The sequence below is a fragment of the Pacificispira spongiicola genome (assembly GCF_012926505.1).
Classification (GTDB): Bacteria; Pseudomonadota; Alphaproteobacteria; order UBA8366; family Aestuariispiraceae; genus Pacificispira; species Pacificispira spongiicola.
Map to the genome: position 1 here is coordinate 114,490 of NZ_JABBNT010000004.1, position 56,497 is coordinate 170,986.

General features: G+C 60.7%; 52 protein-coding genes and 1 pseudogene (2 of these 53 running past the window's edge). 27 read left to right on the plus strand and 26 right to left on the minus strand.

The features are described from left to right. Together HH303_RS13605 and HH303_RS13610 are read left to right on the plus strand one after the other, a co-directional pair. Positions 1 to 481, plus strand: the 3' portion of a protein-coding gene (locus tag HH303_RS13605; protein ID WP_169625915.1) for a glycosyltransferase family 2 protein. 260 nt of this gene lie to the left of the window's left edge; 481 of the gene's 741 nt are visible here — the last part of the coding sequence; its start codon lies off the left edge, out of view; its stop codon occupies positions 479 to 481. A gap of 5 nt (positions 482 to 486) precedes the next feature. Next, positions 487 to 825 carry a lipid-A-disaccharide synthase N-terminal domain-containing protein gene (locus HH303_RS13610; protein ID WP_227421828.1) on the plus strand — a complete coding sequence of 113 codons (339 nt, stop codon included), beginning with the start codon at positions 487 to 489 and terminating at the stop codon, positions 823 to 825. An 11-nt stretch (positions 826 to 836) separates the two neighbouring features. On the opposite strand, the gene HH303_RS13615 is transcribed toward HH303_RS13610, so the two are convergent. Both HH303_RS13615 and HH303_RS13620 read right to left on the minus strand, forming a co-directional pair. Next, on the minus strand, positions 837 to 1,649 hold the full coding sequence (locus HH303_RS13615; RefSeq protein WP_169625916.1) for a phosphatase PAP2 family protein: 813 nt from the start codon (positions 1,647 to 1,649) through the stop codon (positions 837 to 839). Continuing rightward, positions 1,646 to 3,118 carry an ArnT family glycosyltransferase gene (locus tag HH303_RS13620; protein WP_169625917.1) on the minus strand — a complete coding sequence of 491 codons (1,473 nt, stop codon included), beginning with the start codon at positions 3,116 to 3,118 and terminating at the stop codon, positions 1,646 to 1,648. The genes HH303_RS13615 and HH303_RS13620 overlap by 4 nt, the downstream gene beginning before the upstream one ends. Positions 3,119 to 3,233: 115 nt before the next feature. Between HH303_RS13620 and HH303_RS13625 the strand changes: the two genes are divergently transcribed. Both HH303_RS13625 and HH303_RS13630 read left to right on the plus strand, forming a co-directional pair. Beyond that, a complete protein-coding gene (locus HH303_RS13625) occupies positions 3,234 to 3,920 on the plus strand; it encodes a response regulator (RefSeq protein ID WP_169626335.1) in 687 nt (228 codons plus the stop codon). Then, positions 3,917 to 5,302 carry a sensor histidine kinase gene (locus tag HH303_RS13630; protein ID WP_169625918.1) on the plus strand — a complete coding sequence of 462 codons (1,386 nt, stop codon included), beginning with the start codon at positions 3,917 to 3,919 and terminating at the stop codon, positions 5,300 to 5,302. Before HH303_RS13625 ends, HH303_RS13630 begins: the two co-directional genes overlap by 4 nt. Before the next feature lie 22 nt (positions 5,303 to 5,324). On the opposite strand, the gene HH303_RS13635 is transcribed toward HH303_RS13630, so the two are convergent. Then, positions 5,325 to 6,293, minus strand: a complete 969-nt coding sequence (locus tag HH303_RS13635) for a response regulator (RefSeq protein ID WP_169625919.1) — start codon at positions 6,291 to 6,293, stop codon at positions 5,325 to 5,327. 136 nt (positions 6,294 to 6,429) lie between these two features. Here HH303_RS13635 and sppA point away from each other — a divergent pair, with 136 nt between their 5' ends. Beyond that, entirely contained in the window at positions 6,430 to 8,196 is a 1,767-nt protein-coding gene (sppA, locus tag HH303_RS13640; protein WP_169625920.1) for a signal peptide peptidase SppA, read from the plus strand. Between the two features lie 7 nt (positions 8,197 to 8,203). On the opposite strand, the gene HH303_RS13645 is transcribed toward sppA, so the two are convergent. From HH303_RS13645 to sucC, 7 genes are all read right to left on the minus strand, one after another. Continuing rightward, the gene (locus tag HH303_RS13645) at positions 8,204 to 8,980 is read right to left on the minus strand and encodes a class I SAM-dependent methyltransferase (protein WP_169625921.1); all 777 of its coding nucleotides are present in this window, start codon (positions 8,978 to 8,980) and stop codon (positions 8,204 to 8,206) included. Positions 8,981 to 9,001: 21 nt separating this feature from the next. Continuing rightward, positions 9,002 to 9,334 carry an AzlD domain-containing protein gene (locus HH303_RS13650; RefSeq protein ID WP_169625922.1) on the minus strand — a complete coding sequence of 111 codons (333 nt, stop codon included), beginning with the start codon at positions 9,332 to 9,334 and terminating at the stop codon, positions 9,002 to 9,004. Next, a complete protein-coding gene (locus HH303_RS13655) occupies positions 9,331 to 10,077 on the minus strand; it encodes an AzlC family ABC transporter permease (protein WP_169625923.1) in 747 nt (248 codons plus the stop codon). The genes HH303_RS13650 and HH303_RS13655 overlap by 4 nt, the downstream gene beginning before the upstream one ends. A gap of 154 nt (positions 10,078 to 10,231) precedes the next feature. Beyond that, positions 10,232 to 11,500, minus strand: a complete 1,269-nt coding sequence (gene odhB / locus HH303_RS13660; protein WP_169625924.1) for a 2-oxoglutarate dehydrogenase complex dihydrolipoyllysine-residue succinyltransferase — start codon at positions 11,498 to 11,500, stop codon at positions 10,232 to 10,234. A 75-nt stretch (positions 11,501 to 11,575) separates the two neighbouring features. Further along, positions 11,576 to 14,647 carry a 2-oxoglutarate dehydrogenase E1 component gene (locus HH303_RS13665; protein ID WP_169625925.1) on the minus strand — a complete coding sequence of 1,024 codons (3,072 nt, stop codon included), beginning with the start codon at positions 14,645 to 14,647 and terminating at the stop codon, positions 11,576 to 11,578. A 90-nt stretch (positions 14,648 to 14,737) separates the two neighbouring features. Next, positions 14,738 to 15,613 (minus strand): succinate--CoA ligase subunit alpha, encoded by an 876-nt coding sequence (gene sucD, locus HH303_RS13670; RefSeq protein WP_169625926.1) that lies wholly within the window; start codon positions 15,611 to 15,613, stop codon positions 14,738 to 14,740. Next, positions 15,613 to 16,809, minus strand: coding sequence for an ADP-forming succinate--CoA ligase subunit beta (sucC, locus tag HH303_RS13675; RefSeq protein ID WP_169625927.1), 1,197 nt, complete (start codon positions 16,807 to 16,809; stop codon positions 15,613 to 15,615). The genes sucD and sucC overlap by 1 nt, the downstream gene beginning before the upstream one ends. Positions 16,810 to 17,401: 592 nt before the next feature. Between sucC and HH303_RS13680 the strand changes: the two genes are divergently transcribed. Then, positions 17,402 to 18,940, plus strand: a complete 1,539-nt coding sequence (locus HH303_RS13680) for a DEAD/DEAH box helicase (RefSeq protein WP_169625928.1) — start codon at positions 17,402 to 17,404, stop codon at positions 18,938 to 18,940. On the opposite strand, the gene HH303_RS13685 is transcribed toward HH303_RS13680, so the two are convergent. The 4 genes from HH303_RS13685 to HH303_RS13700 all read right to left on the minus strand — a co-directional run bounded on the left by HH303_RS13685 (position 18,937) and on the right by HH303_RS13700 (position 21,182). Further along, positions 18,937 to 19,449 carry a GNAT family N-acetyltransferase gene (locus HH303_RS13685; RefSeq protein ID WP_169625929.1) on the minus strand — a complete coding sequence of 171 codons (513 nt, stop codon included), beginning with the start codon at positions 19,447 to 19,449 and terminating at the stop codon, positions 18,937 to 18,939. The genes HH303_RS13680 and HH303_RS13685 overlap by 4 nt on opposite strands. Continuing rightward, positions 19,442 to 20,086, minus strand: a complete 645-nt coding sequence (locus HH303_RS13690) for a TetR/AcrR family transcriptional regulator (protein WP_169625930.1) — start codon at positions 20,084 to 20,086, stop codon at positions 19,442 to 19,444. The genes HH303_RS13685 and HH303_RS13690 overlap by 8 nt, the downstream gene beginning before the upstream one ends. 191 nt (positions 20,087 to 20,277) lie before the next feature. Next, the gene (locus HH303_RS13695; protein WP_169625931.1) at positions 20,278 to 20,475 is read right to left on the minus strand and encodes a hypothetical protein; all 198 of its coding nucleotides are present in this window, start codon (positions 20,473 to 20,475) and stop codon (positions 20,278 to 20,280) included. 131 nt (positions 20,476 to 20,606) lie between these two features. Beyond that, positions 20,607 to 21,182, minus strand: coding sequence for a peptidylprolyl isomerase (locus HH303_RS13700; protein WP_169625932.1), 576 nt, complete (start codon positions 21,180 to 21,182; stop codon positions 20,607 to 20,609). A 175-nt stretch (positions 21,183 to 21,357) separates the two neighbouring features. Between HH303_RS13700 and HH303_RS13705 the strand changes: the two genes are divergently transcribed. From HH303_RS13705 to ppdK, 4 genes are all read left to right on the plus strand, one after another. Then, the gene (locus HH303_RS13705; protein WP_169625933.1) at positions 21,358 to 21,978 is read left to right on the plus strand and encodes a hypothetical protein; all 621 of its coding nucleotides are present in this window, start codon (positions 21,358 to 21,360) and stop codon (positions 21,976 to 21,978) included. 158 nt (positions 21,979 to 22,136) lie between these two features. Continuing rightward, positions 22,137 to 23,042 carry a glycine--tRNA ligase subunit alpha gene (locus HH303_RS13710; RefSeq protein WP_169625934.1) on the plus strand — a complete coding sequence of 302 codons (906 nt, stop codon included), beginning with the start codon at positions 22,137 to 22,139 and terminating at the stop codon, positions 23,040 to 23,042. Next, the gene (gene glyS / locus HH303_RS13715; RefSeq protein WP_169625935.1) at positions 23,042 to 25,141 is read left to right on the plus strand and encodes a glycine--tRNA ligase subunit beta; all 2,100 of its coding nucleotides are present in this window, start codon (positions 23,042 to 23,044) and stop codon (positions 25,139 to 25,141) included. The genes HH303_RS13710 and glyS overlap by 1 nt, the downstream gene beginning before the upstream one ends. A 50-nt stretch (positions 25,142 to 25,191) precedes the next feature. Beyond that, positions 25,192 to 27,858, plus strand: coding sequence for a pyruvate, phosphate dikinase (gene ppdK / locus HH303_RS13720; protein WP_169625936.1), 2,667 nt, complete (start codon positions 25,192 to 25,194; stop codon positions 27,856 to 27,858). Here ppdK and HH303_RS13725 read toward each other — a convergent pair. Both HH303_RS13725 and HH303_RS13730 read right to left on the minus strand, forming a co-directional pair. After that, positions 27,855 to 28,277 (minus strand): endonuclease domain-containing protein, encoded by a 423-nt coding sequence (locus HH303_RS13725; RefSeq protein ID WP_169625937.1) that lies wholly within the window; start codon positions 28,275 to 28,277, stop codon positions 27,855 to 27,857. The genes ppdK and HH303_RS13725 overlap by 4 nt on opposite strands. A gap of 149 nt (positions 28,278 to 28,426) precedes the next feature. Beyond that, on the minus strand, positions 28,427 to 29,299 hold the full coding sequence (locus tag HH303_RS13730) for an NAD(P)-dependent oxidoreductase (RefSeq protein ID WP_227421829.1): 873 nt from the start codon (positions 29,297 to 29,299) through the stop codon (positions 28,427 to 28,429). 133 nt (positions 29,300 to 29,432) lie between these two features. Here HH303_RS13730 and HH303_RS13735 point away from each other — a divergent pair, with 133 nt between their 5' ends. The 5 genes from HH303_RS13735 (at position 29,433) to HH303_RS13755 (ending at position 33,710) form a co-directional block, all read left to right on the plus strand. Continuing rightward, positions 29,433 to 30,611: an NAD(P)/FAD-dependent oxidoreductase gene (locus HH303_RS13735; RefSeq protein ID WP_169625939.1), complete on the plus strand. Its 1,179-nt coding sequence runs from the start codon at positions 29,433 to 29,435 to the stop codon at positions 30,609 to 30,611. 3 nt (positions 30,612 to 30,614) lie between these two features. Beyond that, entirely contained in the window at positions 30,615 to 31,256 is a 642-nt protein-coding gene (locus HH303_RS13740; RefSeq protein WP_169625940.1) for a LysE family translocator, read from the plus strand. A gap of 162 nt (positions 31,257 to 31,418) precedes the next feature. Continuing rightward, a complete protein-coding gene (locus HH303_RS13745; RefSeq protein ID WP_169625941.1) occupies positions 31,419 to 31,712 on the plus strand; it encodes a hypothetical protein in 294 nt (97 codons plus the stop codon). A gap of 183 nt (positions 31,713 to 31,895) precedes the next feature. Continuing rightward, positions 31,896 to 32,768, plus strand: a complete 873-nt coding sequence (locus HH303_RS13750; RefSeq protein ID WP_406611305.1) for a 3-hydroxybutyryl-CoA dehydrogenase — start codon at positions 31,896 to 31,898, stop codon at positions 32,766 to 32,768. A 69-nt stretch (positions 32,769 to 32,837) separates the two neighbouring features. Next, positions 32,838 to 33,710 carry a DMT family transporter gene (locus HH303_RS13755; RefSeq protein WP_169625943.1) on the plus strand — a complete coding sequence of 291 codons (873 nt, stop codon included), beginning with the start codon at positions 32,838 to 32,840 and terminating at the stop codon, positions 33,708 to 33,710. On the opposite strand, the gene HH303_RS13760 is transcribed toward HH303_RS13755, so the two are convergent. Both HH303_RS13760 and HH303_RS13765 read right to left on the minus strand, forming a co-directional pair. Beyond that, positions 33,691 to 35,655: an ATP-binding protein gene (locus tag HH303_RS13760; RefSeq protein ID WP_169625944.1), complete on the minus strand. Its 1,965-nt coding sequence runs from the start codon at positions 35,653 to 35,655 to the stop codon at positions 33,691 to 33,693. The two genes, HH303_RS13755 and HH303_RS13760, sit on opposite strands and share 20 nt — an antisense overlap. Positions 35,656 to 35,719: 64 nt before the next feature. Beyond that, entirely contained in the window at positions 35,720 to 36,805 is a 1,086-nt protein-coding gene (locus tag HH303_RS13765; RefSeq protein WP_169625945.1) for an amino acid ABC transporter substrate-binding protein, read from the minus strand. A gap of 1,328 nt (positions 36,806 to 38,133) precedes the next feature. Here HH303_RS13765 and sdhC point away from each other — a divergent pair. The 4 genes from sdhC to HH303_RS13785 are packed head-to-tail and all read left to right on the plus strand — an operon-like array spanning position 38,134 to position 41,565. Next, entirely contained in the window at positions 38,134 to 38,520 is a 387-nt protein-coding gene (gene sdhC, locus HH303_RS13770) for a succinate dehydrogenase, cytochrome b556 subunit (RefSeq protein ID WP_169625946.1), read from the plus strand. Positions 38,521 to 38,539: 19 nt separating this feature from the next. Continuing rightward, complete coding sequence (gene sdhD / locus HH303_RS13775; protein ID WP_169625947.1) at positions 38,540 to 38,917, plus strand: succinate dehydrogenase, hydrophobic membrane anchor protein; 378 nt, start codon at positions 38,540 to 38,542, stop codon at positions 38,915 to 38,917. A 44-nt stretch (positions 38,918 to 38,961) separates the two neighbouring features. Beyond that, the gene (gene sdhA, locus HH303_RS13780) at positions 38,962 to 40,755 is read left to right on the plus strand and encodes a succinate dehydrogenase flavoprotein subunit (RefSeq protein WP_169625948.1); all 1,794 of its coding nucleotides are present in this window, start codon (positions 38,962 to 38,964) and stop codon (positions 40,753 to 40,755) included. Between the two features lie 27 nt (positions 40,756 to 40,782). Then, complete coding sequence (locus HH303_RS13785; RefSeq protein WP_169625949.1) at positions 40,783 to 41,565, plus strand: succinate dehydrogenase iron-sulfur subunit; 783 nt, start codon at positions 40,783 to 40,785, stop codon at positions 41,563 to 41,565. 75 nt (positions 41,566 to 41,640) lie between these two features. Here the strand turns inward: HH303_RS13785 and HH303_RS13790 are convergent, their stop codons facing one another. Next, a complete protein-coding gene (locus HH303_RS13790; protein WP_169625950.1) occupies positions 41,641 to 42,054 on the minus strand; it encodes a hypothetical protein in 414 nt (137 codons plus the stop codon). A 312-nt stretch (positions 42,055 to 42,366) separates the two neighbouring features. Between HH303_RS13790 and HH303_RS13795 the strand changes: the two genes are divergently transcribed. Continuing rightward, positions 42,367 to 42,816 carry a hypothetical protein gene (locus tag HH303_RS13795; protein WP_169625951.1) on the plus strand — a complete coding sequence of 150 codons (450 nt, stop codon included), beginning with the start codon at positions 42,367 to 42,369 and terminating at the stop codon, positions 42,814 to 42,816. A 6-nt stretch (positions 42,817 to 42,822) separates the two neighbouring features. On the opposite strand, the gene HH303_RS13800 is transcribed toward HH303_RS13795, so the two are convergent. Further along, positions 42,823 to 43,353, minus strand: coding sequence for a hypothetical protein (locus HH303_RS13800; protein WP_169625952.1), 531 nt, complete (start codon positions 43,351 to 43,353; stop codon positions 42,823 to 42,825). Positions 43,354 to 43,357: 4 nt separating this feature from the next. Continuing rightward, the gene (locus tag HH303_RS13805) at positions 43,358 to 44,251 is read right to left on the minus strand and encodes a VOC family protein (RefSeq protein WP_169625953.1); all 894 of its coding nucleotides are present in this window, start codon (positions 44,249 to 44,251) and stop codon (positions 43,358 to 43,360) included. 111 nt (positions 44,252 to 44,362) lie between these two features. On the opposite strand from HH303_RS13805, the gene HH303_RS13810 reads away from it, so the two are divergent. After that, positions 44,363 to 44,905 (plus strand): oxidoreductase, encoded by a 543-nt coding sequence (locus tag HH303_RS13810; protein WP_169625954.1) that lies wholly within the window; start codon positions 44,363 to 44,365, stop codon positions 44,903 to 44,905. Then, a complete protein-coding gene (locus HH303_RS13815) occupies positions 44,902 to 46,302 on the plus strand; it encodes a sensor histidine kinase (protein WP_169625955.1) in 1,401 nt (466 codons plus the stop codon). The genes HH303_RS13810 and HH303_RS13815 overlap by 4 nt, the downstream gene beginning before the upstream one ends. Here HH303_RS13815 and HH303_RS13820 read toward each other — a convergent pair. The 5 genes and pseudogenes from HH303_RS13820 to HH303_RS13840 all read right to left on the minus strand — a co-directional run bounded on the left by HH303_RS13820 (position 46,255) and on the right by HH303_RS13840 (position 51,772). Next, positions 46,255 to 46,923: a dienelactone hydrolase family protein gene (locus tag HH303_RS13820; RefSeq protein WP_169625956.1), complete on the minus strand. Its 669-nt coding sequence runs from the start codon at positions 46,921 to 46,923 to the stop codon at positions 46,255 to 46,257. The genes HH303_RS13815 and HH303_RS13820 overlap by 48 nt on opposite strands. A gap of 75 nt (positions 46,924 to 46,998) precedes the next feature. Beyond that, the gene (gene cysN / locus HH303_RS13825) at positions 46,999 to 48,909 is read right to left on the minus strand and encodes a sulfate adenylyltransferase subunit CysN (RefSeq protein ID WP_169625957.1); all 1,911 of its coding nucleotides are present in this window, start codon (positions 48,907 to 48,909) and stop codon (positions 46,999 to 47,001) included. Continuing rightward, a pseudogene (cysD, locus tag HH303_RS13830) lies at positions 48,909 to 49,829 on the minus strand (sulfate adenylyltransferase subunit CysD); the annotation flags it as partial. The gene cysN and the pseudogene cysD, both read right to left, overlap by 1 nt. 186 nt (positions 49,830 to 50,015) lie before the next feature. Next, positions 50,016 to 50,753, minus strand: a complete 738-nt coding sequence (locus HH303_RS13835; RefSeq protein WP_169625959.1) for a hypothetical protein — start codon at positions 50,751 to 50,753, stop codon at positions 50,016 to 50,018. Positions 50,754 to 50,869: 116 nt separating this feature from the next. After that, on the minus strand, positions 50,870 to 51,772 hold the full coding sequence (locus tag HH303_RS13840) for a sulfotransferase family protein (RefSeq protein ID WP_169625960.1): 903 nt from the start codon (positions 51,770 to 51,772) through the stop codon (positions 50,870 to 50,872). A 262-nt stretch (positions 51,773 to 52,034) separates the two neighbouring features. On the opposite strand from HH303_RS13840, the gene HH303_RS13845 reads away from it, so the two are divergent. The 5 genes in view from HH303_RS13845 to hisH are tightly spaced (at most 16 nt apart) and all read left to right on the plus strand, a layout consistent with a single transcriptional unit that may run on beyond the window. Then, positions 52,035 to 53,528, plus strand: coding sequence for a capsular polysaccharide export protein, LipB/KpsS family (locus HH303_RS13845; RefSeq protein WP_169625961.1), 1,494 nt, complete (start codon positions 52,035 to 52,037; stop codon positions 53,526 to 53,528). 1 nt (position 53,529) lies between these two features. Next, positions 53,530 to 54,552, plus strand: coding sequence for a Gfo/Idh/MocA family protein (locus HH303_RS13850; RefSeq protein WP_169625962.1), 1,023 nt, complete (start codon positions 53,530 to 53,532; stop codon positions 54,550 to 54,552). Positions 54,553 to 54,565: 13 nt separating this feature from the next. After that, a complete protein-coding gene (locus HH303_RS13855; protein ID WP_169625963.1) occupies positions 54,566 to 55,516 on the plus strand; it encodes a Gfo/Idh/MocA family protein in 951 nt (316 codons plus the stop codon). A 16-nt stretch (positions 55,517 to 55,532) separates the two neighbouring features. Then, entirely contained in the window at positions 55,533 to 56,465 is a 933-nt protein-coding gene (hisF, locus tag HH303_RS13860; protein WP_169625964.1) for an imidazole glycerol phosphate synthase subunit HisF, read from the plus strand. Beyond that, positions 56,462 to 56,497 carry the beginning of an imidazole glycerol phosphate synthase subunit HisH gene (gene hisH, locus HH303_RS13865; protein WP_169625965.1) on the plus strand. 627 nt of this gene lie beyond the right edge of the window, so 36 of the gene's 663 nt are visible here — the first part of the coding sequence; it begins with the start codon at positions 56,462 to 56,464; the stop codon falls past the right edge of the window. The genes hisF and hisH overlap by 4 nt, the downstream gene beginning before the upstream one ends.

Below are 56,497 nucleotides of genomic sequence, written 5' to 3' on the forward strand. Positions count from 1 at the left end.
GGCGCGGGGTCGTCTGATCGGCGTCTTGGACGGTGACGGCCAGAACGATCCGGCGGATCTGCCGCGTCTGGTTGCGATCTTCGATGCCGCGCAGGCCGACGGCGAAACCATCGGGATGGTAATGGGGGAACGCGAAAAGCGGCAGGATAGCGGTTTTCGGCGATTCATCAGTCGGGTTGCAAATGCCTGCAATCGCGGTCTGTTGAACCATACCGCGCGCGATGTCGGCTGCGGCTTGAAGATCGTCTCTAGGGAGGTCTTCCTGCGCATTCCCTATTTCGACCATATGCACCGTTTTATGCCGGCGCTCGTCGGCCGGGAAGGGTTCACTGTGCGGTATGAGCGGGTCAATCACCGCGCCCGGCCCCGCGGCAAATCGAAATACGGAACCCTGGAACGGGCCCTTGCCGGACTGGTCGATCTGTTCGGTGTCTATTGGCTGGTCAAGCGATCCAAACGCCCGACCATAGTTGAGGAGTGACCCCGATGGGGTGGCTGGACCAAATCGTCGACAATTTGATGGCGACTCCCGTGGAAGAAATGATCTGGATCGGGATCGGCCTGCTGGGTCAGGCGCTGTTTTCCATGCGCTTCATCATCCAGTGGATCGTCAGCGAAAAGAAGCGCGACAGCGTGATCCCGATCGCCTTCTGGTATTTCAGCATCGGCGGCGGGCTGGTCATGTTGTCCTATGCCATCTGGCGCGCCGATCCAGTCTTTATCCTGGGGCAGAGCACCGGATTGTTCATCTATCTGCGCAATCTCTACTTCATCCTGAAGCGCCGTCGGGCGGAACTGGAAGTTCCGGATCCGACGACGGACTGATTTCCGTTCACCTAGCGGAACAAACCGGTCAGTCGGCTGCGCAATGCCGCGCGGCGGTGTTTGGACGCCTCCGTCTTTGCAGACGGTATCAAAGCGCCAATGCCGCTGGACAGAGCATTCCATGTAGGTTGCAGGAAGGCGAAATCCGTTTCCAATTTCCGTTCGATCACCCAGCGATAGAGCAGTAACACGGACCCGCAGGTGATGACGCCGGAAAACAAGATGTCGCTAAGGAAGTGCGACCCGTTCATCATGCGCAGCAGGCCAAGTCCCAATCCCGCCCCAAGGGACACGGCGATCCACAGTTTCCGCCGCCGCGCGGCCATCAGCGCCAGGGCCAGCGTGACATAGCCCAGCGAAGCGTCGCCGGACACGAAGGAACAGTTGCGATCGCATTGATCCGCGATCAGCAGCGGCGGAGTGAATTCCTTCGTCCCGCCGAAGATTTCGACATGTTTCGGTCGGGCGCGGCCCCAATTGTCCTTGAACACGGCATGCACGACGAAGCCCGTCGCCAACACGATGCACAACAGGAAGAAGCCTAGCCGGGTCAGTTCCTTGATGCGGGCCAGCGGGATCGTCGCCCAACGGAACAGAAAATAGATCAGCAGGAATCCCGCCACCCAGCCGATGGCGGGGCGCAGGAAATCGTTGCTCCACGCGTTGAAGGCGGTGAAGCGCAGCCAGAAATCGTTGCCGCCCTTGTAGAAAAGCGCCGCGGCGTGCAGGTCGATTTCCGGGAAGGGCAGGAAGATCGACGCCAGCAGAACACCGATACCCAGACAGATATTCAGCATGCCCATGGTGGACCAATTGCCCGTCATTGCTTCGCCCCTTCCAAAAGTCGCAGTTCCAATGTCCTGTCCCGACCGGCCCGGCCATGCAGGGTGATCGGCGGCAGGACGGTAGCCTGATCGAAGGCATCGACGATGGCGTCGACACCGTGCGGCGTCACCAGCAGCACGCGGTCGCCGTCGTCCTGCGGTCGATACAGCCACGCCATTTCGTAATGGTGGTCGATCTTTGCGTCGTGGTTCCAGGCACGCAGGATCAACGGCCGGTCCCGTAAGGCATAGGACAAGCTGGCCGTGATCATTCTGTCGTCCAACAACAGGACCGATGTGCCGCTGGCCTGCGCCGCTGCCTCAACCTCCCGTGCGACGTCGGTCCAATCGGGAATGGCCTTGAACGGATCGCGGCCCAATAGGCGGACCGACGCATCGGGCATCACCACAGCGCCGTATAGTAGTAGGGCAACGGCCACATGCAGCGCCACCGACGCCTTGATCCAGACCGGTCGGGACATCAAGACATGGACTGTCAGCAAGGTCGCTGCCGGGAAGGCCGTCGCCGCCCAGTTGGCATTGGCGCGCGACATCAGCGACAGGCCGCAGACCAGTAATAGGATCGGCACCGAAAAGGCGATCAGGAATTTCCGCTCCGCGGTCAATGCGGCGATCCGCTGCCGCGTCCAGGGCAGGCACAGTATAAAGGCGGCGAACAGGATCGGACCGAACACCCCGAACTGCGATCCCAGAAATTCCCCGAACTTGTCGAAATGCAGGACGATTCCCTGATAGTTCGCATTGTCCGCCGTATGACCGACCGTGGCCCAGCCATGAGCCGCATTCCACCAGACATTGGGCAGGATCATCGTGCCGCCCAGGACGAAGCCGACAATGGGCTTCAAGGCGTTGGTCAGGAGTCCCCGGCGAGCCTCGCGGCTGATCACAAGGTGAAGCGCGGCGCAGAGCAGGAAATAGCTCATCGCGTATTTGGCGTTGAGGCCCAAGCCGAAGGCGATAGCCAGCACCAGGACATCCGCCCAGCCGCCACCCTTCACCAGCCGGTCCCATTGCAGCAGCGCCAACGCCCAGAAGGTCAGCAGCAGCGCGTCGGTCGACATCAGCAGGGAAGAGAAGGCCACCGCCGGCAGGGTCATCCAGACGATCCCGGCCCACAAACCGGTGCGGTCGTCGAACAAGCGTCGGCCCAGCATGGCCAGAACAAGGCCGGTCGCGATCTGGAACAGGCAGGACGGCAGCCGGACGGCCCATTCCGCATTTCCGAACAGCCAAGTCGAAAACCCGATGGCCCAAGCGATCAGCGGCGGTTTCGAGTAATACCCGAAATCGATGTCGCGGGACCATGTCCAATACTGCGCCTCATCCCCTTGCAGGGTCAGCGGCGTTAGCAGCAGGACGCCGATCCGGACGGCCAGCAGGGCTAGTGCCGTGATGAGAAGCGGCTTCCAGAAAAATCCGGATTGGGGGGAGTTGGGGGTGCTAACCATGCCCGTCGCCGTTCGATGAATGACGGTTCAGGGCCTACACCATTCGACGCCGATTACCAAGCATCCTCACGGAACGATTTTTTTGCGGCGCGGCGCTGTCTATACTGATCGGATGATGGACGACACGCATATCCTCGTGGTGGATGACGACGCGCGCCTGCGGACGCTGCTGCGCGATTATCTGACGCGCGAGGGATTCCGGGTCACCCAGGCGGAAGACGCCGCCGATGCGCGTCAGAAAATGTCGGGCATGGTGTTCGACCTTATGATCCTGGACGTGATGATGCCGGGGGAAAGCGGCTATGAATTGGCGCGGTCCGTCCGGAGTGAAACCGGCGTGCCGATCCTGATGCTGACCGCGATGGGGGAAACGGGGGACCGCATTCAGGGGTTGGAGGCGGGGGCCGACGACTATCTGCCGAAGCCGTTCGAACCGCGTGAGCTGGTCCTGCGCATTCATTCGATTTTGCGCCGCGTGCCCGCGCCGGAAGAACCCAAACGGTCCGCCGTGATCAAGCTGGGCGGCCTGATTTTCGATCTGGGCCGCGAATTATTGCTACAAGACGATGTGCCGATCCGGCTGACGACGACGGAAACCGCCCTGTTGAAACTGTTGGGTGGGGAGCCGGGTCGGATCATGAGCCGCGAGGAACTGACCCGCGTGCTGGAAATCGACGGTGGCGACCGCGCGGTCGACGTTCAGATGACGCGCCTGCGCCGGAAGGTCGAACCCGATCCGAAACTGCCGCGTTACCTGCAAACCGTCCGCGGGCGCGGCTATGTTTTGAGGCCCGACGGATGAGCCAATCCGGTGTGAGCCGCTCCGGTAAGAGCCCTTCAGGTCTGGGGCCGATCGGGTCGACCTTCCGGTCGATCCGTCTCGCGATCAAAAGCGTGTTGCCGAAAACGCTGTTTGGTCGGGCCTTGATGATCATCGTTATGCCGCTGGTTCTGTTGCAGCTTGTCTCCGCCTGGATTTTCTATGACAGGCATTGGGATACGGTGACATGGCGCTTGGCGACCGGCGTGGCCGGGGATATCGCCAATACGATCGAACAATTGCGCCGTCATCCCGATGAAAAAGATGCGATCCTGCTGACCGTGAAACAGAATATGGAACTGGACGCAGTTCTGTATCCCGGCGAAATCCTGGCCAACGAACAACAGGAAATCAGCGGTCTTCTGGACACCTTGCTGGCCCGTGCGATGGACGAACGGGTGAAGCGGCCCTTCGTGATCGACAGTTCCTCTTTCCGTAAACAGATCGTTCTGAACGTCCAATTGAAGGACGCGGTGCTGACCGTTGTCGTGCCCGGAAACCGGCTGTTCAGTTCCAGCACCTATATCTTCATTTTATGGATGGTGGGGACGTCCCTTGTCCTGTTTGCGATCGCGTCGATCTTCATGCGCAATCAGGTTCGTCCGATCCGGCGGCTGGCCCGGGCGGTGGAAAGTTTCGGCAAGGGCCGGGAACCGGAAAAGGACTTCAAGCCCGAAGGTGCATTGGAAGTCCGACAGGCCGCCCATGCCTTCAATTTGATGTCGGAACGAATCCGCCGTCAGATCCGGCAGCGCACGGATATGCTTTCAGGCGTTAGTCACGACCTGCGCACGCCGTTGACCCGGATGAAACTGCAACTCGCGATGCTGGGCGATTGGCCGGAAGCGGCGGAATTGGGCGCGAATGTCGTCGAGATGGAAAAGATGATCCAGGATTATCTGACCTTCGCGCGCGGTGAGGGTGGCGAGAAATCCGTCGAATGCGACTTGTCGGAGCTTGTGTCGGATCTTGCTTCGAAATGGCAGGCCGGTGGCATCGCGATCGACTGCCATGTTGAAGGGAAGATCGTCACCTGGCTGAAGCCGAACGCCTTCCGGCGCTGTATCGACAATCTGATCGCCAATGCGTCGCGCTATGGCACCCAGGTTTGGGTCCAGGCCGGTCGCCGTGGGGCGTCCATCGAGGTCTTGGTGGACGACAACGGCCCCGGCATTCCTGAGGAAGAGCGCGAAGATGCCTTCCGACCCTTCTATCGCCTGGACCGGTCCCGCAATCCGATGACCGGCGGCACCGGGTTGGGTTTGTCCATCAGCCGCGATGTGGCGCGGACCCATGGCGGCGACATCATCCTGGAAGATTCCCCGCATGGCGGCTTGCGGGCGCGGGTACGCCTGCCGTCGTGACCCTGCCGTAGCAGTAGGGAAACTAGTTTTTCTGCTTTTTCGATTCGTAGGTCGAAACGGCGCTGGAAATCTGCGACGCGATATCGACGGCGGAATCGTGCGGGTTGAAGGCCGCGACAATCGCCTCCGACAGCGGTTTCAGTAGGCTGATATCCTTTTCGTCGGGCAATGTGATGGCGTCGCTGATGGACGACGCGACCCGGATCATGGTGCTGCACAGGCTGCTGACATGTTCGTATTCCGTCCCCTTCATTCGCTCGCCCGTATCGCGGGACACCTGAATCAGGCGGTCGACGGACTGGATACGCTCGTCGGTAACTTCCATTTTCGCGAATTCCGGCAGTAGCAGATTGACCAGAAATCCGATCTGGAAGGCGTTGCGTTTCAGTCGTTGATCGTTGATATCGCGCTGCGCTTCCTGGATCAGCGAGTCAATATTGCCGCGGTTGATCGGTTCGCCCTTCACCTTCGCCCGCAGCGTGTTCGGAACCTCGATCGTCGGGATATTGCTCTCGCGCTCCAGATCCTTGCGGCGGTCGGGACCGATATAATCGCTGGTCACGACGAAGGGTTTGCGGTTGTTCACCAGCGCCCGGATGCGATCAAACAGTTGGGCCGGGCTAAGCGGTTTGACCAGCATGTCGTCGGTACCGGATGAGGCGACCCGCTGCACCAATTCGCGTGTCGGCTCCCAGATCGTCACGATCACCGGAATGAAGGGATTCTTGCCCAATCGGTTGTGCCGCACTTCGGTGATCAGCGCGTCGGCCTCGCCCTCGTCCATCTCCGAATCGATCAACAGCAGATCCGGCTCGCCCTTGGCCAAGGCCTCGCGAACAGGATCGGCCTTGTCGAAGTCACGGACATCACTGAAGCCTTCGCGGTTCAGGGCCGCGCGCAGGGCATGACGCAATCCGGCTTCCGGTTCACCGAACAGGATTGAAACGTTTTTTGCCGAACTGGGCTTTTGCTGGGTGCCGGAAGCGCTCATCGCATGGGTTATTCCATAGTTTCGGGCATGAATGCAATCGATGCCTGGAAATGTTTGTTAACGACCTGCGGCGCGATCCGTCCGGCCCCCCAACTCAATGGTAGACCATTTCGGGGACAATGGGCATAGTCCAGCCATGCGATTGATCGGAAAAATTCTGCTGTGGTTGTGCGCCGGGACCGGTGCGCTTGTTCTTGTTACGGTTCTCGCCGTGGTTGCGTTCACCGCATCGGTGCGCGATCGCGCCCCGGATTTGCCGGATAGCGCGGTTCTGACCATGGACTGGAACGGGACGATCCCGGAATATTACGCGACGAAGCCGTTGTTCGAACCGGTGCCGCCCGCAACCCTACTGGAAACCGTGCAGACGATAGAGGCCGCCGCCGCCGCACCGGAAATCAAGGCAATCGCCGTTTATCTCGGCGAGGAACCTCTCGGCTTCGCCCGGGCGGAAGAATTGGCGGATGCGATCCGTCGCTTCCGGGCGTCGGGTAAGAAAGCCTATGCCTATTCCTACGACCTCGCCGCACTGGGCGACGGAACGCCGGAGGTCATGCTGGCCGCCGCCTTCGATAAGGTCTGGATGCAGCCGTCGGGCATGGTCGGGCTGACCGGTGTAGCGCTGGAAGTCCCGTATTTCGCGGACGGTCTGGATGAGTTGGGAGTCGAGGCGGAATTCGAACAACGCCATGAATTTAAGGGCGGTGCGGACCCGATGACCCGTGCGGGGATGTCCGAACCGGTCCGGCAGTCCCTGACCGATCTTGCGCAAGGCATGCTGAATACGGCGGTCCGGTCCATCGCGGCGGATCGCGGTTTGCGCGACGATGTGGTGCGCCGTCTTGTCGATACCGGCCCTTTCCTGGCCGAAGAGGCCGTGTCGGTCGGTCTAATTGATCGGCTGGACTATGCTGGGGCGTTCGAGTCCTGGGTGGATGAACAGGTCGGCGGTATGCCGGACTGGGTTGAGGTGCCCTTGGTTCGCGCGGCCCTGGCGGATCGGCAGGATCAACCGGCGGAGGCCCATGTCGCGGTCCTGTTCGGGATCGGCCCAATCGGCGTCGATGGGTCCGACCCGTTCGGCGAGACCGGATTCGATGCGACCGGCCTGACCTTGGAACTGGAAGATATTGCGGCCAACGGCGGCTACGACGCCGTGCTGTTGCGCGTCGACAGTCCCGGCGGTGCTTATGGTCCGTCGGACGAGGTCTGGAACGCCGTGCAGATGGTTCGGGATGCGGGCATTCCGGTGGTGGTCAGCATGGGCGACATGGCGGCCAGCGGCGGCTATTTCGTCAGTGTCGCGGCGGATCATATCGTTGCGCGGGAATCGACGATTACCGGGTCCATCGGTGTCTATGGCGGCAAGTTCAACGCGAATGCGCTGTGGGACAAGCTGGGCGTGAACTGGGAACAGATCGCCGTCGGTCGCAATGCCGGGATGTGGAGTATGAATCGGCCCTTCGACGCGGACGAAAAGGAACGCTTCGCGCGGTCCATCGACTTCGTTTACACCGATTTCACCAGCAAGGTCGCCGCGGCGCGCGGCCTTGACGCGGCGGCCCTGGATGCGGCCGCGCGTGGGCGTGTTTGGACTGGGGCGGCGGCGAAGGACGTCGGCCTGGTCGACGAATTGGGCGGTTACGATACGGCGTTGAATGCGGTTCGGCGTCTTTTGACCCTGGATACGACTGCGGCCTTGGAACTGAAGATCCTGCCGGAACCGGCCTCCCCCTGGGACGCCCTGATGGAGGCTGCCCGATCCGGCGATTTTTCGCCCTATCTGATGGACAAGACAGCGGCGGGCATCGTGGCGGGTCTGGAAAAGAAAGTGGGGGGGATCGGGCTTCTGACCGCGCCTCGCGGCATGCTCAGCGCTCCGCCGGTTCGGGTCGTGCGGTAACCGTCCGTCAGCCGGGTTTCCGACCGAAAAGATGCGTCGGGCGCAACGCGCCCTCGTCTACCGCGCGTTGCCTTAAGGTATAGCTTTCGACGCGGTTTTCCGCGCCGTCCCGGCCGATGGCGGCGACCAGACGGTCGAAGCCGTCGCCGGTTACCATGGCGGCCTCGTTCTCGATTTCCTTATGATACCAGGCATGCCGGTCGTTCACGCGGACATCGGAAAATCCGGCGGCGGTCAGCGCCTTTTCGGTCATGGCGGGGGTGAAAAAAGCCGCATCCAACCCCATTGCCGCGCCCCATTCCACCAAGATGTCGGGGACGGTCCTGTCATCCGCCCCGCCGCGCAGCCAATCGCTGGCGACGAACAGCCCGCCCGGTTTCAACACGCGTAGGATTTCGGCGTAAATTCCAGCCTTGTCCGGGATGTGCAGCATCGCGTCTTTGCTGAATACCGCGTCGATGGACGCATCTTCCAACGGTAGGGGCCCTGGCGTGACCAGCCGGATATCGATCCGATCGGTCAGGCCTTCGCGTGCCACACGGGCTTTCGCGTGATCCACCAGTTGCGGTTCCACATCGATGCCGATGACATGTTTCGCCCCATGCTCCCGGACCAACAGGCAATCGATGCCACCGACACCGCAGCCGATATCCAGAACCGACAGGCCGGACAGGTCGACCCCGGTCAGCATCGTCGCGACTTCCGCCGGACCGCCCGGCGACAGGAACCCGTCGCCCCAGATGGCCTGCAATGCGGTGATGAAGGATTCCGGATAGTGCAGCATGCTCCCCTCCTCGATCGTTCTTTAAAGTCCGGCGGCGACGATCCCCGCATAGGCGCCGACACCGCCGAGCAACCCGAGCGGCACGGATTTGCGCGTCAGGAACCAGGTCACGAATCCGACCAGGAAGGCCGCCGCGCGCCAGCCCATGGATACCAGATCGATATCGCCGCCGGGCATCAACAATACCCGCGCCATCAATCCGGCGACCATGGCATAGGCAACGCAGCCGATCCAGACGAACAGGGGGCTGTCGGCCCGCACTCGGCTGGCGATGGTGACACCCAGAAAGCGCCAGACGAATGTGCCCAATGCGCCGATGACGATGGCGGACCAGAGTGCCGGGTCATCGGTCATTGGTCTGTATCCCGCTCGGGGAACAATTTGGGCGATATCAGGAAGGCGATCGTTCCTCCGACAAGTCCGGCCGCGATGACCGCCCAATCCCCAAGCGTTGGGAACAGACCGACCCCGATCGCGACGCCGAACGCGACGGACAGCCTGTTGATCCATTGCCGCGCGCCGGAAATCAGCAACAGCAGATACAGCGGCGTCATGAAGATCGTCACGGTCAGCACGGCCGGCGGCACGACCCGGCCCAGTTCATGGCCCGTTGCGGTGCCGATCAAACCGGCCATGAACAGCGTCAATGCGAAACCGATGTAATAGGTCACCCGCTGCGGTGGAGGGACATGATCCGCGCGGGTCATCATCTGTACCCAGCACGTGATCGCCATGGCCTGCATTAACGCCAGCCGCCCCAGATATGGGATGCGCCGGTTACCCAGAACGGCGGACAGGCCCGTCACCGCCATGGGCAGCATGCGCAGATTGGCCAAGGCCACGGCGACGAAGACCGCAACCAGCCCACCGCCGCCGGAATGGATTTCGATCAGCGCGACCTGACCGGCGATGCCCCAGACCAACCCGGTGATCCCGACCGCCGGTAATAGCTCCAGCCCGGCATCCTGACACATCGCCCCGAACCCGACCATGGTCAGTCCCAGGCCCAGTGCCGGAACGCCGATACAGTCCCGCATCCCGGACAGGAAGGGGTGGGGCAAGGGAGAGGGGGCGGTCGTCGGGATACTGTCAGCCATAAGAAGGGAAATGCGCCTTTCTGTGACCTTAGCTTGCCTTGTTCACACGAACCCTTCAATCCGAGCCTGGGATTAAACACCAGTGCCTTACGGTATGAAAAAAACGAAAGAGGCCCCGCGATAGGGGCCTCTTCCAAATCCCGTGGGAAACCGATCACACGTCGATCAGCAGACGCGCGGGGTCTTCCAGCATTTCCTTCAGACGAACGAGGAAGGTCACCGCCTCGCGGCCGTCGATGATGCGGTGGTCGTAGCTGTGCGCGACATACATCATGTTCGCGACGACGATCTCGCCCTTCGCATTCACGACCGGGCGCTTCTGGATCTTGTGCATGCCCAGAATGCCCGATTGCGGCGGATTGATGATCGGGGTCGACAGCAGAGAGCCGAAGACACCGCCATTCGTGATGGTGAAGGTGCCGCCCTGCATTTCGGCCATGCTGAGCTTGCCGTCACGGGCACGGCGGCCGAAATCGGCAATCGCGCCTTCGATTTCGGCGAAGCTTTTCTTGTCGGCGTCGCGCAGGACCGGAACCACCAGACCCTGCGGCGTGCCGACGGCGATGCCGATGTCGTAGTAGTTCTTGTAGATGATCTGATCGCCGTAGATTTCCGCGTTCACCGCCGGCAGTTCCTGCAGCGCGGCGACGGCGGCTTTCACGAAGAAGGACATGAAGCCCAGCTTCACGCCGTGCTTCTTTTCGAACTTGTCCTTGTAGTCGTTGCGCACCGCCATCATCGGACCCATGTCGATCTCGTTGAAGGTGGTCAGCATCGCCGCCGTGTTCTGCGCTTCCTTCAGGCGGGTCGCGATGACCTTGCGCAGTTTCGACATTTTGACGTGTTCTTCACCGCGCGGATCGACATTGCGTTCCGGCATGGCGTCATAGGTCGGCGTGGCCGGCTTCGGTCCGCCGACGGCGGCCGGGGCGGCAGCCTTCGCGGCAGGCGCCGGGGCCGATTTCGCGGCCTGGACGTCTTCCTTCAGCACCGTGCCCTTCGGGCCGCTGGGTGCGACCTTGGACGGATCGATGCCTGCTTCCGCAGCCATTTTCGCGGCGGCCGGGGAAACGCCGGTCGCCGCAGCCGGTGCGGCGGCGGGTGCCTTTTCTGCAGGCGCGGGGGCCGGTTCGGCGGCTTTGGCCGGGGCAGGGTCCGCCGCTTTCGGCGATTCATTGCCTGCCGCACCTTCTGTGATGCGGCAGAGCAAGGCACCGACTTCGACTTCGGCGCCGTCTCCGGCGACGATTTCCGTCAATGCCCCCGCGACCGGGGACGGTACTTCGATGGTTACCTTGTCGGTTTCCAGTTCGACCAGGGCTTCGTCCTTGCCGACAGCGTCGCCGACTTGTTTGAACCACTGGATCACGCTCGCTTCGCTGACCGATTCGCCGAGCGTCGGCACCGTTACATCCGTCGCCATGATATCCTCTCGCCTTTTGGGCCTTCGCCAATTGTCGGTACCCTAGGCACCGTTTCCTTATGAATTACCTAACGCTTACTTCTTTTTCGCAGCCGCTTTTTTCGCAGCCGTTTTTTTTGCCGCCGCCTTTTTCGGACTGGCCTTCTTCGCAGCGGCCGTTTTCGTCACCGTTTTCGCGGTTGTGCTCTTTGCCGGAACAGACCGCCCCTTCGTCGGAACGGTCAGCGCCTCATCGACGAGGGCCTTCTGTTCCATGGCATGACGCTTGGCGCTACCCGTCGCCGGGGACGCCGCGGCGACACGGCCGACATAGCGCGGACGCGACGCCGGCTTGTGGCCGATATCTTCCAGTACCCGTTCGATCCGGCGATCGACGAAGAACCAAGCGCCGTTGTTTTCCGGTTCTTCCTGGCACCAGACGATTTCCGCGTTCGGGAAGCGCGACAGTTCCTTACCCATCGCGTGGAACGGGAACGGGTAAATCTGTTCCAGGCGCAGGATATAGACATCCTTGATACCCTGGGCATCGCGTTCCGCTTCCAGGTCGAAATAGACCTTGCCGGAGCAGATAACGACGCGGCGGATATCCTCGTCCTTCGCCAGACGGCCTGATCCGTCCGCATTGTCCCACAACACGCGGTGGAAGGTCGTGCCCGGCCCGAATTCCGACAAGGCCGAGACGCAGGCCTTGTGTCGCAGCAGCGATTTCGGCGTCATCTGAATCAGCGGTTTGCGGAAATTCCGGCGAACCTGACGGCGCAGAGCATGGTAGTAGTTGGCCGGGGAGGTGATGTTGCAAACCTGCCAGTTGTCCTCGGCGGACAGTTGCAGATAGCGTTCCAGACGGGCGGAGGAATGCTCCGGCCCCTGACCTTCATAGCCATGCGGTAGCAGCATCACCAGACCGCACATGCGCAGCCATTTGGATTCGCCCGACGCGATGAACTGGTCGATGATGACCTGCGCACCGTTCGCGAAATCGCCGAACTGCGCTTCCCACAGCACCAGGGCATGCGGTTCCGCCGAGGCGTAGCCGTATTCGAAGCCGAGCAGCCCGAATTCACTGAGCGGGCTGTCAATCACTTCGAACGGGGCCTGGCCCAGTCGGATATTGTTCAGCGGGATGTGGCGGCCTTCGTTGTCCTGATCGATCAGGACCGCGTGACGCTGGGAGAAGGTGCCGCGCTCGCAATCCTCGCCGGACAGACGGATCGTCGTGGACTCGCACAGCAACGTCCCGAAGGCCAGCGCTTCCGCCGTGCCCCAGTCGATGCCTTCCCCGGTTTCGATCATCTGGCGCTTGGCTTCCAACTGCCGGGCGATCTTCGGGTTCGGCGTGAAATTCTTCGGAACTTCGGAAATCGCATATCCGACTTCCTTCAGCAGATCCATGTCGACGGAGGTATGGCCGCGCCGCGCCCCGTCCTCGGCAATCGACAGGCCGGCCCATTTGCCTTCCAGCCAGTCGGCCTTGTTCGGTTTGAAGCTCTTTGCCGTTTCGTAACTGTCGTCCAGCGCCTTCAGGATATCCTTGCGGACATCCTCGCAGGCGGTGGCGTCCAGAACGCCCAATTCCTGCAGGCGGTTCGCGTAGATCTCGCGGGTCCGCGGATGCGTCTTGATGCGCTTGTACATCGCCGGCTGCGTGAACATCGGCTCGTCGCCTTCGTTATGACCGTGGCGGCGATAGCACCACATGTCGATAACGACATCTTTCTTGAACTTCTGGCGGTATTCCATCGCCAGTCGCGCAACATGGACGCAGGCTTCCGGATCGTCGCCGTTCACGTGGAAGACCGGCGCATCGACCGTCTTCGCCATATCCGACGGATAGGGCGAGGAGCGGGACTTGCTCGGCGCCGTGGTGAAGCCGATCTGGTTGTTGATGATGATATGGATCGTGCCGCCGGTGGCATAGCCGTCCAACTGGCTCAACAGGAAGGTTTCCGCCACGACGCCCTGGCCGATGAAGGCCGCGTCCCCATGCAGCAGCAGGCCCATGACCTTTTCGCGTTCGGCATCGCCGCGCTGATGCTGTTTCGCCCGGACCTTGCCCAGAACGACGGTATTCACGCATTCCAGGTGGCTGGGATTGGCCGTCAGAGACAGATGGACCGTCTTGCCTTCGAATTCGCGGTCGGCGGACGTGCCCAGATGGTATTTCACGTCGCCGGAGCCCATGACTGAATCCGGATTGGAGGACATGCCCTCGAATTCCGCGAAAATCTGCGAATAGGGCTTGTTCATGATGTTGGCCAGCACGTTCAGGCGGCCACGGTGGGCCATGCCCAGAACGACTTCCTCAAGCCCCAGCTGCGCGCCGCGCTTGAAGATCTGTTCCATCATCGGCACCAGGCTTTCGCCCCCGTCCAGGCCGAACCGCTTCGTGCCCCGGTATTTGGTGTCGAGATAGGTTTCGAACATATCGGCACTGGTCAGACGTTCGAAAATCGTCTTGCGACCAAGATCGGTGAAGTCCTTCCGATTCCGGCTGCTTTCAATTTTTTCCTGAATCCAGGATTTTTCTTCCGGGTCCTGAATGTGCAGGAATTCAACGCCGATATTGCCGCAATAGGTCTGGCGGCAGATTTTCACGATCTCGCGCAGGGTCGCCGATTCCAGGCCCAGATAGTAGTTGATGAAAATCGGGCGATCCATATCGCGTTCGTCGAACCCGTAGGTCGCGGGATCGAGTTCCGGATGGTTGCCCCGGTTTTCCAGGCCCAGCGGATCCAGCTTCGCTTCCATATGGCCGCGCATGCGATAGGCGCGGATCAGCATCAGGGCGCGGATGGAATCCAGTGTCGCCTGACGGATCTGATCGCTGCTCGCCGCCGGGGTGCCGCCCTTCAGCGCCGCGATCAGTTGCTGGATGGAATCCTGGTTGCGGTCCGGGTCGGACAGGGCGTCGGACAGGCTTTGGCTGCTGGCGCTGTCGCCCTGGCCCAGAACGGCGGTCCGTCGACGGGTCCAACTGGGGCCCTTGTGGTCGTCTTCCAGTAAGACCTCGCCGGGTTCCAGGCTTTCGAAATAGGTCGCCCAGCTCGGATCTACGGAACTGGGGTCGAGTGCCCATTTCGTGAAAAGCTCGGCAATATAGGTTTCGTTGGCACCGAAGAGCTGGGAATTTTCGCCGATATACGTCATGACCGGACCGCTCCTAATAATACGCCCTGAATAGCACGCTTTGTCGAAAGAAAGGCCGGCCCGGTTTGGGGCCGGCCTTGTCTTTCAGGGTTATTTACCCATGGCCTTCAGCATCGTGGACCCCAGGGCCGACGGACTGTCGGCCACCAGGATACCGGCGCTGCGCATCGCCTCCTGCTTGGACGCGGCCGTGCCTTGTCCGCCGGAGATGATGGCGCCCGCATGCCCCATGCGCTTGCCCGGGGGGGCGGTGACGCCGGCGATGAAGCCGACCATCGGCTTTTTCACCTTCGACTGTTTGATGAATTCGGCTGCTTCCTCTTCCGCGGTGCCGCCGATTTCGCCGATCATGATAATGCCCTGCGTTTCATCGTCGGCCAGGAACATTTCCAGGCAGTCGATGAAATTCGTGCCGTTGACCGGGTCGCCGCCGATGCCGATGCAGGTCGTCTGACCCAGGCCGGCCGCCGTCGTCTGCGCGACCGCTTCATAGGTCAGCGTGCCCGACCGGGACACGACGCCGATCTTACCGCGACGGTGAATGTGACCGGGCATGATGCCGATCTTGCATTCGTCCGGCGTGATGACGCCCGGGCAGTTCGGGCCGATCAGGCGCGTCTTGGAATTCGCGAGGGCGCGTTTGACCTTGACCATGTCCAGGACCGGGATGCCTTCGGTGATGCAGACCGCCAACGGGACTTCCGCGTCGATCGCTTCCAGGATCGCGTCGGCCGCGAAGGGCGGCGGGACATAGATCACGGAAGCATTGGCACCCGTCGTGTGAACCGCTTCGGCGACCGTGTCGAAGACCGGCAGGTCCAGATGGGTCGAACCGCCCTTACCCGGCGTCACACCGCCGACCATTTTGGTCCCGTAAGCGATCGCCTGTTCGGAATGGAAGGTGCCTTGCGCGCCGGTGAAGCCCTGGCAAATGACCTTCGTGTTCTTGTCGATGAGCACGGCCATCAGTTCGCCTCCTTCACGGCGGCGACGATCTTAATCGCCGCTTCTTCCAGATTGTCGGCGGAGATGATCGGCAGACCCGATTCCGCCATCAGTTTCTTACCCTGTTCGACATTCGTGCCTTCCAGGCGCACGACCAGCGGCACGTGCAGGTTCACTTCGCGGCTGGCCGCGATCACGCCTTCGGCGATGACGTCGCACCGCATGATGCCGCCGAAGATGTTGACCAGGATGCCTTCGACATTCGGATCGCTGAGGATGATCTTGAACGCCTTGGTCACGCGCTCGCGCGTCGCGCCGCCGCCGACATCCAGGAAGTTGGCCGGCTCGCCGCCCTTCAGCTTGATGATGTCCATCGTCGCCATGGCGAGGCCCGCGCCGTTGACCATGCAGCCGATCGTGCCGTCGAGCTTGATGTAGTTCAGCTCGTGTTTCCCGGCTTCCAACTCGGCGGGATCTTCTTCGTCCTCGTCGCGCATGTCGGCGACATCCGGGTGACGGAACAGCGCGTTGTCGTCGAAGTTCATCTTCGCATCCAACGCCATGACGTCGCCCGCGCCGGTCACGACCAGCGGGTTGATTTCGACCATGCTGGCGTCCAGGTCGACGAAGGCCTTGTACATGGCCGTCAGGAACTTGGTCGCGCTTTTGATCTGCTTGCCTTCAAGGCCCAGGAAGAAGGCGATGCGACGGCAATGGAAACCGGAAATGCCGGTCGCCGCGTCGATCGAAACCTTCAAGATCGCGTTCGGGTCGCGTTCGGCGACTTCCTCGATCTCCATCCCGCCTTCGCGCGACGCCATGATCGTGACGCAGCTGGTGGCGCGGTCGATCAGCAGCGAGAGGTACAGTTCCCGCGCGATGTCGCAGCCGTCTTCGATATAAAGCCGCTTCACTTCCTTGCCCGCCGGGCCGGTCTGCTTGGTGACCAGGACGTGGCTCAGCATGCCCTTGGCATTTTCGCGGACCTCGTCGACCGACTTGGACACGCGCACGCCGCCCTTGCCTTTCGGGTCGTCGGCGAAATGACCGGCGCCGCGGCCGCCCGCGTGAATCTGCGATTTCACGACCCAGATCGGGCCGCCCATGTCGTTGGCCGCCTGGACGGCTTCGTCGACCGTATAGGCGACTTTGCCGTCGGGAACGGCGACCCCGAAGCGGCGAAGGAGTTCCTTCGCTTGGTATTCATGGATATTCATCGGGTTCGATAATCCCTTTTAAGAGGGGTTGAGGAAGGGGCGTAGTCCGGCGCCGTCGAATGCGGGCGGCGGCGAGACGAAAGGGCGATCCGGGAAAACGCGAGGCGGGGCCGACGGAATAGGTCCGGCCTGGCAATCGAACAGGGATCGCACAAACGGTTCATAGGGTCCCCCCAGAAGGCCACGTGGAAACCGATATTCCCATTCCATGGCTTTTGGATGCCGCTACAATATCAGTCATCGTTGACCATTCAACCGTGTAACGCCGCAAACGGTAAGGATCGACGACGCAATCGGGATAGATCGGTGTCTTCCATACCGGGCTGCGGTTTATTCCGTTGACTTCCATACTGCAAGGCCCTATTTGCAGTGCACAAATTCGGCGGCGCGAAAAGCGTGTCCGCCCTGGCCTGCTGCGATCGCGCAGAGTTGCCCGCTGAGGGGCAACGCCTCCCGCCTCGGGCCCCAACCCTCCCCACCGTGTTGCGCGCACTTTGGGCGCATAGATAACGTCCCGTCACAGACGCGGACGGCCGCACCGTTTGGTGTGCCGTCGGCCGATGTCGGGGCGAATGAAAGACTCGTACACTCTATGACTGATACTGTTATCCAAGCCGAAGCTTCCGCGACGGAAACCGCTGCCAACGACGCCGCTGCCAACGACGCCGCCGCGAATAAGGGCCGCGTCCGATTCGAAGATCTGGGCCTCGTCGGCCCGATCCTGGGCGCGCTGCGCAATCAGGGCTTCACCGAGGCGACGCCGATCCAGGCGCAGGCCATTCCCCCCGCATTGGAAGGCCGCGACGTTCTCGGCATCGCCCAGACAGGGACCGGCAAGACCGCCGCCTTCGCGCTGCCGGCGCTGCAATATCTCGATGGCTTGAAGGGCAAACCGGCGCCGAAGACGTGCCGCGTGCTCGTCCTGTCGCCGACCCGGGAACTGGCATCCCAAATTCACGACAGCGTCAAATCCTTCGCCAACCGCATGCGTCTGTCCGTCGTCAGCGTCTTCGGCGGCGTCGGCAAGGTGCCGCAGGCCCGCGCCTGTGCCCGTGGCGTCGATATTCTGATCGCCACGCCGGGCCGCCTGCGCGACCTGATGGAAGACGGCGCGATCGGGCTTCAGGACGTGCAAATCCTGGTGCTGGACGAGGCCGACCGCATGCTCGACATGGGCTTCGCGCCGGAAGTGCGCCGCCTCGCCGCCGTCATGCCGAAGGAACGCCAAACTGTTCTGTTCTCCGCCACCATGCCGAAAGATATCCGCACGCTGGCCCATGAACTGATGCGCGACCCGGTGAAGGTCGAGGTGACGCCGGAATCGACGACCGTCGACAAGATCGAACAGAAGGTTCTGTTCGTCGACCGTGTGCGCAAGGCGCCGCTGCTGCGCAAGATCCTGACCGACGACGGTGCGGATCGTGTCATCGTCTTCACCCGCACGAAGCGTGGCGCGGACAAGGTCTGCTCGGGCCTGAAGGGCGACGGCTTTTCCGTTGCCGCCATTCACGGCGACAAGACCCAGGGCGCGCGCAAGCAGGCGCTGGCCGACTTCGCCCGGGGCAAGGTCTCCGTTCTGGTCGCGACCGATCTCGCCGCGCGCGGCATCGACGTTCAGGGCATTACCCATGTCGTGAACTACGATCTGCCGGTGGACGCCGAAAACTATGTGCACCGCATCGGGCGCACGGCGCGTAACGGCGAAAGCGGCATCGCGCTGTCTTTCTGCTCCCCGGACGAGGTCGAATTCCTGATGGCGATCCAGAAGGCGACCCGTATGGACGTGCCGGTCGACCGCGATCACAGCTATCATTCCAACGAAGCCTCCGGCCTCGCCGAAGCCATGGCCAACCGCCAAGGCAGCGGCCGCGCCCCCGCCGATCACGGTAAACCGTCCCGCAATCGCGGCCCGAAAAAGTCCGGCGGTTTCGCCGGGAAGGGCCCGAAACGCTCCGGCAAGCCGGGCGGCTTCGCGAAAGGCAATCGCAATGGCGAGTCCGAGCGCCCGCATGCCGATCGTAACGGTGGCGACCGGAACAAATCGGATCGCGGTTCGCGTAACGGCGGGAACGGTCCGAAGGCGCCGCGCAATGCCGGGCACGCCCCGCGCCGTCGCGCCAATAACGGCTAAGACCGTATTTCGGTAATCCGATCGAAGCGTTGAAGACCGACCGATCCCGACCAGGGGTCGGTCGGTTCTTCTTTGGTCAGATGGAATCCGAAAGATTCGTAGAGGCTGCGCGCCGCATCCAACCCCGCGAAGGTCGTCAGATAGGTGCGGTCGTATCCCGTCCGGTCCAGGAATTCGACGGCGGTGGCCATTAGCTGACGGCCCAAGCCCATCCCGCGTGCGGCCTCCGATACGATGAACCAGCGCAGATGCACGCCGTCCGCAGTGTCGGCGTCGACCCCGTCCAGGGTAATCGTTCCGACCAAAGTGCCATCGGGTCGATAGGCGGTCAGGAAGAGATCGCGGTCGGGATCGTATCGACCCAGGAACTCTCCCATCTCTCGCCCCAACTTGCTTTCAAACGGTGCGCCGAACCCCCATTGTGGCGCGTAATAGGCCATGTGCAGGGTGATCGCCGCCGCCATGGCGCCGGGCCGGTAGCCGTCGAAAATCAGCTTTTCGTCACGCATGGGGCATTGCGGCGGAGAGGGCCGTTCCGGCGATGGCGCGGGCGCCCGCATCGGTCAGGCTCTCCGGGGCCAGGATCAAGGCCTTCCAGACCAAGGCGATGACCACCTCGTTGACGATATCCGGTCTGATGGCGCGGGATTTCACGTCGGGATGGGATGCAACAAGCTCCCGCACGATGTCACCGCGCCCAAGGACCAGCCCCGCCTGTACGGCTGCGCGGACTTCCTCGTCGCCCGCCGCTTCACCGATCAGTCCGGCCAGGATCGCACCCGCCGGACTCGTCCGGTACAGATCGAACAGCCGTGACAGCAGGGCGGCAAGCGCCTCTTCAAGGCTTTGAGCGGGTGGGGCAGGGGCTGCACTCGGCTGCAAGATCGACCGGTCGGCCAAGCGTCCGTAGACTTCCACGAAGAGGGCCGCCTTTGACGGCCACCAGCGATAGATCGTCTGCTTGCCCGCGCCCGCCTCGGCGGCGACGGCCTCGACGGTGGTGGCGGTATAGCCGGTGCGGGCGACGCAGGCGATCGCGGCGTCCACGATGGCCTTGTGGCGTTTCCATGACCGCCGCGCCGTTTTGGCGCCGCCCATATCCGTTTCCGCCGCAAGCGGATGCAATCCGAGTGTCCAATTCTCCATACGCCATTCTTACAATAGACGAGACGTATCGTCTAGTTTAAGGATTGCTCTGATTTTCGGGCGGCGCGCGGTGTCGGGGAATGGGCAAACGCAAGAAAAGGCGTCTCAAGGAAACGGGAGTGGGGCAGTCAGGGCTTTCGGGACGTTAGCAGTAACCGCGCTAAAGGGATGCGCCGACGGTTTCGGCGGTGTTAGGCCAGGATGTTGACGATCTGGCCCGTGCCGCTGCTGTTCAGCGATTGGGAGCCACTTTGCGCGGCCGCGCCCGCATCGTCGACGATCTGCAGAATTTGTTCCTGCTGCGCGAAATCCTGTTTGAGGAGGGCAATGCCGAGTTGCTGCTGGAACTGGGCTTGCTGCAGCGCCACGGCGCCGAGGATGTCGGACATCGGATTCTCCTGTCACTCACGGGGCGCTTTCTGCGCGTCCGGTATGCAGAATAATAAATAAAACCCGCCCGGAATGCAAATGCGGCTCCGGGCGGGTTTTGAATTGTACGAGAAACGGCTTACTGATCGCCTTATTGAATGTCTGCGGCGACGCTGACCTTCACCATCGCGTCGGGATCGGAGACGGAGCCGCTCTGGCCCGCGCCTTTCTTGATCTTGTCGACGACATCCATGCCGTCGACGACCTGACCCCAGACGGTGTACTGGCCGTTCAGGAAGGACGCGTTGTCGAAGCAGATGAAGAACTGGCTATTGGCAGAGTTCGGGTCGCTGGTCCGCGCCATGCCGACCGTGCCGCGCACGAAGGGTTCCTTGCTGAATTCCTGATCCAGATCGGGATAGGTGGAACCGCCCATGCCGGTGCCCGTCGGGTCGCCGGTCTGCGCCATGAAACCGTCGATCACGCGGTGGAAGACGACGCCGTCGTAGAAGCCTTCGCGGGCCAGCATCTTGATGCGTTCGACGTGATTGGGCGCGAGATCCGGGCGCAGTTCGATGGTAATGCGGCCGAAGTCCATGTCGATATACAGGGTGTTTTCCAAATCCTGCGCGGCGGCCGGCCCTGCGGAGGCGCTGAGCGTCAGACCGACGGCGAGGGCGATGCGGCGCAGCGCGCGGGTGGAGGCCCGGGTGGGAACGAAGGGCATGGATTGTCCTTTCCTTGATTAGGGAGGGGAATTATCGTTCTCCCCATATGGTGTTCCATGGGGACATAAACCGCCGCCGAGGATCGGTAAACCGTTAGAATACGTTTTTGCCGGGATCGATCCGCAGCCAAAGGCGGAAAACGCGAAACCGGATCATGGTGTGGGGCAAGGCCTTATGATGCGTTTCTTTCAGTTCTTGGGCGCCGCTTTCCTGGCCTGCGCAACCATTCCGGTTTCCGAAGCTTTTGCAGAAACCGCCCAAACGGCACCCGTCGTGGTGCGGGTCGACGGGAAGGACCCGGAAGACGGCAGTCATTTGACCGGGGTCCGCGTCGCGTCGGAGGATTCAAAGGCTTTCCTGTTCCTGATGTGCGACAGCGACAACACCAATCCCCGCATTGTCTTCGGTCACGGCAAGGTGTTGAACAAACACACGAAGCCGATTGGGTTCGACATCTCCATCGACGGCAGACCCGTGGAGAGGCACTATTTCGCGGTGCTGCGGAATCAGAAATCCGCTGTTTTCTTCGTCCGAACGGCGGAAATGTACGAAGACCGGTTCGGCAAATCGCCGAATGTCTTCAACGAATCGTCGCGGGCGGTGAACCCAGCCTATATCGCCTGGACGGACAATATCTACAACAAGCTGACGGCGGATCTTTTCTTTGGGAAGGTCGCGGCGTTGCGTTTCACCGACGGCGAGGGAGAGAAGTTCACTTACGTTTTCCGACTGGTGCAACTCGCGGAACATATTACGCAATTGAAAGCCTGTTATGAAGCGCCCCGCGTGTACTGAAAAACTGTGTTGACCGTATGGACAGGGATTGCCCCTGAAAACGCGCTTATCCGTCGTTGATTCAGCAGGGGCGCGTCGTTATGGTGCGCCGCACCGAATTCCGGGAAACCGGGCGGTGGAGATATCCAGCGGACCCCAAACGGACCCCAAACGGACACATGAGCAAGTCGCAGCGCTCCGGCGCCACCTTTCAGGACATCATTCTGACCCTGCACCGCTATTGGGCGGATCAGGGCTGCGTCATCCTGCAGCCTTATGACATGGAGGTCGGCGCCGGTACTTTTCACTGGGCGACGACTTTGCGCTCCCTGGGCTCGAAACCCTGGAAGGCCGCCTATGTGCAGCCGTCGCGCCGTCCGACCGACGGGCGCTATGGGGAAAACCCGAACAGGCTTCAGCATTACTATCAGTATCAGGTGATGATGAAGCCGTCCCCGGCCAACAGCCAGGACCTGTATCTCGGCTCGCTTAAAGCCATCGGTCTCGACCCGATGGAACACGACATCCGATTCGTCGAGGACGATTGGGAAAGCCCGACGCTGGGCGCCTGGGGCCTGGGCTGGGAAGTCTGGTGCGACGGGATGGAAGTCAGCCAGTTCACCTATTTCCAGCAGGTCGGCGGCTTCGATTGCAGCCCTGTTTCGACGGAACTGACCTATGGGTTGGAACGGTTGGCGATGTATGTCCAGGGCGTGGAAAACGTCTACGACCTGCGCTTCAACGACACATTCTCCTATGGCGATGTCTACCATCAGGCGGAAGTCGAATATTCGAAGCACAATTTCGAACTGGCCGACACGGATATGATCCTGCGGCACTTCGAAGATGCGGAAAAGGAATGCGGTCGCCTGATCGCGGGCGGCGTGGCGCTTCCCGCTTATGACCAGTGTCTAAAGGCCAGCCATCTGTTCAACCTGCTGGATGCGCGCGGCGTCATTTCCGTCACCGAACGTCAGGCCTATATCGGCCGCGTCCGGGCATTGGCGAAGGCCTGCGCGGAAGCATGGCTGAAAGCGCAAGGCGAATTGCCGGCCGATGCGTCTTCCGATGGGGAGGCCGCGTGATGGCCGAACTTCTTCTCGAACTGTTCAGCGAGGAAATTCCGGCCCGCATGCAGCGGCAGGCGGCGGAAGATCTGAAACGTCTGGTGACCGACGGATTGAAGAAGGCGAATCTGGATTTCGCCGATGCGCGTTGTTTCTGGACGCCGCGCCGCCTGACCCTCGTGGTCGACGGACTGCCGGTCAGCCAGCCGGACCTGCGCGAGGAACGCAAGGGGCCGAAGGTCGGCGCGCCGGAACAGGCCGTGCAGGGTTTCCTGCGCGCCGCCGGCCTGGACAGTCTGGATCAATGCGAACAGCAGGAAACTGCCAAGGGCCCGGTCTGGATCGCCGTGATTGAGAAGAAGGGCGGGCCGACGTCCCAGGTCCTGCCCGGTGTGATCGACGCCGCCATCCGTGCCCTGCCCTGGGCGAAAAGCATGCGCTTCGCGGATCAGCAGTTCCGTTGGGTGCGTCCGTTGCATTCGATCCTGGCGCTGTTTGACGGCGCGGCCCTGGCCGGTGAGTTCGATCTGGGCGGCCGGACGGTTGCCTTTACGGATACGACGATGGGGCATCGTTTCCTGTCGCCGGCCCCGATTTCGGTAACGTCCTTCGATGACTACAAGGCGAAGCTGGAAGCGGCCCATGTCCTGCTGGACCCGGACGCGCGCAAGGCGAAAATTGCCGCCGATCTGGCCGCGGCGGCGGAAGCCGAAGGATTGACGGTCCTGGACGATCCGGGATTGCTGGACGAGGTCACCAATCTGGTCGAATGGCCTGCCGTGCTGATCGGCAAGATCGACGACGAATTCATGGATGTCCCGCCGGAGGTTCTGTCGACTTCCATGCGGTCGCACCAGAAATATTTCTCCCTGCTGGCGCATGACGGCACTCTGGCCGCGCGCTTCGCACTCGTCGCCAATATGACGGCGACGGATGGCGGGGCGCGGATCGTCGCCGGGAACGAGCGCGTGCTGCGCGCCCGTCTGGCGGATGCGAAATTCTTCTGGGATCAGGATCGCGCGACGAAACTGGAAGACCGGTTGCCCGCGCTGGAAAAGGTAATTTTCCACGCGAAGCTGGGCACCGTGGCGGAGCGTGTGGAACGCTTGGCCAACCTGGCCGATGTCGTGTCGGAATTCGTTCCGGACTGCGACCGCAACGATGCGCGGCGGGCAGCGCGGCTGGCCAAGGCGGATCTGACCACTGACATGGTCGGCGAGTTCCCCGAACTTCAAGGGTTGATGGGCCGGTATTATGCCCTGAACCAGGGCGAAAAAAATGTCGTCGCGGATGCGGTGGCGCAGCATTATTCGCCCGCCGGTCCGAACGACGCCTGCCCGTCCGCCCCTGTTTCGGTGTCGGTCGCGCTTGCGGAAAAGCTGGATACGCTGATCGGATTCTGGCTGATCGACGAAAAGCCGACTGGGTCCAAGGATCCGTTCGCGTTGCGCCGCGCGGCGCTGGGCGTCATCCGGTTGGTGCTGGAAAACCGTATCCGACTGAAGCTGACCCATATGATCGCGGAGGCCGCGGGCCTGTATGGCGAACAGGGCAGCGTTTCGGTCAATGTGCGCGATCTGGCCGGGATCACCCGTGATCTTCTGTCCTTCTTTGCGGATCGCCTGCGTGTCCACCTGAAGGACGAAGGCGTGTCGCACGACCTGATCCAGGCGCTGTTCGCGCTGGGGGACGAGGACGATCTGGTCCGTCTGGTCGCCCGCGTCCATGCCCTGCGCAATTTCGTCGGCAGCGAAGACGGCGCGAACCTGCTGACCGCCTATCGCCGCGCGGCGAATATCCTGCGCGCGGAAGAAAAGAAGGACAGCACCGAATATCGGGATAAGCCGGACCCGGCCCTGTTCGCGCAGGATGAGGAACGGGCATTGGCCGATGCGTTGGAAACCGCCGCGGCGGGATCGGCGGATTGTGCGGAAGCCGAAGACTTCGCCGGGGCCATGGCGGCACTGTCCGTTCTGCGGCAGCCGGTCGATGCGTTTTTCGATGCGGTCACCGTGAATGCCGACGATGCGGCGCTGCGCCGCAACAGGCTTTTCCTTCTCGCCCGAATCCGGGCGGTCATGGAGCAATCGGCCGATTTCGGCCAGGTCGAGGGGTAGGATCTCACCGCAAGAGGGTCCTCTCACAATAAAGAAAGGGTGCGCGGACGATGACCAAGTGGGTCTATAGGTTCGGTAACGGTACGGCGGAAGGTAAGCGCGAGATGCGCAACCTGCTGGGCGGCAAGGGCGCCAACCTGGCGGAAATGTCCAATATCGGATTGCCGGTTCCGCCCGGTTTCACGATTTCGACCGAAGTCTGCACCCACTATTATGACAACGGCAAAACCTATCCCGCCGAACTGGAAGATCAGGTCGCGCAGGGGCTGAAGGCCGTCGAAGAAATCGTCGGCACGAAATTCGGCGACGCGGCGAACCCGCTTCTCGTGTCCGTCCGGTCGGGCGCGCGGGTTTCCATGCCGGGCATGATGGACACGGTGCTGAACCTGGGCCTGAACGACGAAACGGTCGAAGGTCTGGCCAGGGAATCCGGCGACCGTCGTTTCGCGCTGGATAGCTACCGCCGCTTCATCCAAATGTATGGCAATGTCGTTCTGGGCGTCGAACATTTCCTGTTCGAGGAAAAGCTGGAAGACGTGAAGGACGAAACCGGCGCGGTCCTGGATACGGAACTGTCCGCCGATCATCTGGCCGACCTGATCGAACGCTACAAGGCGGTCGTGCAGGAAGAACTGGGCACCGCCTTCCCGCAGGACCCGCAGGAACAGCTTTGGGGCGCGATCGGGGCCGTGTTCAGCTCCTGGCAGACGCATCGCGCGATCACCTATCGCAAACTCCACGATATTCCGGAAGCCTGGGGCACGGCGGTCAATGTGCAGGCGATGGTTTTCGGCAATATGGGACAGGATTGCGCCACCGGTGTCGCGTTCACCCGCGATCCGTCGACCGGGGAAAACACCTTCTACGGCGAATATCTGGTCAATGCGCAGGGCGAGGATGTCGTCGCCGGTATCCGCACGCCGCAGCACCTGACCATCGCCGGGAAGCAGGCGCAGGGGTCCGACCTGCCTGCGATGGAAGAAGTCATGCCGGAAGTGTTCGGGCAGTTGTGCGACGTACGCACATTGCTGGAAAACCATTACCGCGACATGCAGGACATCGAGTTCACGGTGCAGAAGGACAAACTGTACATGCTGCAGACCCGGTCCGGCAAACGCACCAGTCAGGCCGCGATCCGAATTGCCTGCGAAATGGTCGATGAAGGCCTGATTTCACAGCAGGAAGCCGTGATGCGCGTCGAACCGCAATCGCTGGATCAGATTCTGCACCCGCGCCTGGACCCGAAGGCCGCGCGGGACGTCATCTCCAAGGGGCTGCCGGCGTCTCCGGGGGCCGCGTCGGGGGTTGTCGTCTTTTCCGCCGATGAGGCCGAAAAGCGTGCCCAGGCCGGGGACAAGGTTATGCTGGTCCGTATCGAGACCTCGCCGGAAGACATTCACGGCATGCATGCCGCCGAAGGCATCCTGACCACGCGCGGCGGCATGACCAGCCACGCGGCGGTGGTCGCGCGCGGCATGGGCCGGGCCTGTGTCGCCGGGGCCGGTGAAATCCGCATCGACTACAAGGCGGGGACGTTTACCGTTCGCGGCGAAACCGTGTCTGAAGGCGACTGGATCACCATCGACGGGTCGACCGGTGAGGTCATGAAGGGCCGCGTGCCGACGGTGCAGCCGGAACTGTCCGGCGATTTCGCCCGCATCATGGAATGGGCCGATGCCGAACGCCGCATGGCGGTGCGTGCCAATGCGGAAACGCCGGAAGACGTCGCGACCGCGCGCAAGTTCGGCGCGGAAGGGATCGGCCTGTGCCGGACGGAACACATGTTCTTCGACGGCGACCGTATCCTGGCGGTGCGGGAAATGATCCTGGCCTCCGACGAGGACGGCCGACGGGCGGCGCTGGCGAAAATCCTGCCGATGCAGCGCGGCGATTTCGAAGAAATCTTCGATATCATGAAGGGTCTGCCGGTCACGATCCGTCTGCTGGACCCGCCGCTGCATGAATTCCTGCCGCGCGAAACGGACGAGTTCGAGGAAATCGCGAAGGACCTCGGCGTCGATCCGGCCAAGATCATGGCCCGTGCGGCGCAGCTTCACGAATCCAACCCGATGCTGGGCCATCGCGGATGCCGGTTGCTGAATTCCTATCCGGAAATCTGCGAAATGCAGGCCCGCGCTATCTTTGAAGCCGCCGTGGCGATGGAAAAGAAGAGCGGCGAGGCGGTCCTGTGCGAGGTCATGATCCCGCTGGTTTCCGTGAAAAAGGAGCTGGATCTTCTGCGCGCCGTGATCATCGACACGGCTAAGGCGGTGGCTGAAGAAACCGGGACGGAGCCGAAATACACGATCGGCACGATGATCGAACTGCCGCGCGCCGCGCTGCGGGCCGGTGAGATCGCGGAGTCGGCGGAATTCTTCTCCTTCGGGACGAACGATCTGACGCAGACGACCTTCGGCCTCAGCCGCGACGACAGCGCCAATTTCCTGACGGATTACGAACGTCGGGGTATCCTGGAACATGACCCGTTCCAGACGCTGGATCAGGACGGCGTGGGTGAGTTGATCTCCATTGCCGCCGAACGGGGCCGCAAGACACGCCCGGGTATCAAGCTGGGCATCTGCGGCGAACATGGGGGCGATCCGAATTCGATCAGCTTCTGCGAAAGCCAGAATCTGGATTACGTCTCCTGCTCTCCGTTCCGGGTGCCGATCGCACGGCTGGCGGCGGCCCAGGCGGCGATCAAGAAAGCCTCTTAATCCGGAAAATCCTTATCGGAACCCCTCTCCCAAACCGGGGGAGGGGCTTTTGTTTCTCCCTCTCCCTCGGGGAGAGGGTTGGGGTGAGGGCCTCTGGAATTATGTTCCGTAATACAGGTCAAAACGCCCTCTATGTTTGCCAGCACATCGTGGTTCCAGAACCGAATGACGTGATATCCTTGAGCATTCAGAAACGTCGTTCGGTCCTGGTCCCGTTCCGGATCATGCTGGCCGCCGTCGATTTCGATGATCAGTCTCGTCTCCCGGCATAGGAAATCCGCGAAATACGGTCCAAGCGGCGCCTGCCTGCGAAACTTCATGCCGTTCAATTGCCGGTTTCTCAGGCGACTCCAAAGCTTGGTTTCGGCATCCGTCGCATTACGGCGCAAGGCTCTGGCTCTATTGATTGGGGACGGCATGCGCTAATAGTCGCAGTCCTGCGGCGAATTGCAACCGATGCCCCTCACCCCGACCCTCTCCCAGAGGGAGAGGGGGAACAAGAGGGTAAGAAGAATCGTGTGTAGAAAAACTCCCTCTCCCCTCAGGGGAGAGGGTTGGGGTGAGGGGGCTACGCCCCATTTCGGCGCATCAGTTCCAGATAGACGGCGCTGTGGTCCTTGTCGCTGTCGCCATGGGCGACCGTGTCTTCGAACAATTGCGTCGTCAGTTCCGTAACCGGCAGATCGAGCCCCAGGCTCTTGGCGAAGCCCATGGCGGTGCGGAGGTCCTTCAACTGATAGCGCGACATGCCCCCGGGGGTCCAATCCCCGTCCACCATGCGCTGACCGTGCAGTTTCAGGATGGTCGAATCCGCGAAACCGCCCAAAAGGGCCTCGCGGACCGCGGCGGGGTCGGCCCCGCCTTTCGCGGCGAGGATCAGGGCTTCCGCAACCGTCGCAATGGTGTTGCCGACGATCATCTGATTGGCGAGTTTGGCAAGTTGGCCCGATCCGGCGGGACCGACATATGTCGGGCGGCCCATGGCACGGAAGACCGGGGCCATGGCGTCGAAATCCGATTGCGTCCCGCCCGCCATGATGGCGAGCGTCGCCTCGATCGCGCCCTTCTCGCCGCCCGATACCGGCGCGTCCAGATAACCGATACCGACAGCCTGGGCCCGTTCCGCCTGACCGCGGGCGGTTTCGACGGGGATGGAGGACATGACGACCAGCCGCGATCCGGGCCGCATCGCGGATAGGACAGCGGGACCATGCTCGCCGTCTTCATAGAGAAGGTGATCGCAGGTCGGCCCGTCGCTCAGCATCAGAATGGTCGCATCCGCCCCGGCGGCGGCCTCGGCGGGAGTTTCGGTCGCCTTGAAGCCGGCCAGCTTTTCCCGCGACCGGTTCCAGGCGGTGACCGTGAAGCCCGCCTTTTCCGCATTCCGCGCTATCGGTGCGCCCATGATGCCGGTGCCGATCACGGCCAATGTCGAAACCATATCCATCCTCCCCAAAATTACGCGTCATCGAACCGTGCCCCAGCCCGACCGAAGGCTCAATGCGGAAGGCGTCTTGCCGAAATCAGGCCGATAGAGTAGGGCGCTTAGGGTATGGGATGGCGAGGAGGTTCTTATGACGGATATCGCGATTATCGGCGGCGGCGTGATCGGCAGCGCGATCGCCTACTTCCTGGCTGCCGATCCCGGCTTCGACGGGTCTGTGACCGTTGTCGAACGCGATTCCAGCTATGAATTCAGCACCTCGGCGCGGTCCGTCGCGTCGATCCGGCAGCAATTTTCGACGCGCGAGAATATCGCGATCTCTCGTTTCGGATACGACTTCCTGAAAAATATCGGCACGCATCTGGCCGTCGACGGCGATGCGGCGGATATCCAGTTCCGGGACGGGGCGTATCTATTCCTGATCGACGGGACACAACGCGCGGCCTATGACCGCGTGTTGGATCTGCAACTGTCCTGCGGTGCGGAGGTCGAGCAAATCGAAGGCCCGAAGGCGATCGGCGAACGCTTCCCCTGGGTCAATCCGGAAGGGCTCGAAACCGCGCATCTGGGTCTATCGGGAGAAGGCTGGTTCGACGGATACGGCCTCACCCGTGCCTTCCGGAAGAAAGCGGTCTCCCTGGGCGTGCGTTACATTGACGGCGAAGTGATCGGGATTGAGCGGGAGGGCGCGCGCGTGACCGCCCTGAAACTGGCCGACGGCAGCCGGTTGCCCGCCGGGCAGATCGTCAATGCGGCGGGTGGGCGTGCCCGTCTTGTGGCCGAAATGGCCGGGATCGACGGCCTGCCGGTATCGCCGCGCAAACGCTGCGTCTTCTTCTGCGAATGCCGCGATCCCGTGCCGCAAGGTTTGTTGGTGATCGACAACAGCGGCACCTATTTTCGGGCAGAGGGGAACGGGTTCCTGACCGGTCGCTCACCGGGGCCGGAGGAAAACGATCCGGAAAACTGGGATTACGACGTCGATTACAGCCAGTTCGAAGACTATCTGTGGCCGACCCTGGCGAACCGCGTTCCGGCCTTCGAGGCGATCCGGCAAACCTCGGCCTGGGGTTGTCACTACGCGATGTGTCTGTTGGACGCGAACGCGATCCTGGGACCCCATCCGGAGGTCGAGAATTTCTTCTTCGCCAACGGTTTCAGCGGGCACGGCATGCAGCAATCCCCGGCGATCGGCAGGGGGCTTGCGGAAATTCTGACGACAGGGCTTTATCGCACGATCGACCTGTCGGTATTCGGATACGACCGCGTATTGACCGGAACGCCCTTGGAAGAAACGGAAGTGATCTGAGCCATGGATACGGTGAATCTCGAACTGTTCAGCGCGTTTGTCTTCGCAGCAGCCCTGTTGATTCTGATGCCCGGGCCCGTCGTGACCTTGGTTGTTGCGAACAGCTTGAAACACGGCACGCGTTTCGGCGTGATCACTAGTGTCGGCGCGAATTTGGGCACCATGACGCTGCTGATCGCCGGGGGGATCGGTCTTTCGGCCCTGCTGACGTTGATGTCGGACCTGTTCGATCTGGTTCGGATCGCCGGGGCGGCCTATCTCGTCTATTTGGGGATTCGCGAGTGGCGGTCGCGGGGCGCGATGCTTCAGGAAGCGGAAGCCGACCGTCGCCGGTCCCTGAAAAAGGTTTTTCTGCACGGCTACCTGACCGGCATCACCAATCCGAAGACGGTCATTTTCTATGTCGCCTTCTTCCCGCAATTCATGGATTCGACCCTGCCCGCCGCCCCGCAACTGGTGGTGATGACAGCCGCGTTCCTGACGGTTGCGGTATTGCTGGACGGTGCCTATGCGCTGTTGGCGGGCCGCATTCGCCCCTTCCTGATGGATGCGCGGCGGGCGGTGATCCGCGCACGCTTGACCGGTAGCCTGCTGATCGCGACCGGTGTGGGTCTGTTTTTGACGCGCGGCGGGTCGACGGCGTAAGGCCGCTTCCGCGCGGCGCAATTGCCCTTTATAGTGCCCATCACTACGCGTGCCCGACGGAAGGCCAACGGCGCTGTCGGCATCGGGAGTTGGAACGGGATTTCGATGAAAGTCCAAGCAGGGACAGTCGAAGCAGGGAAAATCGGAGCGGGGATGTTGGACATGGGTAAATTGGTGCTGGCCGCCGGACTGATCTGCGGCGTCGGGTTCGGGGCGACGGCGGTCCTGGCGCAGGAAAACACGGCGGACAAGGATGTCCCCGGCCGTTATTCCGTGATCGATTCAAAAATCGGCGATGAAGATGCGTCCGTCTTGCTGGACACGGCCTATGGTCGGACCTGGGTTCTGGTAAAGGACGAAGATCAGGGGCTGATCTGGAAGCGGGTCTTCTTCGACAGCGAATCCGAGAATGTGCCGGACGGCAGCGGACGCCGCCCGCCGCGCCTGAAGAACTGATCGAGGGATCGGGTCGAAAAGGTCCCCAAGTGTTCTCCCGGTTTTCTTCGGGGCTTTTCAGGGTCTTCCCGCTTGCAATAGGGTTTTCTCCGGCTCACAGTTGCACTGCAACAAAGAAGGGCTGCCATGTCGTGTGGAACGACTGGGAAGAGGCCCTCAGTCGATGCGGGAAAGGAAATCTACGTGTTTAAGACGATCGGCGTCATCGGAGCCGGCCAGATGGGGCACGGCATCGCGCATGTTTCGGCACTGGCCGGGGCACAGGTTCGACTGTTGGATACGGCGGAATCGGCCTTGGACGACGCGATGGAGCGTATCGCGGACTATATGGCGAAACAGGCCGCTCGCGGTCAGATCGACAAGTCCGAGATAGACCCCGCGCTGGGCAGGATCGTGACAGGCACCGACTATGCGATGCTCTATGACTGCGACATGGTCATCGAAAGCGCCACCGAAAGCGAGGTGGTGAAGCGCGAGATCCTGAAAACCGCGATCCAGAACATGTTGCCCGACGCCTATCTGTCGACCAACACATCGTCGATTTCGATCACGCGGCTGGCCGCCAATACGGACCGGCCGGAACGATTCTGCGGCTGCCATTTCATGAACCCGGTCCCGGCCATGCCGTTGGTGGAATTGATCCGCGGACTGGCCACGACCGATGCGACCTTCGAGAAATTCAAGGAATTCACCGAAGCGCTGGGCAAGACCGTTGCCGTATCGGAGGATTTTCCGGGTTTCATCGTCAACCGCATCCTGCTGCCGATGATCAACGAGGCGATCTATACCCTGTATGAAGGAGTCGGATCGGTCTCGGCGATCGACACGGCGATGAAGCTGGGAACTCGCCATCCGAAAGGCCCGCTGGAACTGGCGGACTTCATCGGTCTCGATACGTGTCTGGCGATTCTGTCGGTTCTGCACGGCGATCTGGCGGACGCGAAATATCGACCCTGTCCGTTGCTGGTGAAGTATGTCGAGGCCGGGTGGTTGGGTGTTAAAACCGGTCGGGGCTTTTATGACTACGCTGGCGACACCCCCCGTCCGACTCGGTAGCTCCCCATGGCGGCGACAGGATCCGTCGGCGGGTCGCCGGTGCCAACGTCACCGATACCGTCCTCCCGGATGCCGATCCTTCTCCTGGCCCTTGTCGGGCTTTTGGCCGTCAGTCATGGAGTGATTTTCGTCCGTCTGGCCGGGGACGCCCCCGCCTTGTTCCTGGCCACCGCGCGGGTTGCGATTGGTACAATCCTGTTCGCGCCCGTTGCCTGGATCGCCTGGCGGCGCGGGGGCGGGGTTAACCGCCGGTCCTTCGTCCTGTCGGTTCTGGCCGGGCTGTGCCTCGCGGTTCATTTCGGCACCTGGATCGAATCCGTCCAACGGCTCAGCATCGCGGAAAGCGCCATCCTGGTCAGCCTGTCGCCGGTCTGGATCGCCGTGATCGAAACCGTCCTGGGCCGGGGTCTGCCGTCCCGAAGGGTGCTGTTGGGGATCGCCCTGTGTCTGTTGGGCGTCGGGATCATCGGCTATGACGGTGCGTCCCGTCCGGTCGGTGACCCCATCGGTCTGGTTCTGGCGGGGATCGGCGGTCTTTCCATGGCTGGCTATCTTCTCGTCGGACAGAAAGTCCGGTCCGGAATGCCGACCGCGCTTTACGTCACGATCTGCTATGGAACTGCAGCCGGGGCGTTGGCCGTATTCTCACTACCGTTGGGGGCCTTCGATCCGGCGATGATCGGGGGGCAGGCATTAGCGGCAGCGCTGGCTCTCGGCCTCGTCTGCCAGGGTATCGGTCACAGCGCCTACAACCACGCCCTGGGCCGGTTATCGCCCATCTTCGTCGCCATCTGCCTACTGGGGGAACCGGTGCTCTCTTGCTTGCTGGGCGTCGTCTATCTGGGCGAAGCGATCCCGGCGGCCAGTGTGATCGGCGGCGTCCCGATCCTGGTCGGCGTTTGGCTGGCCTTGTTGGAAGAGGTCAATCGCCTGCGGAAATGATCGCGTCTTCCGCCGTGGCCTCGCGTAGATGTGCATCGGCATGCCGGGGGAAGGTCAGAATAACCGTCGTCCCGACATTCTTTTCGCTTTCCAGACGGATCGTCCCGTTTTGCAGGCCCATCAGAGATTCCACGATCGCGAGGCCAAGGCCGGTGCCGCCGGTATTGGAATCGTAACCGCCGGACTCCTGATGGAAGGGCTGCATCACCCGTTCCATGTGATCGGGCGCGATGCCAATGCCCTTATCGATCACGCGCAGTTCCACCAACGGGCCGTTCAGGGTGGCCGTCACACGAATGGCCGTTTCCTCGAAGGCGAATTTGCACGCATTGGACAGCAGGTTCAGCAATATCTGTCGGAAGGCGACGCGATCGGCCAGAAGGGTGGCATTGTCCGGGATTTCGGTGACAAGGTCGAGGTTCCGGCGCTGAAGCTGTATCTGCACCAATTTGCGCAGAATCCCGAATTCCTGGGCGATATCCAGCGGCCTGATCACCAATTCCCGCTCGCCCGCTTCAACCTTGGAATAGTCGAGTAGCTGGTTGATGATTTCCAGCAGATGACGCCCGCTTTCGTTGATATCCGTCGCATATTCGGCGCTGCGGGTCGGGTTGCCGTAGCCGGTGCTGATCAATTCGGAAAAGCCGATGATCGCGTTTAGGGGCGTGCGCAATTCGTGGCTCATATTCGCCAGAAACAAGGACTTCGATCTGTTCGCCGCATCCGCCTGGCGGGCGAGGGTCTCGGCTTCCTCCTTGGCGATCCGCAGGCGCTTTTCCCGCTCGACCAAGGCTTCGGTAAAGAAGACGGCGGCCTGACCGATATCCGCGATTTCGTCGGCTCCCGCCGTCGGGATCGGTTCGCTGCGCCCGCCGACGCGTGCGATCAGGGCCTGCCGCAACGCCGTCAGCCGCTTCACGATCTGATAGCGCGCATAGATGGACAACAGGATAACCGCGGATAGGCTGAACACCATGACGGATATCAGCAGTGTCCAGCGCGATTGCGCGATATCGGCGAAGGTCAGACTATCCGCCAGCGTATCCTCGCGCAGGCTGAGCGTCAGGTCGGCAACCGACCCGACAAAGCGGTTCGCCAACAGCTTATTGGCGCTGAGCAACCCTTCCTGACGCCATAGCATCGACAGGCGCTTGCGCGCCAGATTGAAGATGCCGCGTTCCCCGTCCAGAAGCCAGTTCGCATCATTGGCCAGGCTTTCGGCGGTCTTCAGGAAGGCGGCGTCGTCATCGGACGCGATCAGGGATGCCGGATCGGGAATTTGGTCGATGGTTTCCCGCGAGGCGTCGTATGCAATCTCCACCAATGTATCGGCGGTGATGGTCGGGATCGCCAGGATGGAGGCCATGACCCGTTGCATCGGCCCGAACCAATCGACGGTCAGGCGTATTGCATCGTCGCCCTTATTCTGAACGCGGCCCCAATCGAGGACTTCCAGATGCAACTCCTGCAGCCTCTCCAAGACGTTGCGGGCATCGCTGTAGGATTTTCCGACTCGTTCCTCCAACTGGATGCGGGTCTGAACCGTTTTGTCCAGTTCCGTCAGATTTTCGACAAGCGCGTCGCGGCTGGTTCTGATTTCGACGATCAGAAGTGCGACATCCTTGTTCATATCGGCATAGGCGCCGAGCTCTTCCAGAAACCCGTCGAGCAACGTGACCTGATCGGAAATACGATGGTTTACCGCTTGTTTTTGGAATGCCGTCGTAACGGACGACAGGGCTGGCGCGGTGGAGGCAATTGCCTGCGCGGTCTGGCCGATACGAGAGGCGAGGATGAGCTGCGGCACGGTTCGCGTCGCGATCCGATCGTACCCTTCGCGCATATCGTCGAAACTGATCAGGGCTGCGAGAAGGGCGCCACTGGTCACCAGACCCAGCAGCGATATCGCGGCGATCAGCCGTACCGAAATCAAAGACCAGCGCATTCGGGTAACGAAACTCCCTTAGTCCGAACGGATGTCCCGAAACGAGGACAATCGTTCGTACCCATTATCGAAGGGGCGGAGCGTACATCAAGCCGCCGTCACGCCAAAGCGCGTTAAGGCCCCGGTCGATTTTAAGAGCCGATTTTTCACCCAAGGTCCGATCGAAAATCTCGCCATAGGAACCGACCTGTTCGATGGCGGTTCGCGCCCATTCGTTCGACAGGCCCAGTGCGGCACCGATGCCGGGGTCGAGACCCAGTAGTCGACGGACCTCCGGCTTTGCGGAATTAAGGAAGTCCGGCACGTTGGTGCTGGTGATCCCGTATTCCTCGGCGATGAGGGCGGCAAAGATGCTCCACTGCACGATGTCGAACCAACGCGGGTCGTCTTCCCGCACGGCCGGCCCCAGCGGTTCCTTGGAAATCACATCCGATAACAAGGTGAAGGGGTTCGCGGCATCGCCGTGTTGCAGGCGCAACGCCACGAGCAATAGCCGGTCGCTGGTTAATAGATCGCAATCGTGGGACAGGAAGCTGTCGGTAACGCTGTCGATCGATTGAAACGACAGCACGCTGATCGGCAAATTTCGTGTTTCGATGATATCGCGCAGGTTCACGATCGTCGTCGTTCCCTCGCTGGCGCAGGCGGTCAAAGGTTCATTGGGCAGGTCCGACAGGGACGTCCACCCGGACTGTTCATGAGCCAGGAAGCCTTGACCGTCGAAATACAGTGGATGGGTAAAAGCAATGTGGCGGGTGGTGTCGCGGGAAACGGTCCAGGTCGTATTGCCGACCAGGACATCGAACCCGTTGCCTTCCAGCGCATCGAAACGCGTGACATAGCTTACCTGGATGAACTCAACCGCCTTCGCGTTGCCCAGAACAGCCGCGGCGATAAACCGGCAGAAGTCCGGGAAGAACCCCTGCCACCTGCCATTACTGTCGAGATACGACACGCCCTCGCCGGCGTCTACGATGCCGCAGCGCAGGAGGCCACGTTGCTGTATGTCGGAAAGGGTGTCCGCCCTTGCCGAGGACGCTGGCATCATACCGACGGCCGGCAGCAGTGTGCTCAGAAATAGGGCGCTCAGAAATAGGGTGCCGGCAAAGCGTCGTAGCCGTCGATACCGGCCCGAATCCGCAAATCGCATTTTATCTCCCCCGTAACTTACGTACCTCACCTTAGAATCTAGAATGATAACAATCCGTAAACGCCGTGCGCCGAATTGGTGCCCTGGGAAATGAAACGGGCGTCCGGCCGCATGGACCGGACGCCCGATTGGACGGATCGCCCGTCTGTCGAAAAGAGCCCGCCGGACGGCAGTCCCGTTTTCGCCTTGCCGAACCACGGCGAACCGCGACCGGCTTGGGACAATCCGACGACGCGAGCGAGGCTCCGATCCGGTCCGGGCGGGAATGTCTGGCGTCATTCACCGCATCGTCCGGTGCCGGCTCGTACTGGCCGCCCCGGCTATCGGAGCCCCCAGAGGTAGACCCTGAGGCCATTCCCCCGCGCGTCGGCGCAGCGTCATCGGCGTGACGACAACCGGATATGCGGTCCCCGAGAACGAAGAGGAGCGGATCCCTGATACCGGTCACCCTGGCAAAGCACCTGGATCCGGATCGGCCCCGACCACATGGAAACACCGTCCCGAAGGACGGGCCGCCGCGCAGCCCCGCAGTACCGATCAATCGCCCCGTCGGCCGTCCTTCCGGATGCAAGCGTCCATTCGGTACCCCCTGAAGGGGCCAAATCCCGGTTACCCGGGTTGACGCAAGCCCGTCCGTCCGCCGAGCCGGCCCGCCCGCGTCCCCACCTTGCCTTGATCCCCCTCGAAGGGAAGACCGTCGGTCCGATGAGAGGACCCGGACTGCGCGACGAATTTTTCCGCTTTCGCGAGGCCATTCGCCGCTTCCGCGTTTCGGTAAGTTTCCCGCTCAAGGTCGAGAGAAAAAAATGCCGAAAAGGGAGCTTAACCGTAACAACTGCGTTGTGAAAACTGTGTCGTGATTGTAGTAATGTGTCCATAGAAAAGTAAATCGTGTTACAAAAAACTTGTTGATTGTAACATTACTTATAAACAATTTAGCAACAACTTATCCACAGTGTTTTCCACAGCCTCAATTAAGTTGTTGATATTATTGTTTGAGAATGCTTCTCAATATCGATTTGACGGTATTCACGTGTTGCGCTGCAAAATATTTTGACACTGCCGAACGACTCCTTAGTGTTAGGGCGCGCGGGATAGGGGATTGTTCGTTTCTGCGATAGTCAGGCGAAGCTTGGCCTGTCTGGGCTTGACCTGTCTGGAACGCCGTTCATCCCCGCGTCGGCGCCTCCACATCCGTTTGGATCGGCCAGTCGGCTTCGGCCGTTACTGACCTACCGATTGGGGTGATGGGGATGAGCCAATGATAATCACGGGCAGGCTGGGGCATCGATCCCGGCCTTCAACGTGCGAAGAAAGGGTTTCGGGGCATGACCACTCAAGACAGACCGCTTTCCCCACATCTGCAAGTCTATCGCTGGCAATGGACGATGGCCTATTCGATCCTGCACCGCGCGACCGGTATCGCGCTGGGCGTCGGTACGCTTTTGCTCGTGTGGTGGCTGATCGCGCTGGCCACCGGGCCGGAAGCGTTCGACACCGTTCAGGCCGTGGTCGGCAGCTTCATCGGCCGCCTCTTCCTGTTCGGCTGGACCTTCGCCATGTTCTATCACCTGGGCAATGGCATCCGGCACCTGTTCTGGGATGCGGGCAAGGGATTCGAATTGGAAATCGCCGCCATCACCGGCCATGCGGTGCCGGTAAGCGCCGCGGTGCTGACGCTGATCGCTTGGGCGATCGGCTACGCAGTCGCCTGAGTTTAGGGAGGAAACGACAATGCTTAAATCACCTCTCGGGCAGGTTCGCGGCCTCGGTTCCGCGAAGAACGGGACCCATCACTGGTGGGCGCAGCGTGTCACCGCCGTGGCGCTGGTGCCGCTGACCCTGTGGTTCGTGTTCTCGCTGGCCTTCAATGTCGGCGGAGATTTCGTGGCGATGCAGGCCTGGCTGGCCACACCGTCCAACGCGATCCTGATGCTGCTGCTCATCGTGGCGACATTCCATCACCTGCATCTCGGTGTGCAAGTCGTCATCGAAGACTACATTCACGCAGAAGGCGCCAAAATCGCGATGATGATGGTGGTCAAGCTGGGCTCGTTTGCACTGGCGGTCGCCGCCGGTTTCGCCGTGCTGAAAGTTGCTTTCGCCGCGTAAGCCCTGCCGGTCAGGCGGTTTGACGCGATGAAGAGGATCGAGAAATGACGAATTCCTATACGATTGTTGACCATACCTACGATGTGGTCGTTGTCGGTGCGGGCGGCGCCGGTTTGCGCGCCACCTTCGGGCTGGCGGAAAAAGGGCTGAAAACAGCCTGTGTGACCAAGGTCTTCCCGACCCGTTCCCATACCGTGGCGGCGCAGGGCGGGATTTCCGCCTCACTGGGCAATATGGGCCCGGACGACTGGCGCTGGCACATGTATGACACGGTCAAGGGTTCCGACTGGCTGGGCGACCAGGACGCCATCGAATACATGGTGCGCGAGGCGGTCCCGGCGATCATCGAATTGGAACATTACGGCGTTCCGTTCAGCCGCACCGAAGACGGCAAGATTTATCAGCGCCCGTTCGGCGGCATGACCACCGAATACGGCGAAGGCCCGCCGGCCCAGCGGACCTGCGCGGCCGCCGACCGGACCGGTCACGCCATGCTGCACACGCTGTATCAGCAGTCGCTGAAGCATGACGCGGAATTCTTCATCGAATATTTCGCCATCGACCTGATCATGGGCGAGGACGGAAGCTGCCAGGGCGTTCTGGCCTGGAACCTGGACGACGGCACGTTGCACCGCTTCATCGCGAAACAGACGGTGCTGGCGACCGGCGGCTACGGGCGTATCTTCTTCTCCGCCACGTCGGCGCATACCTGCACGGGCGACGGCGGCGGCATGGTCCTGCGCGCCGGTCTGCCGCTCCAGGATTGCGAATTCGTCCAGTTCCACCCGACCGGTATTTACGGCGCGGGCTGCCTGATCACCGAAGGCGTGCGCGGCGAGGGCGGCTATCTCACCAACTCCGAAGGGGAGCGGTTCATGGAACGCTATGCCCCGTCGGCGAAGGATTTGGCCAGCCGGGATGTCGTGTCCCGCTCGATGACCATGGAAATCCGCGAAGGCCGCGGTGTCGGGGCGAACAAGGATCACATCCACCTGCACCTGGAACATCTGGCGCCGGAAGTCATCCACGAACGCCTGCCGGGCATCGCGGAAACGGCGAAGATTTTCGCCGGTGTCGATGTGACCAAGGAACCGATCCCAGTCATCCCGACCTGCCACTACAATATGGGCGGCATCCAGACCAACTATCACGGCGAGGTCGTCACCCTGAAGGACGGCAATCCGGATCAGGTGGTGCCGGGCCTGATGGCGGCGGGCGAGGCGGCCTGCGTGTCCGTGCACGGGGCCAACCGCCTTGGCTCCAACTCGCTGCTCGATCTCGTCGTCTTCGGACGGTCGGTCGCCAATCGCTGTGCCGAAACCGTTGACCCGAACGAGGCGACCCGCCCGATCGCGAAGGATGCGACCGATGCGGCCATCGATCGCTTCGACCGTCTGCGGCATGCCAAGGGGTCGACGACGACGGCGGAACTGCGCGGTCGGATGCAGCGCATCATGCAGAACAACTGTGCGGTCTTCCGGACCGGCGAAGTGCTGCACGAAGGCGTCGAGGAACTGAAGAAGGTTTGGGCCGCGAAGGACGATATCAAAGTGTCGGACCGCGGCATGGTCTGGAATTCGGATCTGGTCGAAACGCTGGAATTCGAAAACCTGATCGGTCAGGCCATGGTTACCATCGTCGGTGCCGAAAACCGCAAGGAAAGCCGCGGTGCGCAAGCGCGGGAGGATTACCCGGACCGCGATGACGAAAACTGGATGAAGCATACGCTGGCCTGGATCGGTGAGGACGGCAACGTCACGCTGGACTATCGCCCGGTGCATATGCAGCCGATGTCGAACGACGTGAAGGCGGTTCCGCCCAAAGCGCGCGTCTATTAATCGCCGACCGGTAGGAAGGATAAGAAAATGGCTGAATTCTCGCTTCCCGCCAATTCCAAGATTGGTAAGGGCAAGTCCTGGCCCGCCAAGACCGGCGGCAAGAACATCAAGAAGTTTAACATTTATCGGTGGAATCCGGACGATGGGAAGACGCCGCAGGTCGATACCTATGAAATCGATCTGGACGAATGCGGCCCGATGGTTCTGGACGCCCTGATCAAGATCAAGAACGAGACGGATCAGACCCTGACGTTCCGGCGGTCCTGCCGTGAAGGCATCTGCGGGTCCTGCGCGATGAATATCGACGGGACCAACACTCTGGCCTGTACCAAGTTCATCGACGATGTGAAGGAAGAGGTGAATATCTATCCTCTGCCGCATATGAGCGTCGTGAAGGATCTGGTGCCGGACCTGAACAATGCCTATGCGCAGTTGGCGTCGGTCGAGCCGTGGCTGAAATCCAAAACGCCGCCGCCGCCGGATAAGGAACGCAAGCAGACACCGGAAGACCGGCGGAAGCTGGATGGTCTGTACGAATGCATCCTGTGCTTCTCCTGCGCCACGTCCTGTCCCAGCTATTGGTGGAACAGCGACCGGTATCTCGGCCCGGCCGTGTTGCTGCAGGCCTATCGCTGGCTGATCGACAGCCGCGACGAGGCGACGGGCGAACGGCTGGACAATTTGGAAGACCCTTTCCGGCTGTACCGTTGCCACACGATCATGAACTGCTCCAAGACCTGCCCGAAGGGGTTGAACCCGGCCAAGGCGATCGCGGAGATCAAGAAGATGATGGTTGCCCGACAAGGGTAACGGTCGGTCCGTTGTTTTCGGACAAAACAAAAGCCGGGCCTCGCGGAGGTCCGGCTTTTTGTTTCAGACGGCCATTTATTTAGGGCTGGGGTCGAGTGTACCGCTGTCCGGAAGTTTTCCGAACATGGCCGGAAGGACGACGGCGGATTGCGGGTCCAGCGCGGAATCCGTGGCCGGCGGGCCGGCCGCCGGGGCGATATCCATCAGATTTTCGATTTCGGGTTCCGACGCGACTTCGGTCGGGGCTGTATCGAACAGGGTGGTCGTGCCCAGCGCCATCATACCCAACAGGAAGGCGATGCCGACCACGACCGCCACCCTCGATACGCGACGCCGCGACCGGCGCGCGGGCACGGTGGCCAGCGTCGGCGAGGCGGTCGAAGCGTCGGCGAGTTTTTGGCGCGCGTCAAGCCACGCCCCATCCAGGCCGCGATCCTGTAGCGCATCCTTCAGCTCACGCCGAGGGCGATTTAGATACGGACTCGTCATGTTCGATTTAATGCACCCACCGCGACACGGGGACGGGCAGGGTGTCTCTTTTTCCCCTATTTGGGCGCGGTGTTTATCACGGTTCGGTGATTTTGCCCAGCCTTCGAGGTAAAAAATGCAACTTTCGCAACGGATTCGACATATTCTTGCGTTGGGGCGGTAGTCAGGAACCCCGACGACGGTAAATTATCGGTCCTTGTGCGGGCCGCGGGCCGCCTCCCGCGTTTTCGATTCCTTAACCAAATTTCCTTATTTTCCGTCGCGTCGTGACGCGGCGCCGGGCGGCTGCCGATTTTTAGGGAGAGTGGGGTGATGGATGGCTTTATGGTTTCTCGACACTTTGGACCGGCTGCGCATTTACCGCGCCTATCGGCCGTGACGGCTTTGGTGGTCCTGCTTCTTGGCTCGACCCTATTTCTAAGTCCTGTTCATGCGTCGTCCGCTCCGCCGGCAGGCGGTCCGCTGTATTTCGATATGGGGTCGACCATGATTCAGTACGAATCAGGAAACTGTGGTTATCGGTCCGTGTTGATCAGCTATCAGATGGAATACAAAGACCCGTTGCACGAAGCGACGCTGACCGGATATCGCCCGAAAACGGAAGCGGTTGTGTTCGATGGGTTGACCGACTATGCGCAGTCGGCACGAAAGCCTAACCTCAAGAAGGTAACCAGCGTGATTAGACACGCGGTTCAAGACCTGTTGGGCGCGGATGTCGTTTCGGACGTGTTCGTTACCCGAATGGAAATCCTGGGTAATTGACCGATCCTATAGCGGCGCGGGCAGGCGGCAGGGCGCATCCGCGCCGAGCCGTAGCGTCAGGGTCCCGGATTCGCCACCGCTTTCGCTGACCCAACGTCCCGTCATCAGGAACAATCCGGGTTCGAAATAGCCCTCGAAATACCCGTCGGATACGAAATTTTCGCTGGTTGCGTTGCGCTCCCACATTCGGAACGATCGGTCTTCCGCCCGATAAATAACTTCCGCTTCGACATAGTTGATCTCGTCGATCGGGCCGGTGACGTAGCGGGTTACACCGGTCAAACGCAGGCGACCGTCGGGAAGTTCTTCGCGTTTGTCGAACTCGATTTTCAGGCATTGGACGGCCTGGTCCGCCAGCACCCTCTCCGAGTCCCAAATAAAGACACCGCTATAGGCGGTCCCCGGTTCCGACGTCGAGGCGATCCGACCGGGTGTCTGGCAGGCTGTCATCGCCAGGGAAAGGCCGGCCAGCAACAGATACGGGAATAGCCCCTGCCACCGGCCCCTGTTTCTATGGCGATGGGAGATGCGGATCATGCGATCACACCTGCGCGAAAGCGAGGGCGCAGCCGTAAAGGCCGGTCCCCGGTACGATCAATCCGGCGCGTGCCCACATCGTTTCGATGCCGGCCCCGGTCAGACGCCTTTCCATCGCGGACAGGTCCGTGACGCTGATCCGCATGGCGGCGAAATGCGGTGTGGCGGGGGAGTTAGGCATCGCCCCCGTCCCATACCAGTCGTGATAGGCTGCTGGGGTCAAAACCCGCACGCGCCCCCGCATGGTTTCGCAGGTGAGCCCCTCCGCATCCAGGGTTACGGCCTCCGGCACCTGCATCTTTCCGAATAGATCGGACAGGGATGCCGGGTCGTCGGCAATCATGACGACTTCCTCCACGGTCTGGGCTCCGTTGGCATGGGTCTGATAGGCGGGTTTCCAGAAGTATTCCGGGGCATGCTGCTGACAGGTGAAGAAAACGGCCTCCGGCGTTTCCGGCGGCGGGACGAAGGCCAGCGAGAAGGCGACCCGAACTTTTTCGCCATCCGGCAATATGGCCTGCCGTTCAAAATCGAACCGATCCAGATCGGGCAGGCCCCGTTCCGCGAATTGGTCCCTGTCCGCCTGGGCGTCCCGGCTTTCGAAGACCAGCATGGCAAGGCCTTCCCGGGATTTCAGATAGCTGTCGAGATACGTCCCGAAGCTGAAACTGCGCGGCCCATGCGGGAACAGGTTTTCCGGTTCCGCGACCTCAATGATTTCCAGGAAACTACCCTGCAACTGAACCAGCCGGTTGGACGTGCCCCAGGGGTGTATAGCGCGGGGCGTCACGGTGAACCCCAGTGTCTCATAGGTTTCCGCGGCGCGGTCGAGGTTCGACACGGCAAGCACGAGATGGTCGATTCCGCGGTCGGGCAGATATATCTGGGTTCTGGTCATTGTCTGGGCGGGCTTTCTTTCGCGTCGTGCCAATATGTTAACCTGAATTTAAGGGTGACCGTCCTTCATTGTAAGCGTTCGATCAACAATCCGCATTCCAGGATCTCACATATGAGCATGATGGCACGATCCCCCAAGTATCTAATTGTAGAGGCGTTGGCCGCGTTGGTCGTTGCGACGATTGTTGTCGTCGGCGCGAATGCGGTACGGGCGGCGGATATTGAACCGCTTGTGCCGCCGACGGGCGATGTGCTCCTGACTGTCGGTGGGGCGATAGACCGGACGACGGACGGCGAATGGGCCTTGTTCGACATGGCGATGTTGGAACACCTTCCCAAGACGGTGGTTCGGACAACCACGCCTTGGACCGAGGGAGAACAAGTGTTTGAAGGCGTCCTGTTCCGCGACCTCGCGGCGTTCCTCGGGGCGTCCGGGTCCCAAGTCCAAGCGCTGGCGCTGAATGACTATCTGATCGAAATTCCGACTTCGGATTTTGAACAGGATGAGGTTATAATCGCGTATCTACAGAACGGGCAGGAAATGTCCGTTCGGGATAAAGGCCCCTTGTGGGTGATTTATCCCGACTCGATCGAAAATCCCCACGCCCAAGCGCGGATGGTCTGGCAGTTGGTGAAGGTCATATTCGTTCAATGACCAAGACTAGGCATCGTTCCGAATGGTTGGTCGCGGCGGTGGTGCTGTTGATCGGAATGTCCGTCGGATCGCTGCTGTTCATGGTTCAGCGTATTGACGTTTTTTCCAGCTCTTTTCGGGCGAACTATTGGGTTACGGCTCAAACCGAAAGCGACTTCCTGCGGCTTGAACAGGCCCTGAAGTTGTATATTAGCGGGTCGCCGTTCACGGACTATAAGGACCTGCGCCTTCGTCTGGACTTGTTCTATTCAAGGCTCAGCGTTTTCTTATCGGAAGACTCGCGTGAGTTGGTCGAACTCCCCGGCGTTGAAGCATATGTGCAAGATCTCGTAAGCATGGCAGACGCATTGGATCGGATTACCGCCGATCCCGGTTTCAGAAATGGCCCTGAGGCCGAAATCGCTGTCGCGCTCTTAGAGGAGCAATGGCTGCCGCTCCATTTATGGACCCGCAAGATAATCCATGGCGAGTTATGGATGGATGAACGGGTGAGTCTGCTGTCGGATCTGCACCGATTGCTGTGGGTGAACGCCCTGTTTCTGATCGTCAGTATCGTTGTGATCGTCGGTATTTTGATACAGCTCCGCCGCCATCGACGACTGGTCGATATGGAACGGAATGCACGTCACGACGCGGAAATGGCAATGAAATCGCGTGATCGGTTCTTGGCATCCATGAGCCATGACTTGCGGACGCCACTGAACGCGGTCGTCGGGTTTTCCGATTTGCTGATATCCGAGATTCGGGGGCCGCTTCCCCCCGCACAGGCGGACTACATTCGGGATATTCAGGCCAGCGGCAATCATCTGCTGGCGATGATCAACGATATTCTGGACTTTTCGAAACTGGATGCGCGAATGCGCATGCCCGTCTGGGAGCGATGCGATCTCTGCGATATCGTCGACCGCGCCGTGAAATTCGAAGAACCCGGATTCATCGCCAACGGCGGCAGGATCCGTACCCGGTGCGACAAACGCGCATTCTATGTTCGGACGGATGGTCGGCTTGCCCTTCAATGCCTGACAAACCTGATCAGCAATGCCGCGAAATTCAGCCCCGCGGACGGCACCATCGACGTGACATTGGATGATATCGGCCGCACGATCGTCGTACGTATCACGGATGAAGGGCCGGGGCTGTCCCTTAAGGAGATAGAACAGGCATTCGAACCGTTCCAGCAGATCGGCGATCCTTACAAGACGAAAGCGGGCGGGACCGGGCTTGGCCTGTCGATCTGCAAAACGATCAGCAATATCCTGGACCTGAGGCTGGAATTGGCGCCGCGTGCTGACCGTACCGGATTGCAGGTGACCTTGGAATTTACGAAATGGACGGACGACGACCGTCCCTCAGCCGACATGCAGGGCGATAAAGTCGAGGCTTCTCTCGCGAGCTAGTTTCGCGCTGGCTTCGTCATAGCTGGTGCGCTGGTCGCAGTTGAATCCATGCCCGGCCGGATAGACGAAGGTCTCGATTTCCGGATACATTCCTTTCAAAAGATCGGCGTCGGTGGCCGGTATCGCCTGATCCTGTTCCCCGAAATGCATCATCATCGGGCAAGCGGGGGCTTCGTCCTTGAAATCGGCGGCCTTGCCGTAATAGCAGATCGAACAGGAAAGGCCTTTCACGCGGGCAGCGGCAATCCAGGCTAAGGCCCCGCCGTAGCAGAAGCCGATGGCACCGACCTCTAATCCCTCGGCGGACAAGGCCTTCGCACAGGCGGCGATGTCCAGGATAGGGCCGTCTTCTCCGGCCTTGCCGCGCAGACCCCGCCCGGTCTCAATGTCTCCAGGGGTGTAGCCCAATTCGACATCGCGTTGCACGCGGTCGAAAATCTGCGGGGCCAGCGCGACATATCCTTGTACGGCGAACCGGTCGCAGATGGCGCGGATGTGAGAATTCACGCCGAAGATTTCCTGAATGACGATCATCCCGCCCCGCGCGTCGCCCTTCGGTCCGGCGCGATAGGCGCCGAATTCGAAACCATCCGCCGCAGTCAGCCGAATTGTCGATCCCATGCCTATTCTCCTTACTAAAAGACCCCCGGTATCCTGCCGAATACCGGGGGTCTTTGCCAGTCCATCCTGATCGAATCAGACGATGCCGCGCGCTTTCAATTCGGTGAAGACCTGTTCGGCCAGGGCGTCCGGTTCTCCCGATGTCGTATCCAAACGGATTTCCGGAGACTCGGGCGCTTCGTAGGGGGAATCGATGCCCGTGAAGTTCTTGATCGCGCCTGACCGGGCCTTCGCATACAGGCCCTTCGGGTCTCGGGTTTCGCAGACCTCCAAGGGCGTATCGACGAAGATTTCCAGGAACTCATCGTCTTCCACCAACTCGCGGGCCAATTGCCGTTCGCTGCGGAAGGGGGAGATGAAGGAAACCAGCACGATCAGCCCGGCATCGACGAACAGCTTCGACGTTTCCGCGACGCGGCGGATGTTCTCCACGCGGTCGGCCTCGGTGAAGCCCAGATCTTTGTTCAGCCCGTGCCGGACGTTGTCGCCGTCCAGGATGTAAGTATGGCGACCGCTGGCCAGCAGGCGTTTTTCGACCAAGTTGGCGACGGTCGATTTGCCCGCGCCTGATAGACCGGTGAACCACAGGATAGCGGGCTTTTGACGCTTCAGCTCAGCCCGCGCCTGCTTATTGATGTCGAGCTCCTGCCAGACCAGGTTGGTCGCCCGGCGCAGACCGAAATCGACCATTCCGGCCCCGACGGTCGCATTCGTATAGCGATCGACCAGGATAAAGGCCCCGGTCTCCGGATTGGCGGCATAGGGATCGTAGGCGATGGCATGATCCAGTGCCACGTTGCAGACGCCGACTTCGTTCAGGTCCAGGGTCTTCGCCGCCGTATGCTCCAGCGTGTTGACGTTGATCTTGTATTTCAGGTCGGTCACTGCGGCGCCGACCGTCTGCGTTCCGATTTTCAACAGATACGGGCGTTCCGGGATCAGCGCATGGTCCGCCATCCAGACGATATGGGCCGCGAACTGGTCCGTCACTTCCGCCGGATTTTCCGCATCGCTCAGGACATCGCCCCGGCTGATATCGATTTCGTCATCCAGAACCAATGTCACCGCTTCGCCCGGACGGGCGGATTCCAGATCGCCGTCCAGTGTGACGATACGCTTGATCGTGCTGGTTTTGCCGGACGGTTGCGCCATGACTTTCTGACCGGTTTCCACCGTGCCGCCGGAAAGAGTGCCGCTGAATCCCCGGAAATCCAAATTGGGGCGGTTCACCCACTGAACCGGCAAGCGGAACGCGCTTCCGTCCGAAGCGTCGGGCAGGGGCGCTGACTCCAGCGCCTGAAGCAGCGTCGGACCATTGTACCAGCCTATCGAGTCACTGACCGTCAGGACGTTGTCCCCGTTCAGGGCGGACATCGGAATCGCGGTAATGTCGGTCAGGCCGATCTGGTCGGCGAAGGCGCGATAGTCGGCCTCGATTTCCGTGAAACGGGTCTGGTCGAAATCGACGAGGTCCATCTTGTTGATCGCCAGGACGACCTGCTTGATGCCCAACAGCGAGACGATAAAGCTGTGCCGTCTTGTCTGTGTCAGCACGCCCTTGCGCGCATCGATCAGGATAACGGCGAGGGAGGCGGTGGACGCGCCGGTTGCCATGTTGCGGGTATATTGTTCGTGGCCGGGCGTGTCCGCGACGATGAACTTCCGCTTGTCCGTGGCGAAGAAGCGATAGGCGACGTCGATGGTGATACCCTGTTCGCGTTCGGCCTGCAGCCCGTCGACCAGAAGCGCGAAATCGATACCGTCGGCGACGGTGCCGTCGCGTTTGCTGTCCGCTTCCAGGGCCGATAACTGGTCTTCGAAAATCAGTTTTGAATCATAGAGCAGACGGCCGATCAGGGTCGACTTGCCGTCATCCACCGACCCGCAGGTGATGAAGCGCAGAAGGTCCTTGTTTTCCTGTTCCGCCAGATAGGCTTCGATATCGGCTGCCGTCAGGTCGGTGGTGGTGAGGATTTCGGCGCTCATCAGAAATATCCCTCGCGCTTCTTCTTTTCCATCGACCCGGCGGAATCGTGATCGATCTTGCGTCCCTGCCGTTCGGAGGTCCGGGCAACCAAGGTTTCCGCGACGATCTCCGGCAGCGTCGTGGCATCGGATTCGATGGCCGCGGTCAGCGGATAGCATCCCAGCGTCCGGAAACGAATCTGCCGCAGTTCCGGCTCTTCACCGGGTTCCAATGGCATGCGGTCGTCGTCGACCATGAACCATTGCCCGTCGCGCACGACCACCGGTCGCTTTTCCGCGAAATACAGAGGCACGATCGGTATGTTTTCCGCATGGATGTATTGCCAGATATCCAGCTCCGTCCAGTTCGAGATCGGGAAGGCGCGGACGCTTTCGCCCTTTGCAATGCGGGTGTTGTAAAGATTCCACAGTTCCGGACGCTGGTTCTTTGGGTCCCAGACATGGCCCTTGCCCCGAAAGGACATGACGCGTTCCTTGGCGCGGGATTTTTCCTCGTCCCGGCGCGCACCCCCTATGGCGCAGTCGAACCCGTATTTGTCCAGTGCCTGTTTCAAGGCCGCTGTCTTCATCACGTCGGTATGCAGGGACGACCCATGGGTGAAGGGCCCGATCCCCTCCCGCACGCCGTCTTCGTTGATATGGACGATCAGATCGAAACCCAGTTCCGCCGCGCGCTGGTCGCGGAACTGGATCATTTCCTTGAATTTCCACGTCGTATCGACATGCAACAGCGGGAAAGGCGGTTTCGACGGATAGAACGCCTTCATCGCCAGATGCAGCATCACCGAGGAATCCTTGCCGATGGAATACATCATCACCGGCTTTTCAAAAGAGGCCGCGACCTCCCGCAGGATGTGAATGCTCTCCGCTTCCAGGCGGCGGAGGTGGGTTAGGGGGGAGGCCATTGGGGTGTTGTATCCTGTTGCTGAGTCTGGAACGTGCGAAGCCTAAGGTCCAAGGTTCCGCCGCTTCGCGCAACCATTTAGTACACACTAAAAAAATGTCAAATCATTAATTATACAAAAAAATATTGTTAATAAGGAGGAAAACTTAACCCAGGTCCCGACTTCGGAACCTGGGTTTCTTGCTCAGCGGCGAGGGCTTAATCAAGCGCTCGCGCGTTGGCCGGTTTTTAGGGACGCTTGCCAAAGGTCGCGTTCTTGCAACCACAAATCCGCATGGGCCACATCCTGCCATTCATCGAACCATGGACCGCCGCGGGTGTAGTGAACGACGTTCGGGTCAATGGCCGGATCCGAGGTGCCTTCCAACCAGTTCCAGGTCGGCGGGACTTCTCCGATTTCGTGATCTTCAAGCCAGCAGAACCGATGCAGGTCGCGGCCCGGAAGGGAATTGACCATCTCGACCGACAGTTTGGCATTCGACGGATGACGGCAATTCCAAAGAATCATGCTCGACCAGTTCTTACGCTGATACCGTAGCTGCGCCTGATTATCCATTTTCACGGTTTCGACCGGGTTATGGACGTGATGGACGCACATCACAGCATATTTTGGGTCGGCCAGTTTCAACAAATCGTTGATATCGACACGCCATAGAAAATCGCAATCGCAGAATACGGCCCAGTCGGTCTCCGCAAGATGGGGAGTCAGAAAGCGGCTGATCGCAAATTCGGTGCTCATTGGCGCTTCGGAAATCGTATCCCAAAGCTGCCCGTTGCGGCGTTCGGTCTGGCGCGTGTATAGGCCGTCCGCTCGCAGGTCTTCCAATTTCAGATATCGGACATTCACGCTGCCGACGGGGGCATGGCGTTCGATGGAGAACTTTGCGATATCGGCGACGTCGGCCTCACGCGGGTCCCACCCGATGAATACGTCCAGCATACGAACCTCCTGAAAATGTCTGTTTAGTTGCGTCCGCTGACTGAAACGTTGATATGCCCCGTCACGAGCAAACACAAGGCACCAACTGTCGCAGGGGGGATGCGTTTCATGCTCGGCTAGACCAAGCCTTCGGTGATATCGTCCCGAGAACCCAGAACCAATGTGTTCTCGTCGTTGGTCACCAAGGACACGAAATCCGCGAAATCCGGCAACAGGCGTTCTCGAACCTCTTCCTCGACACCGGGTTCGAAACCATAAGTGCCCCGATTCAATCCGTGCAGGAATCGCATCAAACGGGGCTTTTCGTTATCGGATCGGCTGTACAGGGATTTCGTTCGCCGATTTCCGTAAATTTTCACAAGGGTCCATCGGATAATCTTGTCCAGTTGCCAACTACGATACGGATAAGGCACGTTGCTGGGCGGCATATCCCGAGAATGGTCGGACGGCGAAAGGCCGAGTGCCTGGTACAAAGCGCCTACCGTCCCGTCCGCGTCGCGCTTGATCGCGCCATGCGGCACGACGATTACACGTGCCGTCGGAAACCTCTCGCGAAGGCGCCGATAGCATGTCGCCAACATATAGGGGGCGACGTAAACATCCGGTCGAGTCCGAAGGCATTCCGCTTGCGACATGCGGGCGGCATGCAGGTCGTTGCTGATCGTTCGGTGGTAAAAATAGCTGGAAAGAAAAGATCGAACAGGATCTCTGCTGGCCAGCAGGAACACCGGATCTTCGGGATAAAAAGCGCGAATACGGTCCAGGACCGTGTCGTCGGTGATATAGGTGACCGTCCATTCCATCGCGAATTTGTGGCGCGTCGGATCATGGTTGGCGAAAAAGCCAGAATAAATAGATTCGGCGTTCGGACGGTCCATGTCGCGCGTTTCGTTCAATTCGAAGAAATGGGTCTCCTTCTTCGACGAGAAGCAAACTTCCGGGTGTCGGGAAAGAATGTCCGATAGGAAGGTCGTTGCGGCTTTGGGAAAGCCGATTCCAAGGACTTGCGGCAGAGTCATGAATTTTCGCCCAGCATCTTTCCGGCGAGAACTATAGACGCGTCATATGCCGGTCAACCGGATTTTCCCGTTCAAAGGTTGACATGGCCGACGGAAGTATGGGAAGGAAATCGCGCTCTAAGCCATCCGGCTCGGAGTGCGGTAGCTATCCAAAAGCACTTTCCGACAAATTCCCAGAATCCACTTCGCGGACGCACAGCCCCATTCCGATCTGAATGAACGGCGGTGCGATACGGCAATCGATAGAGCAACGGCGTCTGGTATGAGATCCATCGCGTTTGAGGCGCACCCGGAACAACGCGCGGTTTTGCCGCATCTTGCGCGTTGGCTGCGTCAGGAAAAGGCGATCCGGTCATATCTCTACGTCGGATCGGCACAAGATCGCGACTACTACCGTTCGCATTTTCCCGACAGTTTCGATGACATTGTCGTTGCGCCGCAATTGCACGCGGTGACGTCTGACGGAATTCATCCGGCGGATCACATGGACGACGGCGTTCGCAACCTGGCCGTCGACATCGAAACGAAGACCGGAACGCCGCTCAATCACATCGTGATGGCCAGTCGGCATTTGGGGCGTGGCTATGCCCTGCTGGGGTCCAACCACCCTCTCTCGCGGGAAGCGGTTCGTACCGACAATACGACGGCCGTGCGGCGATGCGTATTCGGTGTGCGGTTCTGGGCGGAGGAAATACGCACCAAAAATATCGTGGCAGTGGCCGGATTTTCCAAATTGGCGGCGGTCGGAGCGGCCTATTCGGGCGTCCCGTTCCGGCAATTGTCCATGGCGCGGTTCGGAAATTATTTTTATTGGGCCGACGATGTGTTCGGGACGTCGGATACGATCCGTCAGCGGCTGGAAACCTTGAAGGCCGCACGGGAAACGTCCGATCTGGCGATGGCCGCGCCTTATAAGGCATATTCAAGCGTCGTTCAGGAATATGCGGCGGCGACGAGGCTTCCGACGACGTTACGCAAAATGGCGCATAGGATCGCGCAGCAGCTTTATTGGCGGTTGCGCGGCTATGCCAAGGCGAACAATTACTATCTGGTGGAAGACCTGCGCTATATGTGGCGATTCCGTCGCGATGGCGTTCGGTTGAGCGGCACGGACGCGGCTCGGTTAAGCGATTTGGACGGCACGCGATTCGTTTTCTTTCCGTTGTCGACGGAACCCGAATTGTCGCTATCGCAATTGTCCCCGGAATTTTTCTTCCAGCATGCCGCGATCGCGGCTGTCAGCCGGGATTTACCGGCAGGTGTGCGGCTTGCGGTGAAAGACACGATGTTTGCGTTGGGGCGGCGTCCGGACGGATTTTACAAGGCGCTCGCCGACTTGAAGAACGTCGTTGTCCTGAATGTCGCGGAACAGGGGTTCGATATCGTCAAACAGGCGGCGGGCGTCGTTACGATCAACGGCACGGCGGGATTTGAAGCCGCGGTAAGCGGAAAACCGGTCCTCGCTTTCGGCCGTCACAACCTCTACAACGGCCTCGATCATGTTCAGCATGTTGAATCGCTGCACGATCTTCGGGAGCCTCTGCGGCGGATGCTGTCCGGTGAGGGGACGGATGAAGCTGCCCGACAAGGGCCTTTGCTTTTGCGGGCAATTGCCGAAACCTGCGTCGACGGACGCGAATTCGACCTGACCTCCAGGGACACTGTGCCAACAGCCTTTGTCGAGGATTTGGGGCGGTCGTTATGTCAAAGTTTGGAATTTACCGTCCCGGACGGTGTGGCAGTAGGGAAAGGTTGAGATGCGCGCGGTCGTATTCGGTTTGGGTCGCATGGGATTGCGTCATGTCGAGGTTCTGAAATCCTCCGGCCTGGAAATCCTGGCGGCGGTCGATCCGTCTCCCGATGCCCGAAAGGCTGCGGCGGAAAGGTTCGACATTGAATCCGACAGGCTGGTTCCCGATGTCGAATCTGTGCGTTCCGTACTGGGCGGTGCAGATGTTGCGATCGTGTCGACCACGGCGCCGAGTCATGCCGAACTGACGGTTTTGGCGTCGGAGGCCGGCGTTCCGAATATCTTGTGCGAAAAGCCGATGGCGACGTCTATCGCCGAAGCTCAGGAAATGTTGTCGGTATGCCGACGCAACGGAACGCGGCTTGCCATCAATCATCAGATGCGGTTCCTGCCGCATTATTCGTGGGCAAAAGACTGCTTCGATGCAGATACGAAACTGGGCGATCTGTCCGGCATAACGGTTACGGCCGGAAATTTCGGGTTGGCGATGAATGCCAGCCACTATTTCGAACTGTTCCGCTATACCGCCGGGGAATCGGTCTCCAGCGTTCAGGCGTGGTTCGACGACACCGTGCTTCCCAATCCGCGTGGCCCGGATTTCGCGGACCGCTCAGGCTGTATTCGGGCGACGACGGAATCGGGCAAGCGACTGTATATCGATTTTAGTGCGGATCAGGGGCTGGGGCTTCGTTTGACCTATGCCGGGCGTTTTGGGCAGTTGTTTATGGATGAATTGGCCGGGTGTTACGACCTGACGTATCGCAAGGACGAATTCCGGGATCGGCCGACGACCCTATACGCCTTGCCGTCCGAACATGAACAAGGCGCCGTCGAGCCGACGGACGCCTTGGCCTCGTCGCGGGAAATGTTGAATGCCTTGTTGTCCGGCGGCGATTACCCGACCGGTGAAGACGGTCTTGCCGTCATGCGGTGCCTCGTCGCCTGTCATCTATCGGCAGATGCCGGAGGCGCGGTTATTCCAGTGACGCAAACCGCCGGCGCGGCGGACCGCGTCTTTCCTTGGGCATAAGATCGGAAGTTCTATGAAAGTTGCCTTTGCCGGCGCCGGCTACATGGCGTCGGAACATGCAAAAGCGTTTTCGGATATCGACGGTGTGCAACTTGTCGGGGTCGTCGGGCGAAGTGCCGATCGGGCCCGGCAATTTGCGGAAGCCAATGGTATCCCGGCGATGTTCGAAACGATTACCGCGCTCTACGAGCAGGCTAGGCCGGATATCCTTGTTGTCGCTGTCGACGAGGTGGCGTTGAAATCCATCTTGGCGGAGGCTGCGCCGTTCGACTGGACGATAATGGCCGAAAAGCCGCTTGGCGTTAACGTGGACGAGGCCGATGAGATTGCCGCCTTCATGGAAAAAGGGTCGGCGCGTCTTTACGTGGCGATGAACCGCCGCCTTATGGGCAGTACCTTGTCCTGCATGGCGGACGTGGACAGCCGTGACGAACTACGCTTTATCAAAGTTCAGGATCAGCAGAGCTACGCGGAAGCGCGTGACTCCGGCAAACCGGAGGTCGTGGTTCGCAATTATATGTACGCCAATTCGATTCATCTGGTGGACTACTTGCTGACCTTCGGGCGCGGCGCGGTTGTGTCGGTCACCCCGATTTTTTCCTGGGAGGCGGATTCGCCGGGTGTCGTCGCGGCATCTGTCGAATTCTCCAGCGGCGACCGCGGTCTTTATGAGGCGATCTGGAATGGTCCGGGGCCTTGGGCCGTGTCGGTGTCGACCCCGGCCCGGCGTTGGGAGATGCGGCCGCTGGAACAGGCCGCCTATCAGGATGCCGGTCAGCGGCGACTGGTCGCAGTCGATGCGGATTCGCGCGACACGGATTTCAAACCGGGGCTCAGGCTGATGGCCGACGAGGCGGTCCGCGCCGCAACCGGAGACGAAACCGCCTTGGTGCCGATGGCGGAAGCCATCCGTACGATGCGCCTCGTCGCCGCCATATACGGGCACAGGCCCTATAGCGAATAAAAGGCAAGGAAACGGTATGACAACATCGGCAAATACGGTCGGTCGCCGGGTCAGGGTTATCCCTCGTCTGGATATCAAGGGACCGAATGTCGTGAAGGGCATTTGCTTCGACGGCCAGCGGGCCCTGGGGCTTCCCAAAGATTTCGCGGAAACCTATTCGGCTGCCGGCGCCGACGAAATTATTCTTTACGATACGTTTGCCAGCCTGCTGCATCGCCCGGCCGGACTTTCCGTCATTGCGGAAGTCGCAGACCGCATCAGTGTGCCGCTGACCGTCGCGGGCGGATTGCGGACCATCGATGAGATTCGAAAGGTCCTGCGGGCAGGCGCCGATAAGGTGGCCATCAACACGGCGGCATTGCACGATCCCGACCTGTTGCGCCAGGCATCGGAAGTGTTCGGAACGCAATGCATCGTAGCCTCCGTCGAATATCATCAACAGTTTGGCGGCCGTCGGGAAATCCGGTCGGAATACGGGCGAGAACCGCACCCGATGGACGCGGAAGACTGGATCGGATCCGTCCTTGAAAAGGGAGTCGGTGAAATCATGATCACCGCGATCGACCGTGACGGGTTGGGGCTGGGTGCCGATTTGGATTTCGTCCGGCGTTTGCAGCGTTACGTTCCCGTCCCGCTGATCGTCGGTGGCGGTGTCGGTACGGTGGAGCATTTTGTCGATGCCGCGCAGGCCGGGGCCGATGCCGTCGCGGCCGCGTCCGTCTTTCATTATGCCCAGTGGGCGCCGATCGACAAAAAATACCTGCAATGGGATGAAAAGTCGTTGCGGATTGGCGCACCTGTCGATGCCGGCAATATCGATTTCCTGAACGGTGGATACGGCGGCTTCCGCGATGTACCGGTAACGCCGTGTCATCTGTCGGATGTGAAAGCCGCCCTGTCCGCCGCCGGGATCGGGACGCGCCTCGTCAATTCGGGAGCCGCGGCATGACCCAAAGCAAAAACGTCGTTATCGTCGACTAT

Bases quoted from the DNA above. Each gene is read 5' to 3' on its own strand.
- HH303_RS13665 (WP_169625925.1), bottom strand. From the start codon at position 14,647: ATGACGTATATCGGCGAAAATTCCCAGCTCTTCGGTGCCAACGAAACC.
- HH303_RS13710 (WP_169625934.1), top strand. From the start codon at position 22,137: ATGAGCAAGTCGCAGCGCTCCGGCGCCACCTTTCAGGACATCATTCTG.
- HH303_RS13760 (WP_169625944.1), bottom strand. From the start codon at position 35,655: ATGCGCTGGTCTTTGATTTCGGTACGGCTGATCGCCGCGATATCGCTG.
- HH303_RS13845 (WP_169625961.1), top strand. From the start codon at position 52,035: ATGAGATCCATCGCGTTTGAGGCGCACCCGGAACAACGCGCGGTTTTG.
- HH303_RS13820 (WP_169625956.1), bottom strand. From the start codon at position 46,923: ATGGGATCGACAATTCGGCTGACTGCGGCGGATGGTTTCGAATTCGGC.
- HH303_RS13610 (WP_227421828.1), top strand. From the start codon at position 487: ATGGGGTGGCTGGACCAAATCGTCGACAATTTGATGGCGACTCCCGTG.
- HH303_RS13685 (WP_169625929.1), bottom strand. From the start codon at position 19,449: ATGCGTGACGAAAAGCTGATTTTCGACGGCTACCGGCCCGGCGCCATG.
- sppA (WP_169625920.1), top strand. From the start codon at position 6,430: ATGCGATTGATCGGAAAAATTCTGCTGTGGTTGTGCGCCGGGACCGGT.
- HH303_RS13690 (WP_169625930.1), bottom strand. From the start codon at position 20,086: ATGGAGAATTGGACACTCGGATTGCATCCGCTTGCGGCGGAAACGGAT.
- hisF (WP_169625964.1), top strand. From the start codon at position 55,533: ATGACAACATCGGCAAATACGGTCGGTCGCCGGGTCAGGGTTATCCCT.
- HH303_RS13795 (WP_169625951.1), top strand. From the start codon at position 42,367: ATGGATGGCTTTATGGTTTCTCGACACTTTGGACCGGCTGCGCATTTA.
- sucD (WP_169625926.1), bottom strand. From the start codon at position 15,613: ATGGCCGTGCTCATCGACAAGAACACGAAGGTCATTTGCCAGGGCTTC.
- HH303_RS13700 (WP_169625932.1), bottom strand. From the start codon at position 21,182: ATGCCCTTCGTTCCCACCCGGGCCTCCACCCGCGCGCTGCGCCGCATC.
- HH303_RS13810 (WP_169625954.1), top strand. From the start codon at position 44,363: ATGAGCATGATGGCACGATCCCCCAAGTATCTAATTGTAGAGGCGTTG.
- HH303_RS13650 (WP_169625922.1), bottom strand. From the start codon at position 9,334: ATGACCGATGACCCGGCACTCTGGTCCGCCATCGTCATCGGCGCATTG.
- sdhC (WP_169625946.1), top strand. From the start codon at position 38,134: ATGACCACTCAAGACAGACCGCTTTCCCCACATCTGCAAGTCTATCGC.
- HH303_RS13630 (WP_169625918.1), top strand. From the start codon at position 3,917: ATGAGCCAATCCGGTGTGAGCCGCTCCGGTAAGAGCCCTTCAGGTCTG.
- sdhA (WP_169625948.1), top strand. From the start codon at position 38,962: ATGACGAATTCCTATACGATTGTTGACCATACCTACGATGTGGTCGTT.
- HH303_RS13635 (WP_169625919.1), bottom strand. From the start codon at position 6,293: ATGAGCGCTTCCGGCACCCAGCAAAAGCCCAGTTCGGCAAAAAACGTT.
- HH303_RS13800 (WP_169625952.1), bottom strand. From the start codon at position 43,353: ATGATCCGCATCTCCCATCGCCATAGAAACAGGGGCCGGTGGCAGGGG.
- glyS (WP_169625935.1), top strand. From the start codon at position 23,042: ATGGCCGAACTTCTTCTCGAACTGTTCAGCGAGGAAATTCCGGCCCGC.
- sucC (WP_169625927.1), bottom strand. From the start codon at position 16,809: ATGAATATCCATGAATACCAAGCGAAGGAACTCCTTCGCCGCTTCGGG.
- HH303_RS13735 (WP_169625939.1), top strand. From the start codon at position 29,433: ATGACGGATATCGCGATTATCGGCGGCGGCGTGATCGGCAGCGCGATC.
- HH303_RS13615 (WP_169625916.1), bottom strand. From the start codon at position 1,649: ATGACGGGCAATTGGTCCACCATGGGCATGCTGAATATCTGTCTGGGT.
- HH303_RS13680 (WP_169625928.1), top strand. From the start codon at position 17,402: ATGACTGATACTGTTATCCAAGCCGAAGCTTCCGCGACGGAAACCGCT.
- HH303_RS13625 (WP_169626335.1), top strand. From the start codon at position 3,234: ATGGACGACACGCATATCCTCGTGGTGGATGACGACGCGCGCCTGCGG.
- sdhD (WP_169625947.1), top strand. From the start codon at position 38,540: ATGCTTAAATCACCTCTCGGGCAGGTTCGCGGCCTCGGTTCCGCGAAG.
- HH303_RS13655 (WP_169625923.1), bottom strand. From the start codon at position 10,077: ATGGCTGACAGTATCCCGACGACCGCCCCCTCTCCCTTGCCCCACCCC.
- cysN (WP_169625957.1), bottom strand. From the start codon at position 48,909: ATGAGCGCCGAAATCCTCACCACCACCGACCTGACGGCAGCCGATATC.
- HH303_RS13855 (WP_169625963.1), top strand. From the start codon at position 54,566: ATGAAAGTTGCCTTTGCCGGCGCCGGCTACATGGCGTCGGAACATGCA.
- HH303_RS13815 (WP_169625955.1), top strand. From the start codon at position 44,902: ATGACCAAGACTAGGCATCGTTCCGAATGGTTGGTCGCGGCGGTGGTG.
- HH303_RS13620 (WP_169625917.1), bottom strand. From the start codon at position 3,118: ATGGTTAGCACCCCCAACTCCCCCCAATCCGGATTTTTCTGGAAGCCG.
- odhB (WP_169625924.1), bottom strand. From the start codon at position 11,500: ATGGCGACGGATGTAACGGTGCCGACGCTCGGCGAATCGGTCAGCGAA.
- HH303_RS13730 (WP_227421829.1), bottom strand. From the start codon at position 29,299: ATGGTTTCGACATTGGCCGTGATCGGCACCGGCATCATGGGCGCACCG.
- HH303_RS13645 (WP_169625921.1), bottom strand. From the start codon at position 8,980: ATGCTGCACTATCCGGAATCCTTCATCACCGCATTGCAGGCCATCTGG.
- HH303_RS13790 (WP_169625950.1), bottom strand. From the start codon at position 42,054: ATGACGAGTCCGTATCTAAATCGCCCTCGGCGTGAGCTGAAGGATGCG.
- HH303_RS13785 (WP_169625949.1), top strand. From the start codon at position 40,783: ATGGCTGAATTCTCGCTTCCCGCCAATTCCAAGATTGGTAAGGGCAAG.
- HH303_RS13840 (WP_169625960.1), bottom strand. From the start codon at position 51,772: ATGACTCTGCCGCAAGTCCTTGGAATCGGCTTTCCCAAAGCCGCAACG.
- HH303_RS13765 (WP_169625945.1), bottom strand. From the start codon at position 36,805: ATGCGATTTGCGGATTCGGGCCGGTATCGACGGCTACGACGCTTTGCC.
- HH303_RS13740 (WP_169625940.1), top strand. From the start codon at position 30,615: ATGGATACGGTGAATCTCGAACTGTTCAGCGCGTTTGTCTTCGCAGCA.
- HH303_RS13705 (WP_169625933.1), top strand. From the start codon at position 21,358: ATGATGCGTTTCTTTCAGTTCTTGGGCGCCGCTTTCCTGGCCTGCGCA.
- ppdK (WP_169625936.1), top strand. From the start codon at position 25,192: ATGACCAAGTGGGTCTATAGGTTCGGTAACGGTACGGCGGAAGGTAAG.
- HH303_RS13835 (WP_169625959.1), bottom strand. From the start codon at position 50,753: ATGCTGGACGTATTCATCGGGTGGGACCCGCGTGAGGCCGACGTCGCC.
- HH303_RS13725 (WP_169625937.1), bottom strand. From the start codon at position 28,277: ATGCCGTCCCCAATCAATAGAGCCAGAGCCTTGCGCCGTAATGCGACG.
- HH303_RS13695 (WP_169625931.1), bottom strand. From the start codon at position 20,475: ATGTCCGACATCCTCGGCGCCGTGGCGCTGCAGCAAGCCCAGTTCCAG.
- HH303_RS13850 (WP_169625962.1), top strand. From the start codon at position 53,530: ATGCGCGCGGTCGTATTCGGTTTGGGTCGCATGGGATTGCGTCATGTC.
- HH303_RS13745 (WP_169625941.1), top strand. From the start codon at position 31,419: ATGGGTAAATTGGTGCTGGCCGCCGGACTGATCTGCGGCGTCGGGTTC.
- HH303_RS13805 (WP_169625953.1), bottom strand. From the start codon at position 44,251: ATGACCAGAACCCAGATATATCTGCCCGACCGCGGAATCGACCATCTC.
- HH303_RS13755 (WP_169625943.1), top strand. From the start codon at position 32,838: ATGCCGATCCTTCTCCTGGCCCTTGTCGGGCTTTTGGCCGTCAGTCAT.